The organism is Pseudomonas sp. V98_8, assembly GCF_029967975.1.
Classification (GTDB): Bacteria; Pseudomonadota; Gammaproteobacteria; order Pseudomonadales; family Pseudomonadaceae; genus Aquipseudomonas; species Aquipseudomonas umsongensis.
This window is the reverse complement of sequence record NZ_JASCAE010000085.1, coordinates 1-56,826: the sequence shown is the minus strand read 5'-3', so window position 1 is coordinate 56,826 and position 56,826 is coordinate 1. Positions and strand designations below refer to the sequence as shown.

Sequence of the window (56,826 nt, the reverse complement as noted above, 5' to 3'; positions counted from 1 at the left end):
CGCACTGGGTCGCGGTCAAGGCGCTCAATGACGACGGCAAGCAAGTGCTGGCCTTCGTTCGTCGCGGTACGCCGGGGTTGCGCATCGTCGATGACTGGTCCGGTTTCGGCCAGCGCACCACCGCCAGCGGCACCATTTTGCTCAACAACGTGCGGGTCGACGCCGAGCTGGTGGTGGATAACTGGAAGATCAATGAAAAGCCCAATACTCAGGGCGCGGTTTCGCAACTGATCCAGGCGGCCATCGATGCCGGCATCGCCCGGGGCGCGATTGATGACGCCATCGAGTTCGTGAAAACCCGCGCCCGGCCATGGGTTGACGCCAACGTTGAACGGGCCAGCGATGACCTGTACGTCATCGCCGATATCGGCAAGCTGAAAATCGAATTGCACGCCGCCGAAGCGCTGCTGCGCAAGGCCGGGCAGGTGCTCGACCAGGTGAACGCCGCACCGCTGACCGCCGAGTCCGCTGCCCGCGCTTCGATTGCCGTCGCCGAAGCCAAAGTGTTGACCACCGAAATCTCGTTGCTGGCCAGTGAAAAGCTGTTCGAGCTGGCCGGCAGCCGATCCACCCTTGCCGAGTTCAACCTCGACCGCCATTGGCGCAACGCCCGGGTGCACACCCTGCACGACCCGGTGCGCTGGAAATACTACGCGGTTGGCGCCTATCACCTGAACGGCACGTTGCCGGCTCGGCATTCCTGGATTTAACGGCCAGACACTTTTTACCAGAGCTCTGGAGAAACACATGACCCTTTCTCAACACGTTGCAATCATCACCAGCGATGAGCAAGCCCTGATCGTCGCCAGCGATCTGGCCGAAGATTTCAAACGCGACAGCGCCCTGCGCGACCGTGAACGTCGCTTGCCGCACCCCGAGCTGGAGGTGTTCTCCCGCTCGGGCCTGTGGGGCATCAGCGTGCCGAAGGCGTACGGCGGCGCGGGCGTTTCCAACGTCACCCTGGCCAAGGTCATCGCACTGATCGCCCAAGCGGATGGTTCCCTCGGGCAAATCCCGCAGAACCACTTCTATGCGCTGGAAGTGCTGCGCGTGAATGGCAGCGAAGCGCAGAAAAAGCGCCTGTACGCCGAAGTATTGGCCGGCCAGCGCTTCGGTAATGCACTGGCAGAGCTGGGGACTAAAACCGCCCATGATCGCGTCACCCGTCTGACACGCGATGGCGATGGCTATCGCATCAACGGTCGAAAGTTCTACGCCACCGGTGCGATCTACGCCCAGCGCATCCCGACCTCTGTGATCGATGAAAACGGCGTGCAGCAACTGGCTTTCCTCCCGCGCAACAGCAAGGGCCTGACGGTGATCGACGACTGGAGCGGCTTCGGCCAGCGCACCACCGGTAGCGGCTCGGTGGTGTTCGAAGAGGTCTTTGTGGCCGCGGAAGACGTGATCCCGTTCCAGACCGCCTTCGAGCGGCCGACACCGGTCGGCCCGCTGGCGCAGATTCTCCATGCCGCCATCGACACCGGCATCGCCCGCGCGGCCTATGAAGACGCGCTGCATTTCGTGCGCACCAAGACCCGGCCATGGATCGACGCCACCCATGAAAAAGCCAGCGACGACCCACTGACCCTCAAGAGCTTCGGCCACTTGAGCATTCGCCTGCACGCTGCCGAAGCCTTGCTTGAGCGCGCTGGTGAATTGCTCGACAAGGCCCAGGCCGACACCCGCGCCGAGACCGTCGCCGCCGCGTCGATCGCCGTCGCCGAAGCCCGTGCCATCAGCACTGAAATTTCCCTCGCCGCCGGCACTACGCTGTTCGAACTGGCCGGCAGCCAGGCCACCCTGGTCGAGCACGGTCTGGATCGCCATTGGCGCAACGCCCGGGTGCATACCCTGCACGACCCGGTTCGCTGGAAATATCACGCAGTCGGCAACTACTACCTCAACGATGAAAACCCGCCACTGCGGGGGACCATCTGATGGCCAAGGCGAAAAAGAAGATCCTGCTCAACGCGTTCAACATGAACTGCATCGGGCACATCAACCATGGCTTGTGGACGCATCCACGGGACATCTCGACCCAGTACAAGACGATCGAATACTGGACCGAACTGGCACAGTTGCTGGAGCGCGGACTGTTCGATGGCTTGTTCATCGCGGATATCGTCGGCGTCTATGACGTGTACCAGAACTCGGTGGACGTGCCGCTCAAAGAATCGATCCAATTGCCGGTCAACGATCCGTTGCTGCTGGTTTCGGCGATGGCTGCGGTGACGAAAAACCTTGGCTTCGGCCTCACCGCCAACCTCACCTACGAACCGCCGTACCTGTTCGCGCGGCGCATGTCGACGCTGGATCATCTGAGTCGCGGTCGAATCGGTTGGAACATCGTCACCGGTTACCTCGACAGCGCGGCCAAGGCCATGGGCCTGAACGAACAAGTCGAGCATGACCGCCGCTACGACCAAGCCGACGAATACCTGGAGGTGCTCTACAAACTCTGGGAAGGCAGTTGGGAAAACGGCGCGGTACTCAATGATCCGCAGCAACGCATCTACGCTGCGCCAGAAAAAGTACACAAGGTCGAACACAAGGGCGAGTTCTACCAGGTCGAGGGTTACCACCTGTGCGAGCCGTCACCGCAGCGCACGCCGGTGCTGTTCCAGGCGGGCAGTTCCGATCGCGGTTTGCTGTTCGCCGGGCGCCACGCCGAGTGCGTGTTTATCAGCGGATCGAACAAGCCGTCGACCAAAATCCAGGTGGACAAGGTTCGCGCCAGCGCCGTCGAGGCTGGGCGCAACCCTGAGGACATCAAAGTGTTCATGGGCTTGAACGTGATCGTCGGCGCGACTGAAGAACTCGCTTGGGCCAAGCACGCCGAATACCTGAGCTACGCCAGCGCCGAGGCCGGCGTGGCGCATTTTTCGGCCTCCACTGGCATCGATTTTTCCGAGTACGCCATCGACGAACCGATCCAGTACGTCAAGAGCAACGCGATCCAGTCGGCGACCAAGAACCTGCAGAACAACGACTGGACCCGCCGCAAATTGCTGGAGCAACACGCCCTCGGCGGACGCTACATCACCGTGGTCGGCTCGCCCGGGCAAGTGGCCGATGAGCTGGAATCGTGGATCGCCGAAACCGGCCTGGACGGCTTCAACCTGACGCGCATCGTCACACCGGAAAGCTATGTGGATTTCATTGAACTGGTGATTCCGGAGTTGCAACGGCGTGGGTCGTACAAGACTGCTTACGACAATGGCAGCTTGCGCGAAAAGCTGTTCAACGAGGGCGCACATTTGCCTGAGCAACATACCGGGTCCGCGTTTCGCCGCTAAAAGCTTCGCGAGCAGGCTCGCTCCCACATTTGGAATGTACTCCCCTGTGGGAGCGAGCCTGCTCGCGAAGAGGCCCGACCAAACACCAAAAATCTTATGCACTGACTGGAAAAAATATCATGACCAAGCACCACCTCTCTAACCCAGTCAAAGCACTGGCCCTGGCCCTCGGCCTGTTCAGCTCTACGGTGTTCGCCGCCGACGCGCCTTTGAAAATCGGCACCACCGCCGCCTTCGCCATTCCCCTGGAAGCGGCCGTAGAAGAGGCTGGCAAACAAGGCCTGAAAGTCGAATTGGTGGAGTTCACCGACTGGATCGCGCCCAACGTCAGCCTCGCCGCCGGCGACATCGACGTGAACTACTTCCAACACATCCCGTTCCTGGAAAACGCCAAGAATGCCTCCGGATTTGACCTGGTGCCCTTCGCACCGGGAATCATCAACAATGTCGGTCTCTACTCGAAGAAGTACAAAAGCTTCGACGAGCTACCGCAAGGCGCAAGCGTGGCCATCGCCAACGACCCGATCAACAGCGGGCGTGGCTTGCAGCTGTTGGCCAAGGCCGGCTTGATCACGCTAAAACCGGGTGTCGGCTACAAGGCCACCGAAGAAGACATCATCGCCAACCCGAAGAACATCAAGATCCTGCAAGTCGAGGCCGTGCAACTGGTAAGGGCCTATGACGACGCCGATCTCGTCCAGGGTTACCCGGCTTACATCCGCCTGGCGAAGACCTTCGATGCCGGTTCGGCCCTGCTGTTCGACGGCCTCGACCACAAGGAATACGTGATCCAGTTCGTGATCCAGCCGAAGAGCAAAACCGACCCGCGCCTGATCAAGTTCGTCGACATCTACCAGCACTCGCCAGCCGTTCGCGCAGCCTTGGATAAAGCCCACGGCAAGCTCTACCAAGCCGGTTGGGAGAGCTGAGCATGACAGCTGCGATCCAACGGCGACTGGATATTCCAGAGCCTCAGAAAGCTGAACAGACCGAACTGCACCCGGACCTGAACCGCGCTCACGTGCGCTTCATCGGCCTGGGTAAAACCTATGACGGCAAGCAAGGTCCGGTGGCCGCGTTGCAGGGTATCGACCTGGCGATCCAGCACGGTGAAGTGTTCGGCATCATCGGTCGTAGCGGCGCCGGCAAGTCGTCGCTGATCCGCACCATCAACCGCCTCGAACAACCGACGTCGGGGCGCGTGCTGATCGATCAGGTGGACATCGGCGAGTTTGATGAAGACCGTCTGGTGGCATTGCGTCGGCGCATCGGCATGATCTTCCAGCACTTCAACCTGATGTCCGCCAAGACGGTTTGGCAGAACGTCGAGCTGCCGCTGAAAGTCGCCGGTGTACCCAAGGAAAAGCGCGAGCAGAAGGTTCGTGAACTGCTGGAACTGGTGGGCTTGCAAGCCAAGCACAAGGCTTACCCGGCGCAACTGTCCGGCGGCCAGAAACAGCGCGTAGGCATCGCCCGCGCCCTGGTTCACGACCCGGCGATTCTGCTGTGCGACGAAGCCACTTCGGCACTGGACCCGGAGACCACACAATCGATCCTCGGCCTGCTGCGAGAGATCAATCAGCGCCTGGGCCTGACGATCATTCTGATCACCCATGAAATGGCGGTGATCCGCGAGATCTGTGATCGCGTCGTGGTGCTGGAACACGGTCGAATCGTTGAACAGGGGCCCGTCTGGGAAGTCTTCGGCAACCCGCAGCATGAGGTCAGCAAGACCTTGCTCGCCCCCTTGCAACACGCCCTGCCGCCAGAACTGCAAAGCCGCTTGCATCCGCAACCGCAGACCGCAGAAGACGCGGTGGTACTGCGCCTGCAGTTCACCGGAACGGCCCAGGCCGAACCGGACCTTGCCGCACTGTTCAGTGCACTCGGTGGCCGCGTGCGCTTGCTGCAGGGTGGCGTGGAACGGATTCAGGGACACGCGCTTGGGCAACTGCTGCTGGCCGTGACGGGCTCGTCCCTGGGCGTCGAAGAACTGCGTCAATGCGCCGGCCAGTGGGCGCAACAGGTAGAGGTATTGGGCTATGTGGTTTGATCGCTTGCTGCAGGGATTCATCGACACGTTCTTGATGGTCGGCGTGTCGTCGTTGATTGCACTGCTGGCGGGCATTCCGCTGGCGGTGATCCTGGTCACCAGCTCCAAGGGCGGCATCTACGAAGCCCCGGCGCTTAACCGCGCACTGGGTGCCTTCGTAAACCTGTTCCGCTCGATTCCGTTCCTGATCCTGATGGTGGCGTTGATTCCGTTCACCCGCTTGATCGTCGGTACCACGTACGGCGTTTGGGCAGCCGTGGTGCCATTGACCATCGCCGCTACGCCGTTCTTTGCACGCATCGCTGAAGTCAGCTTGCGCGAGGTCGATCACGGCTTGATCGAAGCAGCGCAAGCCATGGGCTGCCGACGTGGGCACATCGTCTGGCATGTGCTGTTGCCTGAGGCGTTGCCGGGGATTGTCGGGGGCTTCACCATCACCCTGGTGACAATGATCAACTCATCGGCCATGGCGGGGGCGATTGGTGCCGGTGGGTTGGGGGACATTGCGTATCGGTATGGGTATCAGCGGTTCGATAGCCAGATCATGCTGACGGTGATTGTGTTGCTGGTGGCGTTGGTCGCGGTGATTCAGTTGGGTGGGGATCGGTTGGCTCGGGGATTGAACAAACGTTAGATCAAGATCAAAAGATCGCACCGCAGGGCATGTATACACTTCGGCGAATGGCTGCGCAGCACCCCCAGCCTTGATGGCGTATATTCGGCAGATACCAATTGCCTGCGCAGCCGACCATGAAACAGACCCCCGCCGACCTTGAGCAGATCACGTCCACGACTCTGGGCCATTACAACTCGGTGGCCGAAAGTTTCCGCGAAGGCACCCGCGATCACGATGTCAGCCAGAACATCGACGCGCTGTTGCGGCATATCCAGGGTGAGCCGCCGTTCGACATTCTCGATTTCGGCTGCGGTCCCGGTCGCGACCTGCAGACCTTTACGCGCATGGGCCACACGGCCGTGGGCCTTGATGGCTCGCAGAAGTTTGCGCAAATGGCACGGGAAGACAGCGGTTGCGAGGTCTGGCAGCAGGACTTCCTGAAGCTGGATTTGCCTCAGGAACGCTTCGATGGGATTTTTGCCAATGCGGTGTTGTTTCACATCCCGCGCCAGGAGCTGCCCCGGGTATTGAAAGAACTGCGCGCGGCATTGAAGCCCGGTGGTGTGTTGTTCAGCTCCAATCCCCGTGGCGACAACCAGGAAGGCTGGAACGGGCCGCGCTATGGGTCGTATCACGACCTGAAGGCATGGCAGCAATTGCTGACCGAAGCGGGCTTTGTGGAGCTGGAGCATTACTACCGGCCGGCAGGGCTGCCGCGCGAGCAGCAGCCTTGGTTGGCGAGTGTCTGGCGCAAGTCTTCGTAGTCAGTACTGACGCCATCGCGGGCAAGCCCGCTCCTACAGGGATCGCGTTGTTCATAACTACGCGATCAACTGTGGGAGCGGGCTTGCCCGCGATGAGCGCGCAACGCTCGTCTTAGCGCACTTCTTTCTTCGGCTCGCGAATCTTGTACCAGGCCACATACAAGGCCGGCAAAAACAGCAGCGTCAGCAAGGTGGCGACGATGATCCCGCCGATCATCGCGTAGGCCATCGGCCCCCAGAACACTTCCCGGGCAATCGGGATCATGCCCAGGCTCGCCGCCGCCGCGGTCAGCAGGATCGGTCGACGACGATGCTCGGTAGCTTCCACCACCGCATCCCAGGGTGACGAACCTTGTGCCACGAACTCATCGATCTGGGTCACCAGGATCACCGAGTTGCGGATGATGATACCGATCAGCGCCAGGATGCCGAGGATCGCCACGAAGCCCATCGGCGTTCCGGTCGGCACCAGCGCCAGCACCACGCCAATCAAGCCCAGCGGCGCGACGCTGGCCACCAGGAACATCTTCTGCACGCTGTGCAACTGAATCATCAGGAAGGTGGCCATCAGGAACACCATCAACGGCACCACCTTGTTGATCGGCCCCTGGGCCTTGGCGCTTTCCTCCACCGTACCGCCCGTGGCGACCTTGTAGCCAGCCGGCAACGAGGCGGCGAATTTTTCGATATCCGGCTTGAGCTGGGTCACCAGATCGGTTGGCTGGATATCACCGATGACCGCCGTCTTGATGGTGATCGTCGGTTTGCGGTCGCGACGCCACACCAGCGGTTGCTCGAGTTCGTAGCGCACGGTGGCAAACGCCAGCAGTGGAATGGAGGTGCCGCCCGGTGTGAGGATCTGCAGGTTCTGCAGGGTATCCGGTGAGCCCCGCTCGGCGTCCACGGCGCGACCGACCACGTTGATCAGATAGATATCGTCGTCGACCTGGGTCACCGTCGAGCCGCTGACGATGCTGTTCATCAGGTTCGCCACGTCCTCGGACGACAAGCCGAGCTGGCGTGCCTTGTCCTGGGCGATGTCGATGCGCAGTACCTTGCCTGGCTCGTTCCAGTCGAAAATGATTTCGCCGATGTGCGGGTTTTTGTCCAGTTGGCTGGCCAGATCGATGGCATGTTTGCGCACCTGGTCAATGTCCGGGCCGCTGACGCGGTACTGGATTGGCCGCCCCACGGGTGGGCCCATTTCCAGGGCCTGGACGAAACTGCCGATGCCGACGAAGTCTTTGCGCAGGCGTTCGCGCAGGCGGTCGCTGAGGGCTGCGCGCGTCTCGAAGTCTTTACTCACAATCACCAGCTGTGCGTAGTAAGGGTTCTGCAGTTGCTGGTCGAGGGGCAGGTAGAAACGAATCGCGCCCTGGCCGATGTAGGTACTCCAGCGCACGATGTCGGGGTCGCCCTTGAGGGTCGCTTCAAGTTTATCCACGGCTTTGCGGGTTTCATCAATCGAGGCATTTTGCGGCAGGTTCAGATCCACCAGGATTTCCGGGCGATCAGAGGCCGGGAAGAACTGGTTCTGGACAAAGCGCATGCCGACCACCGACAACCCGAACAGCAGCACCGTTATGCCGATCGCCCACCAGCGGTTACGCATGCTCCACAGCAGGCCGCCATTGAACGCCCGCCCGAGGCGCCCGGGCTCTGCCGAGTGCGGCTTCACATTGGTACTGAGGATGTGCACGCCAATCACCGGGGCGAACAACACCGCGACAACCCACGAGACCAACATGGCCACTGCAATGACCGCAAACAGGGTGAAGGTGTATTCACCGGCCGAGCTGCCATTGAGGCCAATGGGGACGAAACCCGCCACTGTTACCAGTGTACCGGTGAGCATCGGGAAGGCGGTCGAAGTGTAGGCAAAGGTCGCGGCCTGTTCCTTGGTTTCGCCCAGTTCCAAACGCGAGACCATCATCTCGACGGTGATCATCGCGTCATCCACCAGGAGTCCGAGGGCGATGATCAATGCGCCGAGGGAAATCCGTTGCATGGTGATGCCGCTGTATTCCATGAACACAAAGACCATCGCCAGCACCAGTGGGATCGAGCACGCCACCACCAGCCCCGCGCGTACGCCGAGACTGATGAAGCTGACCACCAACACGATCACCACGGCTTCGAACAACGCACTGGTGAACCCGCCTACGGCCGCTTCCACGACGACAGACTGATCGGACACGTTGTGCACACCGACGCCCACCGGCAGATTGGCCGTCAGCTCATTGATGCGCTGGTGCAGGGCCTTGCCGAAGTCCTGGATGTTGCCGCCCGTTTGCATCGCAATGGCCAAACCGATGGCGGGTTGGCCATTGAAGCGAAATTCCGGGGTCGACGGGTCGACGTAACCACGGCGAATATCGGCGATATCGGCCAGGCGATAGAAACGGTCATTGAGCCGCAAGTTGACGTTGGCCAGATCCTTCTCGGAAATGAACTGCCCGGACGTGCGCACGGAAATCCGCTCCGGACCGGCTTCGATCACCCCGGACGGCGTCACGGCGTTCTGGGTCTGCAGGGCTTGTACGACTTGCTGTTCGTCGATGCCCAGCGCCGCCAGTTTGCGTGTCGAGAAATTCAGGTAGAGCACTTCATCCTGCTGGCCGACCATCTCGATCTTGCCCAGCCCCGGCACACCGCGGATATCGGCGCGCGCCTGCTCGACGTAGTCGCGCAACTGGCGCAACGACAGGCCATCGGCGGTAAAGGCGTAGATCGAACCAAACACGTCACCGAACTCGTCGTTGAACGACGGCCCCTGAATGCCCTGGGGAAACGAGTAGCGGATGTCGCCGATTTTCTTGCGCACCTGGTACCAGATTTCCGGGATGTCCTTGGCCTTGGTGGTGTCGCGCAAGTAGACGTAGACCGTGGATTCGCCGGGGCGGGTATAGCTTTTCACGTAGTCGAGGGAATCAAGCTCCTCGAGCTTTTTCTCGATACGGTCGGTGATCTGCTTGAGGGTTTCTTCCTGGGTTGCACCGGGCCAGCGGGTCTGGATCACCATGGTCTTGATGGTGAACGACGGGTCTTCCTCGCGACCCAGGTTCAGGTACGAGAAGACGCCCATCAGCAGAGAAACAAACATCAAATACCAGACGAACGACTGATGCTTGAGGGCCCATTCGGATAAGTTGAAACTCCCTTTCATTGTGGGTTGCCCTCATCGACTTTCACTTTCTGCCCCGGCTTGAGGCTGTTCACACCGGCACTGACGACTCGCTCGCCAGCCTTGATATCGTTGGCCAGCACCACCGTATTTTGCGTACGGCTGACGATGCTGACGTCCCTTGGAGAAACCGTTTGCGTCTGCGCATCAATGACCCAGACGCGGTTTTTGCCGTCGACCTCCTGCAAGGCACTCAGGGGTAACTCGATGCGCGGCTTGATTGCGCTACTCAAGGTCACGCTGATCGCCGTGCCGAGGCGAAACGCCGGCGGTGTTTCGGTCAGCGTCAGGCGTGCGCGCCGGGTACGGGTCGCACTTTCGGCCTGGGGTTCGATTTCACGCACAATGGCCGTGGTGGCAATGTTCGGGTTCAGTTGCGAGGCAACCTGGAACACCACGTCGGCGGGCAACTGGTCGATCAAGGTGTCGGGCAGGTCGATCACCGCTTCCTTGATGTCCGGCTGCGCCAAAGTGACCACCTGCTGACCCGCGGTGACGACCTGCCCGGCTTCGGCACTCCACGCCGTGACCACGGCCTTGTGATCGGCGCGCAACTCGACGTAGTTGAGCTGGTCCCTGGCCTGGCTGACCGCGGCCTTGGCCTGGTCGAGCGAGGCCTGGGTGGTTTTCAGGTCGGTGAGTGCGCTGTCGAGCTGCGCCTGGGAGCCCACCCCGCGATCGAACAATTGCTGCTGTCGCCGGGCGCTGGCCTGGGCATTGATGAGTTGTGCCTGGACACTCGCCAGATCGCCCTCGGCCGAACGCAACTGGTTCTGCTGATCGGTGGGATCAAGCGTGGCGAGCAAGGCCCCTTTGTCGACTTCGGCACCGACATCGACGCTGCGACTGGCAATGCGCCCCGGCACTCGGAAACCGATATTGCTTTCATAACGGGCCTGGATGCTGCCCGCGAAACGCCCGAGATTCTGCTCATCCAAGGCCTTGACCGTGATCGACAACACTGGACGCACCATTTCCGGGGCGGGTTCTTCTTTCGAGCAGGCCAGCAGCATCATACCGGCGAGCACCACTAACAGACGCTTCATTGCGCAGCCCCCACAGACAAATCCTTGTAGGTGTCTTCGGCGATTTCCACCGTCACACCGGGGTGCAGCAACTGACCGCCCGCGATGACGACTTTTTCACCGCCGGTCAGACCGGCGCTGATGATGACTTTACCGGTCAGGTAGCGGCCAACCTTGACGTTGTGCAATTGCGCCTTGCCCTCCCCATCCACCAGCCACACCGCCGGCTCGCTGACATTTTTGGTCAGCGCCGACCACGGCAGCTCGACGGCGGATTTACCTCGGGTATTGGCGGTGGCACTCACCACCGAGCCCAATTGCATCCCTGGCGGCAAGCTGTCGAGGGTGACTTTGACCTGCACCGTACCCGTTTGCTCGGAGACGGCCGGAGTGACTTCCCGCACGGTCCCGGTGGTTTTGACCGCCGGATTATCCAGCAGACTGACCACCACCGCCCTGTCCGACGGTGGCTCGGCCAGCAGCGACTCGTAGACGTTGAACACCGCATCCCGATCCCCGTCCCGGGCAAGGCTGAAAATCGGTACCGTGGCCTGCACCACCTGGCCGACCTCGGCCTGCCGCGCCGTGATCACGCCCGGTGCGTCGGCGATCAACGCGGTGTAGCTCAATTGTTCACGGGCGTTGGCCAGTTGCGCCTCGGCAGCCGCCAGCGAACTTTGGGTGCTGCGTAAGGCCGCCTGGGCGGAATCGTATTCGCTCTGGCTGGTATAGCCCTTGGGCAACAATTTCTGCTGGCGCACAAAGGCCGCGGCGTTCTGCTTGACCTTGGCCTGCTCCGCGACGACCTGGGCCTGGGCCGAATCGACGTTGGTCTGCAGGTCCTTGGGATCGAGCCTGGCGAGTACCTGCCTGGCCGAGACCCGGTCACCGACATCCACCATACGCTGGATGATCTTGCCCCCGACGCGGAACGACAACTCGGTCTGCACCCGGGCCTGGACATCACCGGTCAACGTGATGTTGACGGCGTAGTCGGCCAGCTTGACCTCTTGCACGAAAACCCGGGGCCGGTTCTTTTCGACCGGCGCCTCTTCACTGCAGGCGCTCAGCAAGGCCAAAAGGCTCAGGCCAAGCGCTATTTTCATTCCGGGACCAACCATGCAGACTCCTTTGCGTTTAACGGGCGCGATTCGCATGTGAGCTTAGAACAGGGATTAACCTTCGCCCACGCAATAATCGTCATTTCCTACACAGGAGCTGCGAAAGGCTGAGATCTTTTGCATTTAAATGATAAAGATCAAAAGATCGCAGTCTCCGGCAGCGCCTACAGAGAACGTCCTTCATGCTCAAGACCCTTGCGGTGGCCAATTACCGCTCGATCAACAAACTGGTCATTCCGCTGGGTCGGTTGAACCTGATTACTGGCCCCAACGGCAGTGGCAAATCCAATCTCTACCGCGCACTGCGCCTGTTGGCGGAAACGGCTCAGGGTGGCGTGGTCAATGCATTGGCTCGCGAGGGTGGACTTCATTCGACCTTCTGGGCCGGCCCGGAAACCATCACCCGGCGCATGCGCAATGGCGAAGTGCCGGTAGAGGCGACGGTGCGACAGGGCGTGAAGCGTCTGCGATTGGGATTTACCGGAGAAGAATTCGGATACTCGATCAGCCTGGGATTGCCCGACTCCAATGGCCATTTCATGCTACCCGGGCACGACGCGCCCATCCCCTCACGTTTCAGCCTCGACCCGCAAATCAAGCGCGAGTGTCTCTGGGCCGGACCGTTCTATCGTCCAGCAAGTCTTCTGGTGGACCGCGACGGCCCGATGGTCCGTACTCGAGCCAACCGCAGTTGGGACGTGCTGGCTCAGCACACGCCGAATTTCGACAGCCTGTTCGATCAGGTCGGGTGCCTGCGTAACTCGCCAGAGGTGCTGGAGATGCGCGAGTTCATCCGCCGCTGGCGCTTCTACGATCACTTTCGCAGCGACGCCGACGCACCGGTGCGTCAGCCGCAACTGGGTACGCGTACGCCGGTGCTGCACCACGACGGTCGGGACCTGGCCGCGGCATTGCAGACCATTATCGAAATCGGCGATCCCGAGGCATTGCGCAACGCGATCAGCGACGCATTTCCCGGTGCACGACTGCACATCGAACCGCTGGCCGGCGGCCGTTTTGCTATCGAGTTTTATCAGGAAGGCTTGTTGCGGCCATTGTCCGCGGCGGAGTTGTCGGACGGGACGCTGCGTTATTTGCTATTGGTGGCGGCACTGCTGACGCCCCGGCCGCCGACATTGATGGTGCTGAACGAGCCGGAAACCAGCCTGCATCCGGATCTGCTGCCGGCGTTGGCGCGCCTGATTATCCGGGCGTCGGAGCAGTGCCAGGTGTGGGTGGTGTCCCATGCGCGGCGCCTGATTTCGGCGTTACAGGAAGACCCGGCGTGCAATTGCATCGTGCTGGAGAAAAACCTCGGGCAAACCGGGATTGTCGGACAGCGCATGCTGGATGAGCCCGCGTGGTATTGGCCGGATTGATGTATCGATGTTGCGCCTGATCTAAATGGAATGACGACGAATGTCTTTTACACGATCTGTTTTTGGCGATACCGGCGAAGCTGCCATAGGATTTTTATTGTTCCCTGGTTTTGGCCCACTGTAGGCAACCTTCACGCCTTCAATTCTGTTCATCTTGTCAGCACGCATGCTGTAAAACACCGAAGCAGCTGAAGCCGTAAAGGACAACACGCTAAAAGCGGCCAGTGTGATGAGCAGAGGATCCTGAGCGGAATTATCCGGATCCGTGGCATTCAGCGCGGACCTCACCACCCCCACCCCGCCCCCGATAAATCCTGTCACAGCCCCGACCATGCCGGCATGGTTGGATTGTTTCGAGAGCGATGCAGAAGACGGAGCACTCTTGATTTTTGAACCGGTGACAGCGAGCCTTGCCGAGAAAAGCCCGACTCCAGCCGAAACAAAATTAAGGGCCGACATTGCAAGGAAAAACCAGGGTTGCCAGTTTGGCTCGGCCTCTTGGCCCGTCGGATCCCTGAAGTTCAGCGGGTCCCCCTGACAGTAGGCATAGGCGTTCAACCCGCCTTGACCGAACGGACTCAAGGAATCCGGGCTGTTGAACCGCATCAACACCGGATTGAACGCCCGATGGCCATTGCCCAACAAGTAATGCCCGGTGACCGGATCGAGCGCCTCGCCGTTGTATCCCAGCAAACTTCCAGGGCGCGTATCGGCATGTCGGTGACCATAGGGAGCATAAACCTGATGCACCGTTCCACCGCTATCGACAAGCTGTAACACAGATCGCTGCTGATCAGTGCCCAGCAACTGGCGATTGAACGCAGCACCCTGGTGTAAGTGCAGCGCCAACAAATGCCTGTCGTGCTGGAACACACCCTGGCCGGCCTGCCCCTGCAGCTCGGTGACCAGATGCTCGCGTCGGTAAAATCGTTGCAGCTTTTCTTTCCCGACAGGCTCACGCCAAATCAACTGATCCAGAGCGTCATAGCGATAGCGACACAACAGGCTTGTCAGCATTGTGAGCACCTCCATTGGAGGCATTTAGCTTGCACTGCCAGAAGGATCAAGGCACCTAGCAGAACTGCTAGTTTTGGAGACGAAGCGATTTCTTGAATGGGTCCAATAAAAAACGCCGACGCTGTATCAGCCGTCGGCGTTGGAAACCTGGAACGGGTTTACCTCGCGAATCAGAACGCTGGCAGAACCGCGCCGCTGTACTTTTTCTCGATGAATGCTTTCACTTCCGGGCTGGTCAGGGCCTTGGCCAGTTTCTGGATGGCGACGCTGTCCTTGTTATCAGGACGAGCCACCAGGAAGTTCACGTAAGGCGAATCGGCACCTTCGATCACCAGTGCATCCTTGGCCGGATTCAGGCCCGCTTCCAGCGCGTAGTTGGTGTTGATCATGTCCAGGTCAACCTGGTCCAGTACACGCGGCAGCATGGCGGACTCAAGCTCCTTGAACTTGAAGTTGTGCGGGTTCTTGGCGATGTCTTTAGGCGTGGCCAGGGCGTTCTTCGGGTCTTTCAACTCGATCAGGCCAGCCTTCTGCAGCAGGATCAAGGCACGGCCGCTGTTGCTGCCTTCGTTAGGGATGGCAATGGTCGCGCCGTCTTTGAGCTCGGCCAGGGTTTTGACTTTCTTCGAGTAGCCACCGAACGGTTCGACGTGAACGCCGATCACGGTTTCCAGGTGAGTGCCTTTGCCTTCGTTGAAGCTCTTCAGGTACGGCAGGGTCTGGAAGTAGTTGGCGTCCAGACGCTTCTGGTCGACCTGCACGTTCGGCTGAACGTAGTCGGTGAAAACCTTGATTTCCAGGTCCACGCCTTCTTTGGCGAGGGTTGGCTTGATCAGTTCGAGAATCTCGGCGTGTGGAACCGGGGTCGCCGCAACCACCAGTTTCTCGCCAGCCTGTGCCAGGCCCGCAGTCAGGGCAGCCGCCAGTGCGGTGAACAACAGAACCTTTTTCATGCAGTGTCCTTATCGAAAATCACAGTCGCTTGTGGCGACGGCTAGATATTTAGGTGCCAGCGAAGTGCTATCGCTGGCGTGACGCGGACAATACCGGGATTTTTTATTCCCGAACAATATCTTTTATTCACTTTCATATTCCATTTTGTTCATACATCGCCACAGCCCATGTAGGAGCTGCCGCAGGCTGCGATCTTTTGATTTTGCTCCTTTGTGACCTCAAGGCAGCTGAAAATCAAAAGATCGCAGCCTGCGGCAGCTCCTACAGGAGGCCGGCGTTTTGTAGAAGGCGTTTCAAGGCTTCTTTCTCAGTGGTGGAGCCGCTGCCGAGTATCCGCTTGAGCTGCTGTTCGACCTGCTTCAGGCCTTCATCAGGCAAATTCAAATGCTCCGGCAAAATCTCGTCGCCGGTACTCACCAACAGCGCAAAGTGAATGACGTTTTCCAGCTCACGGGTATTGCCCGGCCAGCTATGTCGCTCCAGCACGGCTTGCGCGGCCTCGCTGATCAACGGCACCGGCAGGTCCAGGCGCTGGCTGTAGATGCCGAGGAAGTATTCAGCCAGCGACAGGATGTCGCCCACACGGTCGCGCAGTGCCGGTAGTTCGAGCTGACCTTCGCTGAGGTAGTGGTAGAGCCGCTCGTGGAATTTCCCGGCGGCGACAGCCTGGGCCAGGTCGATACTGGTAGCGGCGACCAGGCGCACGTCCACCGGGCTCGGTTGATGCGCACCGACGCGGATCACTTCGTGGTTTTCCAGGGCGGCGAGCAATTTGATTTGTATCGGCAGCGGCAGGTCGCCGATTTCATCCAGGTACAACGTGCCACCGTTGGCCGAACCGAACCAACCGGCGCGGCTGCTGGCAGAACCGCTGTAGCTGCCGGCGGCATAGCCGAACAATTCGGCATCGGCATAGGTTGGGCTGATAGCTCCGCAATTGACCGAGACGAACAAACCGCCGCGATCACTGGCGCGATGGATGTGCCGGGCCAGCAGTTCCTTGCCGCTGCCGGTTTCACCCCGGATCAGTACCGGGATCGAGCGCGGTGCCAGCTGTTCCAGCTCCTGGCGTAATTGCCGCGAGCGCGGGTCGACGAATACCAGCGCCTTGGCGCGAATGCTCAGGGGACTTTTTTCAGCATCGGGAAAGGTCAGCAGTGGCTGGCCAAAGGTTTCAAAGCTCATGGCAGACTCCCGCCCAAAACCGCCAGAGGACGGGGGCGTTGAAAAAAACAAAAGGTTCAGGCGCGACGCAGGGCGTGGTGTTCCATGCGGTTTTGCAGACGATAGAGATAGGCAAAACCCTGCTCCCAACGCTGATGACCCGACTTCACATTGATGTGCCCGGCACCCGCCAGGATTCCCGCTTCCGCGCCCCAGTTACGCGCCAGCTCCAGAGCCCGCGGCGCGCTGACGGCGCTGTCGTTGTCAGAGCTGACAACCTGGCTGGGAAACGGCAAAAGGTCGGTTGGAATCGGTGCAAAATTGCGCAGCGCCGGCGCGCAAGCCGGACGTTCGACGTCCGCTGGCGCGACCAGCAAGGCACCACGTACCTGACGCAGAAACTGCACTGGCGCCGTAGCCGCCCAGTGCGCGACGGTAATGCAGCCAAGGCTGTGGGCGATCAGGATGACGGGAGTGCTGTCGGCTGCAATGGCCTCGGCCAGCGCCGCCACCCAGTCTTCACGACGCGGCGTCAGCCAGTCGGCCTGCTCCACCCGTGCGCTGTTCGGCAAGCTGTTCTGCCAGTGGCTTTGCCAATGATCTTCCGGCGATCCTTGCCAGCCCGGCACAATCAGGTAGCGAATTGATTCGTTGCGCATGGGGAGCTCTCCTGCTGCGTGTCTGTTCCTGATCGAGTATAGGGACGGGATTTATATTCGTTAAGGAATAAGAAGCTATTTATTAAGACCTGTATCGAATATAAGAATTGAAGGAGCTGGCTTGCCAGCGAAGGCGTCCTTCCAGTCAGAGAGCTACCGCCTGACAAACCGCTTTCGCTGGCAAGCCAACTCCTACAGGTAAAAAAAAGGGGCCGCACCCTGCCAAGGAGACGGCCCCAGGAAACTTGAAAAACGGTCAGCGCGCGGTGATCACCGACAGCTTGATCAATAACGTCATGGTGAATGCCTCGTATAAACGTTTCACGCTAAATAGGTGTCGGTTTAATGAATCCTGAAGTCGATGGGTTGCCCGAGGTCGAGCAAAATCGCTACCCGATGGCGTAATCATCGAGTCAAATGCTTATCTCCGAAAGTAATTTTTAACGTTATACATAGACCAAAAACGAATATTAAAAATGCGTGATCTACCGCGCCCTTGCTCTGTAAGGGCTGCAGCGACCGAATATTGGGCGAGCCGCCATTTCAGCCGGATTGATGTTGCCTGAAAAGTCGCTATCGCTGGCAAGCCAGCTCCTACAGGATCGGCGTCGTACACAAAATCATGTGTGCACCAGAGGTTTCTGTGGGAGCTGGCTTGCCAGCGATGAGGCCATCAGACGCGCACGCCCTCTACGGTTTCACCCTGAGCTTCTTCCTCACGCACAAACCGGTTCGCCCGCGCAAACGTCCCGAAATCATTGAACCGCACCCCCATCTCACGCATCACCTTATGCGCCACCGGCACGGTCATCTGGCGGATGTAGAACGGTTCCTTCACCACAAAGTGATGAATCCCGTGGCTGCTGCCGAAGTTGAAGCAGAACGCCTGCAACGGCCATAGCCACCAGGCATTCAGCACCTGGCATTGCTGCATGACGTTACCTGGCTCGATGTCACCGTAGTAGTGCATGTTCGAACTGATGAAGTGCAGGCAAAAGGTGCGCAGCACATTCGGGCCGATGATCACCACCGCGGCGATATCAATCACGCTCATCACCGACACCGTGGTCGCCGACCACTCGATCGGCGTGCCCATCAGGTAGGCGAGGCCGTTCGCGGCGTGGAAGCCGAGAAACACATACCACGCGCCCCAATGCATCAGCGCCAGCGGTGCATAGACCTTCAGGGTGCGCTGGATGATGCTGAGCTTCATCGTCCAGGTCTTGGCCCGCAGCATGCGGATGAACGACGACATGATGTTGTCGCCAATCATCAACAACCGCGCGAAACCCCAAGGCTCGCCGTTGGTGATGGCGCGCTCTTCCATGTCGGTCTCGGAGCCGGATACCTTGTGGTGATTGAGGTGCAGGTGACGACGAATCCACGGATTGATCGTGCTCGGACGCGCCAGCCAGACCAGGCCCATCATCAGGTTGTGCGGCACCCGCTGCTTGCGAAAGTACATGCTGTGAATCAGGTCGTGCTCGAGTTCGTGGGTCAGGGAAGCGAAAAAAGCATTGAGCAGCAAGCACACCCACCAGGCCATGTAGCCCTCGATGTAGAGCGCTGCGGAACCGATCATGCCGGCCAGCGCGAAGGCCAGGATGCCCGCGCCCAAGGCGTCCTGGTGCTTGAGAATCGGGTAACGCTCGCGCAGTTCGACGCCCTTGGCCAGCACCACTTGGCGAATATGTGCCGATCGCGCAGCTGCATTCAGTCGCTGGGGACTTGCAGAAGTACCTTGCATGCTTCCATCCTCTGGTTATTGATGTTCGCATCCTGCCCGCTTCACACGTCTGGAGCGGTAGCCGAGAACGCCAACCTGTTGACCGGAAGCGCCAATCAGCATGACTGAACCGACCTCCCTCGCCAGCTGGACCCGCGCCCTGCGCAAGCAACTCGACGCCCTTGGCCTCGACAGCACCGCCCTGTGCCAGCAGGCCGGTCTCGACCCGCAACTGATGGACGACCCGAATGCGCGCTATCCGTTGTCCGGCACCACGCGCCTGTGGGAAATCGCGGTGCAGGTCAGCGGCGACCCGGCGATTGGCCTGCGCGTCTCGCGCTTCGTCAGCCCCACGACCTTCCACGCGCTAGGTTATGCATTGGTGGCCAGCGGCAGTCTGCGCGAAGTCTTCGAGCGCATCGTGCGCTATCACCAGGTGGTCAGCGACGCCCTGGAGCTGGAGCTGACCCGCTGCGATGACCGCTACTGTTTCCATCTGAAAGTCCCGCCAGGCAATCCAGCCCCGGCCTTCGAAGCCATCGACGCCTTCGTGGCGATTTATGTGCGCACTTGCCGTAATCGCCTGGGCCGCGACTATGCACCGCTGGCGGTGTACTTGCGTCGCCCTGAACCGGCGGACCCGCACCAATGGCACAAGGTATTTCGCTCACCGGTGTATTTCGCCACCGGCGAGGATCGACTGGAATTCGCGCTGACTGATTTCGACAGTCACCTGGACGATGCCAACCCGGAACTGGCCGAACACAACGAAACCGTGCTCAACCGTACCCTCGCGCAGCTCAAACCGCTGACGTGGGAACGCAAGGTCCGCGACGCCATTGAAGAGCAATTGCCGGAAGGCGAACCCAGCGCCGAACACATCGCCAAGGCTCTGCACCTGAGTCTGCGCAGCCTGCAACGGCACCTGGCGGATGAGGGTTGCCGGTTCGATACGCTGCTCAACGAAAGCCGTGAGAACCTGGCGTTGCTGCACCTGCGTGATCCGCAATGCTCATTGAGTGAGATCAGCTATTTGCTGGGGTTTGCCGATACCAGCAGCTTCAGCCGTGCGTTCAAGCGCTGGACGGGAATGACACCGGGGCAGTTTCGGGATGGGTTGCGGTGATTGACCCAGAAGGTGGGTTGTCTCGTCTGGCCTCTTCGCGAGCGGGCTCGCTCCCGAACGCGTTGTTCAGATCGACCCGGTCTAATGTGGGAGCGAGCCTGCTCGCGAAGAGGCCCGGACAGGCACCACACAAACCACTCAGCGCCCCCGATCCCGCCGCAACAACTTGCGCACCCGCGCCACCAGCTCACTCACGGCAAAGGGCTTGAGCAGGTAATCATCCTCGTGCAATTCCAACCCGCGCAGGCGATCCTCGATGCCGTCCTTGGTGGTGAGGAACAGCACAGGGGTTGCGCCGAGCTTGCGGATCTGTTGCAGCAACTGCCAACCGTTGAGCCCTGGCAGCATGACGTCGAGGATAATCAGCTCATATTCGCCATCCTCGATAAAGCGCCGGCCGTCCATCCCATTGACCGCCACATCCACCGCAAACCCCGCCTCGCTCAGGCCGCTGGCCAGACGTTTGGCAAGTCCTGGTTCGTCTTCCACTAGCAGTACACGCATGGCACACCTCGATTGTCGTTCTGACAGGCTAAGCGCGTTCGCCGGTAAAGCCCACCCTTAAACAACAACCAACGCCCGCAACCGTTGCACATCGAGGATTTCGATCTCGCCATACCCGAGACGCAATATCCCCTGCCCCTGCAGATCCTTGAGGATCTGGTTGGTGGTCTGGCGCGACAGCGACAGCATGGCAGCAAGCTGTTCTTGCGGCAGTTGCAGGACGCGACGCGGTTCGTCGAGCTGGCCGTAGCCTTCGGCGATCATCAGCAAGCGATGCGCCAGCCGGGCCGGGGCCGGCAACAGGCTCAACTGTTCGAGATTGATGAAGGTCATGCGCAGTTTCTGACTCATCAGCAATGCCAGTTGCCGCCAGTGCCCGGGTTGTTCGTCGAGCATCTTGAGCAACACCGTTTGCGGGAGGTGCAGCAGCGTGCTCTGCCCCACGCTAAACGCATCATGGGTACGTGGCTGACCGTCGAACAGGCAGATCTCGCCGAACCAGTTAGGCGATTCCACCAGGCCCAGCAATGCCTCCTTGCCCTGCTCGTTGACGGCGCCGACGCGCACCGCACCTTCAAGCACCGCGTACAGTCCACAGGGCGGATCGCCACGCTGGAACAGGCGCTGACCCGCTGACAGGTGCCGCACCCGCGCAGCACCCAGCAGACTATCCTGTAGGGACACAGGCAGATGGCTGAACCACTGACCACGCATCAGGCGCGCACGCCAGTCCTGCTTATCCATCAAAACTCCTAGAGATTGTCGCCTGGCTGACAGAGCGTGAAATGGCCCCAAGGCATGATCAGTCACCCTACAGGAGGAATAACAATGAAAAAAAGCCTCGTTGACCATCTCAGTCAATACGCCGCCTACCACCGCGACCCGCGCAACATCGCCACCCACTTCGTCGGCATTCCATTGATCGTCGTGGCAGTGGCGGTCTTGTTGTCCCGTCCGCAATGGGCCGGCGGCTGGCTTTCGCCCGCGGTGCTGGTGTCACTGGCGTCGGCGTGGTTCTACCTGCGCCTGGAGTTGCGCCTCGGCGTGCTGATGACGGTGTTGCTGGGGCTGTGCGTTTGGGCCGGTCAGGCACTCGCGCAGCAAAGCACGCTGGTCTGGCTGGCGAGCGGCATCGGGATGTTCGTGATTGGCTGGGCGATTCAGTTTGTCGGGCATCACTACGAAGGACGCAAACCGGCGTTTGTCGATGATGTGACGGGGTTGATTGTCGGGCCGTTGTTTGTGGTGGTTGAGTTGGCGTTCATGCTGGGGGTGCGCCATGAACTCAAAGAGCAGATCGAGGCGCGGGCGGGGGGTGTGCGTTTGCGTCAGAACAACGCTGCGGCGTAAGACGCCTTCGCGAGCAAGCCCGCTCCCACCTTTGACCGAGTCAGTCAGAACAACTCGGTCAAAGGTGGGAGCGGGCTTGCTCCGGGCGGCGTTCCGACGAAGCTTTAGATGTTGGCGACTTTCTGCCAGACCTTCGGCTTGAAGAACAGCGTCTCGCCCTTCGCCAGGCCGATCAGGCTGTCGTGATCCTTCACCACTTCGGCCTCGATCAAATCACTCTGCCCTTCGACCTTCAGCGTCACGCGAGTGGTCGCGCCCAGCGGACGGATATCCCGGACTTCGGCCGCATGGTGATCTTCCAGTTCATGCCGCGACAGCGACACTTCGTGCGGACGGAACAGCACGTGATTGTCTTCGCCCAGATGCAGGCGGTTCGAATCGCCGAGGAAGTGATAGACGAAATCGCTGGCTGGATTTTCGTAGACATCACCCGGCGAGCCGATCTGTTCGATCACGCCCTTGTTCATCACTACGATGCGATCAGCGACTTCCATCGCCTCTTCCTGGTCGTGGGTCACGAAAACGGACGTCAGGTTGATGTCTTCGTGCAGGCGCGCCAACCAGCGCCGCAGCTCCTTACGGACCTTGGCGTCGAGAGCGCCGAAGGGTTCGTCGAGCAGCAGCACTTTGGGCTCCACCGCCAAGGCACGGGCCAGGGCGATACGCTGACGCTGACCACCGGAGAGTTGTTCCGGATAGCGATCAGCCAGCCAATCCAACTGCACCATGTTCAGCAGTTCGTGAACCTTGGTTGCGATCTGGCTTTCGCTCGGGCGCTGGTTTTTCGGCTTCATGCGCAGGCCAAACGCGACGTTGTCGAACACCGTCATGTGGCGGAACAAGGCGTAGTGCTGGAACACGAAACCGACGTTGCGATCACGCACGTCGTGGCCGGAGACGTCTTCGCCGTGGAACACGATATTGCCCTGGTCCGGGGTTTCCAGGCCGGCGATGATCCGCAGCAACGTGGTCTTGCCGCAGCCGGACGGGCCAAGCAACGCCACCAGCTCACCGCTCTGAATGTTCAGGCTGATGTCATTCAGCGCCTTGAACGCATTGAAATTCTTGCTGACATTACGCACTTCGATCGACATGAAATCATTCCTCCGCGGCGCTGGCGCGCAGGCGGTTAATACGGTTTTCGCTCCACTGCTTGAGCAGCAGGATGAAGAGCGCCAGGATCAGCAACAGGCTCGCCACGGCGAACGCGGCCACGTGGTTGTATTCGTTGTAGAGGATCTCGACGTGCAGCGGCAAGGTGTTGGTCACCCCGCGAATGTGCCCGGAAACCACCGACACCGCACCGAATTCACCCATGGCCCGCGCAGTGCAAAGCACCACGCCGTAAATCAGGCCCCATTTGATGTTGGGCACGGTGACGTGCCAGAACATCTGCCAGCCATTGGCCCCGAGCAAACGCGCGGCCTCCTCTTCCTGAGTGCCTTGTTCCTGCATCAGTGGGATCAGCTCACGGGCCACGAACGGCACGGTGACGAAAATCGTCGCCAGCACGATGCCCGGCAAGGCGAACACGATCTGGATGTCGTGATCCTGCAGCCACGGACCGAATAGCCCCTGGGCGCCGAACATCAGCACATAGACCAGACCGGCGATAACGGGCGATACCGAGAATGGCAGGTCGATCAGGGTCACCAGCATGCTTTTGCCGCGGAACGAGTACTTACTCACGCACCATGCGGCACTGACGCCGAACACCAGGTTCAAGGGCACCGAAATCAGTACGGCAATCACCGTAAGCTTCAGCGCCGACAGTGCGTCAGGTTCGAAGATCGCGGTGAAGAACGCACCCAGGCCATTTTTCAAACCCTGGGACACCACGATAAACAGCGGCAGTAACAGGAACAGCGCAAAAATCAGCCAGCCAAGGCCGATCAGGATTCGCCGCGACGTTGCACTGCCACGGCGGGCAGCGTTGGCCGAAGAGGCGGCAGCAATAGACGATTGGGACATTGTTCGCGCCTCCTTATGGGGTTTCGATACGCCGCTGCAGCAAGTTGATCAGCAGCAACAGAATGAAGGAAACCACCAACATCAGTACACCAATGGAGGTAGCGCCGGTGTAATCGTACTGGTCGAGCTTGACCATGATCAGCAGCGGCAGGATCTCGGTTTTCATCGGCATGTTGCCGGCGATGAAAATCACCGAACCGTACTCGCCAACCCCGCGGGCAAAGGCCAAGGCGAAACCGGTGAGCCAGGCCGGCAGCAGTGCCGGCAGCAGGATATGACGGGCAACTTGCCAGGGTTTGGCACCCAGGCACGCCGCCGCTTCTTCCACTTCACGGGGAATATCGGCCAACACCGGCTGTACCGTACGTACTACGAATGGAAGTGTCACAAAAGTGAGGGCCAAGGTGATGCCCAGGGGGGTGTAGGCGATCTTGAAACCCAGATCCGCTGCAAATTGACCTACCAGACCGGTGGGGGTGTACAGCGCGGTCAGTGCAATACCGGCCACGGCGGTAGGCAATGCGAAAGGCAAGTCGATCATTGCATCAATGACTTTGCGCCCAGGGAAGGTATAGCGCACCAGCACCCAGGCCAGCAGTGTGCCAATGATGCCGTTGATGATTGCGGCATAAAGGGCGGTGCCGAAGCTCAGTTTCAACGCCGCCAATACCCGTGGCGCCGAAATAATTGCCCAGAACTGATCCCAGGTGAGTTGAGCGGCATGCACGAACATCGCCGCCAATGGTATGAGCACAATCAGGCTGAGGTACACCAAGGTGTAGCCCAGCGTCAGCCCGAAGCCGGGTATGACGGGGGAGATACGACGCGACATAAAAGTCCTTGGTTGAGAATGCACAAAGCCTCGAATCGCGATTCGAGGCTCCTTGATGGCTATTTAAGATTACTGCGCCTGGTAAATCTGGTCGAATACGCCGCCGTCGTTGAAGAATTTAGGCTGCGCGGTTTTCCAGCCGCCGAAGTCTTTGTCGATGGTCACCAGGTCCAGTTTCGGGAACTGCTGGGCGTATTTGGCAGCCACATCCTTGTCACGTGGACGATAGAAGTTTTTCGCGGCAATTTCCTGGCCGGCAGGGCTGTACAGATGCTTGAGGTAGGCTTCGGCGATCTGCTCGTTGCCCTTTTTCTCGGCGTTCTTGTCGACCACGGCCACTGGAGGCTCGGCAAGGATTGACAACGAAGGCACGACGATCTCGAACTTGTCGGCGCCACCCTCTTCTTTCAGCGCCAGGAACGCTTCGTTTTCCCAAGCCAGCAACACGTCACCCTGACCGTTGTTGACGAAGGTAATGGTCGAGCCACGAGCACCGGTATCCAGTACAGGTACGTGCTTGAACAGGGTTTGCACGTATTCCTTGGCCTTGGCTTCGTCACCGCCGTTGGCTTTCAGGCCATAGGCCCAGGCGGCGAGGAAGTTCCAGCGTGCTCCACCAGAGGTTTTCGGGTTCGGGGTGATCACCGAAACGTCGTTCTTGACCAGGTCGCCCCAGTCCTTGATGCCTTTAGGGTTGCCCTTGCGCACCAGGAACACGATGGTCGAGGTGTACGGCGTGCTGGCTTCCGGAAGACGCTTCTGCCAGTCGACCGGCAGGGTCTTGCCGAGCTTGGCGATTTCGTCGATATCGCCGGCCAGGGCCAAGGTCACCACATCAGCGCGCAGGCCGTCGATCACCGCCCGGCCCTGCTTGCCCGAGCCACCGTGAGACTGCTGGATTTTCACGCTGTCACCGGGATTACTTTTCTTCCAGAAATTGACGAATTCTGCGTTGTAATCCTGGTACAGCTCACGGGTCGGGTCGTACGACACGTTAAGCAGTTCGTAATCCTTGGCAACGGCGGAACCGGCAAACAGGGCGCTGGCCAGGGCGGCCAAGGCGAAATGGCGAATCGACGACATGGTGAAAGCTCCTGGAATTTTTAAATGTGTTGGCTTTTCTTATGATCTGGAATCGGGTTGCCTGCTCAAAGATCGCAGCCTTCGGCAGCTCCTACAGGGAATTGCGTGCCTCTGTAGGAGCTGCCGCAGGCTGCGATCTTTTGATCTTTCGCTTCAGCCCGGTTTATTGCCCGGTTGCTGCAAACGGAATTTCTCCTTGCGTTCGATCTGGACCACCTGGGCGTTGTGCACGGTGATTTCCACCGCACCAAACCGCAGGTCGCGCAGGGCGCTCTGGATTTCGCGCAGGATGGTTGCTTCGTCCTGGCCGTCAACGCTACGTAGAGATGCGCTCATGGTGCTGCTCCTTCGACTGAGAGGTTGCCTGGCAGTGGCGGCACTGCTTACGGCGTGAGACCAATAGTAGAGAGGCGCGGATATTCTTAAAAAGACTATTTAAGAATGTTTATATAACCAGAAGAATTATCGCTCCACACTCCGCGTGGGAATGCATCCAGTGGCGCTCTGCGCCACCTTGCGATCAGGGACGCAGCGCGTCCAAGCGGCATTTCCACGCGAACAGTGGGAACGATCAGCGCGGGGAAATGACAGGGGTTCGAGCCCAATCCAGCTGCATCGCCGGCACTGGCCGCCCAAACCAGTACCCCTGCCCCAGATGACCGCCGTGTTCCAACAGGAACGCCGCCTGCTCGACCTGCTCAATGCCTTCGGCTTGCACCTGCATGCCCATGCTCTGCGCCAGGGCGATGATGACCCGCACAATGGCCGCGTCATCTTCATCGCACGGCAAACCGGCGACAAAGCCCTGATCGATCTTTAGCTTCTGCACCGGCAGGCGCTTGAGTCGCAGCAGCGACGAATATCCGGTGCCGAAATCATCGATGGCCAGTTGCACACCCAATTCCCGTAGGCGGTGCATTTGCTCAAGCGCAACTTCCGGATCTTCCATCACCGCACTCTCGGTGACTTCCAACTCCAGGCAGGCCGGGTCCAGGCCGGTTTCGCGCAGAACCTGCGCAACCTGTTGGTACAACTCACGGCCGGCGAACAGACGCGATGAAACATTCACCGCAACAAACGACAACGCCACGCCCGCCCGCAGCCACTGGCACATCTGCTCACAAGCCTGGCGCATCACCCAGGCGTCGATCTGGGCGATCAGGCCGGTTCGCTCGGCAATCGGAATGAATTGCGCAGGCGACACCAGGCCGCGTTGTGGATGCTCCCAGCGCACCAGTGCCTCGACGCCGATCAGGCGACAGGTCTTGAGATCGTGAACAGGCTGGTAATACACACGCAGCTCATTTTGCTCAAGGGCCCTGCGCAGCTCGGAGGCCGTCTCGACCCGCTGCTGGGCATGGGCGGTCAACTCTTCGGTGTACAGGGCATAGCCATCGCGCCCGCCACTCTTGGCCTTGAACAGCGCCGAGTCGGCATTGCGCAACAACTGTTCGGCACTCAGGGCGTCGCTGGGGAACAGGCTGATACCGATGCTGGCGTTGATGAACAGCCGATGCCCGTGAATGTCGAAAGGCTCCTTGAGGCCTTCGATGATCCGCTGGGCCAGCGCTGCGGCCTGCATCAGTTGCGGGCAGCTTTCGGCCAGCACGGCAAACTCATCGCCACCCAGGCGCGCCAGGGTGATTCCAGGGTCGAACATGGCACTCAAACGTTTGGCCACCGCCTTGAGCAATTGGTCACCCATCGTGTGCCCGAGGCTGTCGTTGATCATCACGAAGTGATCCAGGTCGATCATCAGCAATGCACAGCCACGCTTGTGGATTTGCGCCGATGCCAGGGCTTGCGTGGCGCGGTCGGTGAACAGCAGGCGATTGGGCAGGCCAGTGAGCGGATCGTGATGAGCCAGGCGCCTCAACTCATCTTCAGAGTCCTTGATCGCGCTGATATCGGAAAACACCGCCACGAAATGACTGCAGCGCCCCTGGTCATCGTGAATGAGGCGGATGGTCTGCCATTGCGGGTAGATTTCGCCGCTTTTGCGGCGGTTCCAGATTTCCCCGCTCCATTCGCCGACGCTGTTGAGCGTGGCGAACATCGCCTGATAGAACGCGGGGGGATGATGCCCCGACTTGAACAGACTGGGCTGGCGCCCCAGCACTTCTTCACGCTGATAGCCGGTGATAGCCATAAAGGCGCGGTTCACATGCACGATCAGCCCTTGATGATCGGTGACCAACACGCCTTCTCGGGTGCAATCGAACACGGCGGCCGCCTGGCGCAGGCGCTCGCGGTCTTCGCTTCGTCCCTGCCATGTCGCGCCGCCGCCCAGGCAACGCATCAGCCGCGACCGGGCGAGGAAGATCACGCCTGCGCTCAACACCACCCAAACGTGACCGTTGATCAGTTGCCATCGAAGGCGCTCGGCCGAATTATCGAATAAGCTGCTCAATAAATAGCCACTGAGCTGCATCCAGATCAGCGAAATCAGCAGGTAAAGCAGTGCTGCGCGCACGGCATCGCGATAGCTGGCAGACATAAGGCTGTCCATGTCCCCACGAAAAAGTCGGGATTATAGATTAAAGACACATCCTGCCACTCATATCTGAAAGGGCGACTGGTTTTATCTGTCCGCTTAGTGATAATGCATCGGCTGTTTTTTTCTTTTTCGAGGGCCCTATAGCCTATGTGGTACGAAGGTTTTCTCGGCTTGTCGCCCTGGTCACTGGTGGCAGTCACCCTGCTGATGACCCATGTCACAATCATCGGCGTCACGGTCTATCTGCACCGCTACTCGGCCCATCGCTCGCTTGAGTTGAATGCAGGCCTGAAACATTTCTTCCGTTTCTGGCTGTGGTTGACCACGGCGCAGAACACCCGCGAGTGGACCGCTATCCATCGCAAGCATCACGCCAAATGCGAAACCGTCGACGACCCGCACAGTCCGGTGATCAAGGGCTTGTCCACGGTTTTGCGCAAAGGCGCCGAACTGTACCGCGCCGAAGCGGAAAACCCCGAGACCTTGCGCATCTACGGCAAGAACTGCCCCGATGACTGGATCGAACGTAACGTCTACACCCGATTCCCACTGTTGGGCGTGGCGATCATGGCGGTTATCGACCTGCTGCTGTTCGGCACCATCGGCATCACCATCTGGGCCATCCAGATGATGTGGATCCCGGTATGGGCCGCTGGCGTGGTCAATGGCCTGGGCCATGCCGTCGGCTACCGCAACTTCGAGTGCCGCGATGCGGCGACCAACCTGGTGCCTTGGGGCATTTTGATCGGTGGTGAAGAGCTGCATAACAACCATCACACCTACCCTAACTCGGCAAAACTGTCGGTGAAGAAGTGGGAGTTCGATCTTGGCTGGGCCTGGATTCAAGTGTTCAGCTTCCTGCGCCTGGCCAAGGTCCAGCGGGTCGCGCCCATTGCCCACCGCGTCGAAGGCAAGGGCAACCTGGACATGGACACCGCCATGGCGATCCTCAACAACCGCTTCCAGATCATGGCCCAGTACCGCAAGCTGGTGATCGGGCCGCTGGTCAAGCAAGAGCTGGAAAAGGTCGATCACTCGGTCCGCCACCAGTTCCACCGCGCCAAGCGTCTGCTCTCGCGGGAAACCAGCTTGCTCGACGACAAGCACCACGTACGCATCCAGAACATGCTCGAACACAGCCAGGCGCTGAAGGTAATCTACGAGAAACGCCTGGCCTTGCAGCAGATCTGGGTCAAGACCAGCTCAAATGGTCACGACATGCTGGCTGCCATCAAGGACTGGGTACACGAAGCCGAAGCCAGCGGGATTCAATCGCTGCGTGACTTCGCCGATCAGTTGAAAACCTATTCCCTGCGCCCAAGCGCTGCCTGACACCGTTGATCGGTGCGCCCAATGCCGGGGCGCACCCTTCGGAACTTCGCTGCAAATCCCTTATCTCAAAGACACTTCGCCATCCAGGCGGGCTTCGCTGCGGTCGCCTAGAACCTTGAGCGGTGCACGCCCCTTGAGATTTGTGACGATGGTCAATAACCAACAAGACTCATCCTTTGTGCAATGGCCCGAGGCCGCGCAAACCCTTATGGCGCTGATGCACGCCCAAGGCGAGGTGGCGCGCCTGAGCGAACGTGAACAGTTGCTGAGCACCTTGCTGGTGAGCGTGAACGCGGTGCTGTGGGCATTCAATTGGGAAACCCGCCAGGTGCTGTATGTGAGCCCCGCCTATGAACGGCTTTTCGGCCGCAGCGCCGACCTGTTGCTGGCCGATTACAACCAATGGCGCGACAGCATTTACCCTGACGACCTGGAGTACGCCGAGCGCAGCCTGGCGGACGTGCTGGTCAAGGGTGCCGTTGAAGACCGCGAGTACCGAATCATCACCGCTGACGGCCAGCTGCGCTGGCTCAGCGACAAGTGCTTCATCAACCGGCAGGCCGAGCCTGGGCAGCCGGTGATCATTGTCGGCATCGCCGAAGACATCACCGACAAGAAGCAACTGGAGTCCGAACTGCAACGGCTGGCGACCACCGACGCCCTGACCAGCAGCAGCAACCGCCGGCATTTCTTCGAAGGCGCTGAGCACGAATTCGAACAGGCGCGACAACAGGGCACGCCGTTATCGTTTCTCATGCTGGATATCGATGATTTCAAGGCGATCAACGACACCTACGGCCACCAGGAAGGCGATAACGTGTTGCAACGTATCGCCGACTGTGGCCGAGCCGCATTGCGTCGCGGTGACCTGTTCGGGCGCATTGGTGGCGAGGAATTTGCCGCCGCCTTCCCCGGCTGCACGCCGGAGATGGCCCTGCAAGTAGCCGAGCGCGTGCAACGGGAGATTCAGGGTTTGACCTTCAACCACGAAGGCCAGACATTTGGCATCACCGTCAGCCAAGGGCTGACCAGCCTGACTGCCGAGGATGAAAGCGTGGAAAGCCTGTTTGCCCGCGCGGATGCGGCGATGTACGAGGCCAAGCGCCAAGGCAAGAACCGGATCATCACGGCCTGACCCGTCCAACACATAACTCCTGTAGGAGCGGGCTTGCTGGCGAATCCAGACGACTCGGTGGGTCAGATACACCGCCATCGCTGGCAAGCCAGTGCCTACAGGGATCTGCGACAGCCTTATTTCTTGCGGATCCGCACCAACTCCGGCAAGCCGATCTTCAGTAATCGCGCCGCTCGGCTATTGGCCAACGCTTCAACGCCCTCATGCTCGTTCAGGCGCGCCAGTTGCGCCGCCATATTCATTACCAGCGCCTCACGGGAATAAACCCCGCCACCGAGCTGGTAAGCCGCCGCAATCAGCTGCCGTAGCTCCAGCGGCAAACGCCAGCGGGTGCGCAACGCCGAACCGTAGGCGGCACCAAACTCGGCCAACGCCTCGCCCACTTGCTCCTGCTCGTCCAGCTCGCCACCGGCCTGTTTCCATTCCTGCAGACAACGCAGCAACGCCAGGTCGCCCAGGCGATGCAGCATGCCGGCGCAGTAACAACGGGCCTGATCCAGATCCAGCAAGCGCGCCAGCGTTCGCGCGTACTCGGCCGTGTGTAGCGACAAATCCCAGTAGCGCTCGGCATAGTCCGCCAGTTGCGGATCGCTGAGCCGCGCACTGCGCTTGAGTGTCAGGCCCAGGATAAGGTTCATGCTCTGTCCGGTGCCCAGTCGGTGCAATGCCTGGGACAGCGTCTGCACGGCGGTGCCATGGTGCTGGGCGGCGCTATTGGCGGCGGCAATCAGCACAGCGGTGACCTGTGGATCGGTGCGGATCTCACCTTCCAGCACCGCCAAATCCAGACCATAAGGATTGAGGCTGCGCTTGACCGCCACTTGCACGTCAGTCATCAGCGGCGCGCCTTCCGCCAGTTCGCGACGGCGCTCAAGAAACACGGACAGCGTCATGCCCGGCGCCAGCGCTGGCACCTCGCACGAAATCTCTTCCCCGGCGTTCAGCAGCAAAGCCTGCAGGCGCTGGGTCAGGCTTGCCATGTTCAGGGGCTTGGTCAGGTAGGCGGCGGGAGCCAGCGGCAAGGCCTCACGTACGCTCGCACTGTCGTTACGGCTGCTCATGAGAATGAAGGGCAACGGTGGATTGCGCTTGCGTTGGCGCACGCTACGCAACACATTCAGGCCATCGACGCCTGGCAACTCCCAGTCGGCGATGACCAGGTCGTACGGGTTTGACGCCAGCAACTCCAACGCCTGCTGGCCATCGGCACATAAATCCAGCCGCGCATCGCAGCGAACGTTCAACAATACTTCCTTGAGCAGATCGCGGGCCCATGGGTCGGCCTCGGCGATCAATACTCTCGGAATCGCGGGTAAAATGACAACTGTCATACAGCTCTCCCTGGCAATGCGTGAACCTTAGCCAAAGCCGGTCATCGGTTACAGCGCTAATACGCGGTTGCGGTTTAGAGGACATGAAAAAACCCGCCGAAGCGGGTTTTTTGTGAAGCAGGTCACACTCGCAGATCAGAGCTCGGAGAAGCACTCTTCGATGATCGCCAGGCCTTTGTCCAGTTGCTCGTCCGGCGAAGTCAGCGGTACCAGGACGCGCAGAACGTTGCCGTAGGTGCCGCAGGACAGCAGGATCAGACCCTTGTCGCGAGCCTTGGCCACAACAGCTGCCACGGCGGTGGGGTTCGGCTTGTGGCTGTCGCCATCTTCGAACAGCTCGACCGCGATCATTGCGCCCAGGGCACGAACTTCGCCGATCACCGGATACTTGGCCTGGATAGCCTTCAGGCCAGTCACCAGACGCTCGCCAACAGCCTTGCAGCGGTCCAGCAGGTGCTCTTCTTCGAAGACTTCCATCACGGCCAGGGCCGCGGCGCAAGCGATCGGGCTACCGGCGTAGGTGCCGCCCAGGCCGCCTGGTGCGATGGCGTCCATGTATTCGGCCTTGCCGCACACACCGGCCAACGGGAAGCCGCCAGCGATTGATTTGGCGAAGGTGGTCAGGTCGGCAGCAACGCCCATCTGTTCCATGGCGAAGAAAGTACCGGTACGACCTGCGCCGGTTTGTACTTCGTCAGCGATCAGCAGGATGCCGTGCTGGTCGCACAAGGCACGCAGACGCTTCATGAACTCTTTAGGAGCGACGTAGAAACCACCTTCGCCCTGAACCGGCTCGATGATGATGGCAGCGATGTCACGCGGCTCGGCGTCGTTCTTGAAGATGCGCTCGATGCTGGCGATCGAATCGTCGATGCTCACGCCGTGCAGTTCGTTCGGGTACAGCGCGCGGAAGATGCCGCCTGGCATCAGGCCCATGCCGGCCGAGTAAGGCACGACTTTACCGGTCAGGCCCAGGGTCATCATGGTGCGACCGTGGTAAGCACCGGTGAACGCGATCACGCCGGCACGGCCGGTAGCGGCACGGGCGATCTTGATGGAGTTTTCGACGGCTTCGGAACCGGTGGTCACCAGCAGGGTTTTCTTGGCGAAATCACCTGGCACCTTGGCGTTGATTTTTTCGCACACTTCTACGTACGGCTCGTAGGCCAGTACCTGGAAGCAGGTGTGGGTCAGCTTGTTCAGTTGCTCGGTCACGGCGGCGATGATTTTCGGGTGCACGTGGCCGGTGTTCAGTACAGCGATACCCCCAGCGAAGTCGATGAACTCGCGACCTTCAACGTCGGTCACGGTCGCGTTCTTCGCGGACTCGGCGAAAATCGGGTGAATCTGGCCAACACCACGTGGAACTGCATTGGTACGGCGGGCCATCAAATCAGCGTTAGTCTTGCTCATTACATTCCTCATTCGCCGCTCATCGGTCGGCGTGGTTCAAGGATTAAGCGACGGGGAACAACGGCAGCAGCATGCGATGATCGACTGCCACAGCGTTCCCGGCCACCGAGAAAATTCCGTTTGTTGCACGCAAAGGGGCAGCGCTCTCGTGCCCTTTGCGTTTGAAGCGATGCCTGTTCCCGGGATTAGATGCCCAGGCAGAGGTATTTGATTTCCAGGTAATCTTCGATGCCGTACTTGGAGCCTTCACGGCCCAGGCCGGAAGCCTTGATGCCGCCGAACGGCGCGACTTCGTTAGAGATCAGACCGGTGTTGACGCCGACCATGCCGTACTCCAGGGCTTCAGCCACACGGAACACACGACCCAGGTCGCGAGCATAGAAGTACGAGGCCAGGCCGAACTCGGTGTCGTTGGACATCGCGATCACGTCGGCTTCGTCTTTGAAGCGGAACAGCGGCGCCAATGGACCGAAGGTCTCTTCCTTGGCCACTGCAGCGTTGTTCGGAACGTTGGTCAGGATGGTCGGCTCGAAGAAGTTGCCTTCCATCGGCTTTCCACCGGCCAGTACGGTCGCGCCTTTGCTCAGTGCGTCGGCGATGTGCTCTTGCACCTTGGCCACGGCTTTTTCGTCGATCAGCGGACCGGTGGTGGTGCCATCTTCCAGACCGTTGCCGATCTTCAGCTTGGCAACGGCCACTTTCAGTTTCTCGGCGAACGCATCGTAGACACCGTCCTGGATGTACAGGCGGTTGGCACAGACGCAGGTCTGGCCGTTGTTGCGGTATTTGGAGATGATTGCGCCTTCGACGGCCTTATCCAGGTCCGCGTCGTCGAACACGATGAACGGCGCGTTGCCGCCCAGTTCCAGGGACACTTTCTTGATGTCCTTGGCGCATTCCGACATCAGTTGACGACCGATTTCGGTCGAACCGGTGAAGGACAGTTTGCGCACGATCGGGTTGCTGGTCAGCTCGCTGCCGATGTCGCCGGCGCTGCCGGAAACAACGCTGAACACACCGTTAGGGATACCGGCACGCTGGGCCAATTCAGCCAGGGCGAAGGCGGAGAACGGAGTTTGCGAAGCAGGCTTGAGCACCATGGTGCAACCGGCGGCCAAGGCCGGGCCGGCTTTACGGGTGATCATGGCGGCCGGGAAGTTCCACGGGGTAATGGCCGCGGTCACGCCGATTGGCTGCTTGATCACGATCAGGCGCTTGTCTGGCTGGTGGCCCGGAATCACGTCACCGTAGATGCGCTTGGCCTCTTCGGCGAACCACTCGATGAAGGAAGCGGCATAAACGATTTCACCCTTGGCTTCGGCCAGTGGCTTGCCCTGTTCCAGGGTCATCAGGCGAGCCAGGTCGTCCTGGTTCTCGATGATCAGCTCGAACCAGCGACGCAGTTTGTTCGCACGTTCTTTGGCGGTCAGTGCACGCCAGGCCGGCAGCGCTTTGTCAGCGGCTTCAATGGCACGGCGGGTTTCGGCAGCGCCCATTTTCGGCACGGTGCCCAGAATTTCGCCCGTTGCCGGGTTGTTGACCTTGATCGTCTGACCATTGTCCGCGTCTACCCAAGCGCCATCGATGAAGGCTTGCTGGCGGAACAACTGGGTGTCTTTAAGCTGCATGTCGGCTTTCCTTAACAGCACCGCGCACGCGCGGAGCAAATTATGATTGTAGAAAGGCGCCTCAGTAGGCTGCCGTCAGGGAAATCATTCACCGGGCTGAAGCACATAAATAGCGCACTGATTCAGATCGTGCGGTTCAGCACCCAGACAAGAGCGTTTGAAATCTCAAACGAATCCTAGGATCAAAGGGGGTAAAGGACAATAGCCTGTTCGAAAAAAAGAACGAAAACGCCGCATTTGCTGCTATTTTCTGATCAACGTAGCAATCGCAGGTTACGCTTTGAAAAAACGCATGCGATTCAGCAGCATGGACGCCCGCATTGCATATGAGTATCATGGCGCCCGCTGCACCAGTAGCTCAGCTGGATAGAGTACTGCCCTCCGAAGGCAGGGGTCGTGGGTTCGAATCCCGCCTGGTGCACCATACGTAGAAACGAGAAAGCCTCAGGCCGTCGGGTCTGGGGCTTTTTTGTGGGTCAAAAAAACCGCCTAAGCAGTTTTTTCATTCTGTCGTCCAGTCAAACTCGTCGTATTCATCATCCTCATCGTCCTCGAATTCTTCTTCAAGAACGTCTTCTTCCTCAGCATCACCCTCTTCCTGCTGGTTCAGCAGAAAATCCTTACGACTCTCGGTAATTGCTCGCCGTAATTCCTCGCCCTTTTCCGGGCAGTTGAGCATTTGGGCGATGCGGTCGATTTTTTTTGTCACGGCATCCTCCAACGCATCGACTATCGCCCGATAGTGCGCGCTTTCGGGCCTTGATGCCAAATCGACGAGCGTTTTGCCGGTCAGTTTTTCTGCAGATCCTTAAGTCGGGCGCTGAGGTTTTCGTCGGGAAAGCGTTCGTGCAGGTCGGCCAGAAGTTTATCGGCGGCTTGCTTGTGCCCGGCTTTTTGCAAGCGAAGCACTTCGCGCAATTGTTCATCCAAGGATTTAACCGGAGCCGCGGTGCGCTTGCTGACTTTGGCTTCGTCCGCCATGTCGGCACTGAAGGATTCTGCTTGCGCCGGTGCCTTCGATTCCGCCATGGGTGCGGCGGGTGCAGGTGCGGAGAGCGCGCCAACCGGGGCCTTCAGGGAGCGGGCCAGCGCTGGCGGTGCTGCTTCGGCTTCCTGTTTGGCGACCGGTGTCACAGGCGCGAATTCATAACCAGGCACTTGCTCAGGCGTGCGCTGCACCAGCGAGAGCATCAGCGCGATGCCGACGAGGCTGGCGAATGCCACTTGCCAGCGGGGTTGCTGGCAGGCGCGAATCCAGCGTTGCCACAGCCCTGGCTTCGGCGTGGGCACGGCGTTGCGTGCGGCGGCCAGGATCAAGGCGTCGAGATGCGCCGGCGGTTCGCCGGTGGCCTGCTCGCGGTAATGGTCGAGCGTTTGGTGTTCCGTGGTGTGCTTGGCGTCAGTCATGTCAGTACCTCCTCGGCCAGCAGCCGACGCAGTTTTTGCTGGGCGTAACGCAAGCGGCTCTTGACGGTTTCCAGCGGCGTTTCGGTGAGGGTGGCGATCTGTGGCAAATCGAGATCGCTGTAGGCGCGCAGCAGGAACACTTCGCGCTGGTCGGCGGGCAAGGCTTGCAGGGCGGCGTCAAGGCGCTGGCTGTCGCGGCTCAGGCTCAGCAACTGCTCAGGATCAGCCGTCTCATCGGCCAGCGCATGGGCCTGCTCGTCGTAGCTGTCGTGCAGCGGTTGATGGACGCCGTGCTTGCGCCAGTGATCGATCAAGCGGTTGCGGGCAATCTGGTAGAGCCAGGTACGAAAAGTCGCCCGACCTTGTGGCTGGCTGCCGCTGCGGATCAGGCTCAACCAGGTTTCCTGATAGACCTCCTCGGCGAGTTCAGCCCTGCCGCTCAACCCCAGCAGAAACCGGTACAAGCCCTGGCGATGGCGCGCGTACAGAATCTCGAACGCCGCTCCATCGCCCTCGCGATAACGGGCCAGCAGCGCTTCGTCACTGCTGGCATCCAGGCTGCTTGCGGGTGCAAACAACTGGCTGATGAACCCCTTCAATCGGCTCACTATTCAATCCGTCGTTCAGTGGCAGTTGGATTGGACGCCGTGTTGGTGCGCAAGCTCTGCGCCAGTTCCACTAATTGTACGAACTCACTGCGCAGGCCGAAGCGGTCATCGCCCCGGGCGCCACGGGCCAGCGCTTCGGTGTCCTTGAGGCTGAACTCGCCGGTGTAGCGTCCGTCCTTGAGCTGTTGGGAAAACGCCGCCACCGCCGCCGCAAAACGCAGGTCATCGCTGGCCTTGCCGGCCGGGCCGTTAACGATCGGGCGTTCGATCAAGCGACTGTTCCCACCTTCCGGTAACTGATAACGCACACGCAGCATCGCCAATTCGCCATTCTTTTCCGAAACAGCGGTGGCCGTTTGAGCGTAGCGCAGCGGCTCCAACCAGCCCTTCTCGCCCGTGGGGACAATTTCGTACAACGCCGTCACCGTGTGTCCTGCACCGATTTCACCGGCATCGACCTTGTCATTGCTGAAATCCTCACGTTTCAACCCACGGTTTTCATAACCCAGCAGGCGATATTCGCTGACTTGCGCGGGGTTGAACTCCACTTGCAGCTTGACGTTTTTTGCCACGACGGCAAGGGTCGAGCCGAGTTGATCCACCAGCACCTTGCGCGCTTCACGCAGGTTGTCGATGTAGGCGTAATTGCCGTCGCCAGCATCGGCCAGTTGTTCCATCAGGTGTTCATTGTAGTTATCCACACCGAAACCCAGGGTGGTCAGGGATACGCCTGTCTTGCGTTTATCCACAGCCATTTGCTTGAGGCTGTCGAAGTCGCTGACGCCGACGTTGAAGTCGCCGTCAGTAGCCAGTAGAACGCGGTTGATGCCCTTGGGGATAAATGCCTGTTGCGCCTGTTGATAAGCCAGCTCGATACCCGAGGCTCCGGCAGTGGAACCCCCTGCGGTCAATTGGTCGATAGCTGTGCGGATCCTGGTTTTTTCCCGTCCGGAAGTGGGCTCCAGCACCACGCGCGATTCCCCGGCGTAGACCACCAACGACACCCGATCCTGGTCGCGTAGTTGATCGACCAGCAATTTCAGGGTGCTTTTGACCAGCGGCAGGCCCTCGCGGCGATCCATCGAGCCGGACACGTCCACCAGGAACACCAGGTTCGCCGGGGCCAGGTCCGAGACCGTGCGGTCCGAGGCCTTGATCCCGATGCGCAACAAACGCGTATGCGGATTCCAAGGTGAGGCTGCCAGTTCCGTGGTCACGCCGAAGGGCGAGCCATCGGTGGGCAAGGCGTAATCGTAAGGAAAGTAATTGACCATCTCTTCCAGCCGCACCGCCCCTTGCGGTGGCAGTCGTCCCTGATTGAGCAAGCGGCGAACGTTGGCGTAAGCGCCGGTGTCGACGTCGGCACTGAAGGTCGATACCGGTGTTTCGGCGACACTGTGGATCGGGTTGTCTGCCAAGGCCTGGTATTGCTCTCGCTGTTCATCGCGATAGCCCTGTGGATAAGTTTCTGCGCCCGGCATCGGCGCGAAACGGGTCATGGGCGCCGCGCCTACGCTGCGTTTGGCCACCGCTGCATCAGCCATGACAGTTTCATGCTGCACCGCTTCGGTTTTCAGCTCCGCCTGAGCCGGTGGCGGTACCGCTGCGGACTCAGGTTTCGAAGAAACACCGCAACCGGCAATCGCCAGCAACAGCCCGGCGGTAAAACCCTGGGCGACCGGACGTAGAACATGCAGAGGGAGAGACATGGGGGCTGACCTCAGGAGGAAATTGATCCATTCATCCCGTGAGACGGACAGCCCGGACGGTTCGGGTTAACCCGCGCAAAAAAATCTTCAGCGGTGGTAGCGCCGCACCACGCTGCTGTTTTTCAGCACATGACCTTTGATTTTTTCCAGCAACTGGGTGCGCGTCAGGCCGGCTGGCAGGGCATCCGGGGCCAGGTCCAGGGCAAAGAGCTGGATGATGTAGTGATGTGCGCTGTCGCCAACCGGTGGGCAAGGACCGACGTACCCCGTAGTGCCTTTGCTATTGGTGCCGCCGACACCCTCGAGCGTGGATTTTGCACCGACGCCCGCCGGGATCTGGTGAGTGCCGGCCTTGATGCCGTAATGCACCCAATGATCGATGCCCTGGCCTTTCTGGCCATCCGGGTCGTGCATGACGATGGCGTAGCTGAGCGTGCCTGCAGGGCCGGCGTTCCAGTTCAGCGCTGGCGAAACGTTGTGTCCGCCGCAACCCGGGGCGTCGCTGGCGGCAGCCGAGGTGAACAGTCGATCATCCGAGACGCCTGGGATGTTCAGGGTAAAACGCTCCTGGGCCTGCGCCGGAAATTGCACGCAAAGGGCGACTGTGACAGCCGCTAGCCAAGGGGTCAGAGAGGTCAATCGGGTCATACCGGGAGTACCTGGTGCGGGTGGGGCCGAGGTCGGCGAGCAAACTATAGCTGGACCGTTCGCGCGGTGGCAGTGGCAATTGGATGAACCTCGAGTTAAGCGCCAGACTCTTAATTTAAACGCCTGTCTGGAGAGCGATCATGACCCTGCATCGCGTTGCCCGTCTCGCCGATATACCTGAAGACCGTGGCCTGGAAGTCAGCGTCCAGGACAGCAAGATCCTTCTGCTCAAAGTCGGCGATCAAGTGCGCGCCTATCAAGGCGAATGCCCGCATGCCGGGGCGCCGCTGGTCGAAGGTGCGATCTGCCATGGGCGGCTGACGTGTCCATGGCACAAGGGACAGTTTCGGATCGAGGACGGCGGATTGTGTGAACCACCGGCCCTGGACAGCCTCAAGCGCTACCCGCTTGAAGTGCGCGGGGACGAAATCTGGGTCGACGATCAGCCACTGCAAGACGCTCACACGCCACCGGCCGATGACGAGCGCACTTTTGTAATAGTCGGTGCGGGGGCCGCGGGCACGGCGGCGGCTTCGGCCCTGCGCGAAAAAGGCTTTGGCGGTCGGGTGCTACTGATCGACCGCGAAGCCAACGCCGGGTACGACCGCACGGTACTGAGCAAATTCGTGATTGCCGGCCAGACGCCACTGGAAGAAATCCCGCCCCTGCGCGACGAAGACTTCTACCGCGAGCAAAGAATCGAGCGAATGAACGCTGAAGTGGCGAGCCTGGATGCCGCCAACAAGACGCTGCAACTGGTCAACGGCCAATCGCTGAAGTACGACGCCGCCTTGCTGGCGACAGGCGGGATCCCCGTTCGACCGCAATTGCCCGGCGCGGACCTGCCGCAAGTGTTCGTCTTGCGCTCCAGGGCGGATGCGCAACGGATTCTGCACAGCGCCAAGGCCAGTCAGCGGGCGGTGATCATCGGCGACAGTTTCATCGCCATGGAATCCGCTTCCTCCCTGTGCCAATACGGCCTGGAGGTCACGGTGCTGGCCCGCCATCCGGTGCCTTTCGCCAAACAGTTCGGTGACAGCGTTGGCAAGGCGATTCTGGCGCTGCATCAGGCCAACGGCGTGGTGTACCGAACCGAGGGGCAGGCAGCGCAGATCGAAGGAGCCACGCGAGTCGAAGCGGTGCAACTGGATAATGGCCAGCGTCTGCCGGCGGACCTGGTGCTGGTCGGGATTGGCGTCACCCCCGCCACTGCGCCTTTTACCGATCTGCCGAAGGAAAAGGACCAGTCGCTGCTGGTCGACGGCGGGATGCGCGTAGCCGATGGGCTCTGGGCGGCTGGCGATATCGCGACGTTCACACTTAACGGCCAGCCCCAGCGCATCGAACATTGGCGCCTGGCGCAACAACAGGCACGGATCGCGGCGGCGAACATGCTCGGTGGCGATGAACATTACCTCGACGTGCCGTATTTCTGGACTTGGCACTTTGGCAAAAACTACGACTACCTTGGTTGCGCGCAAGCCTGGGACGAAGTCGAGTTCAAGGGTGATCCTGGCAACCCGCCGTTTATTGGTCTGTTTGGTAAAAATGGCGTGGTGACGGCGGCCGTGGCCTGCGATGAAGAGCGCACGATGGCGATGCTTGCTGAACGAATGAAGCAGCCGTTATCCGTGGATGAGGCTTGGCGGTTGATTCGAGGTTGAAAGGGACTTTGTTGGTCCGGGGTTGAAATGGACCTGTAGGAGCCGGCTTGCCGGCGAAGCAGTCGCCGCGGTGTACCTGTAACACCGCGCTATCGTTCATCGCTGGCAAGCCAGCTCCTACAAGTGGCTTCAGGGCTCCTGGACTACGCCTGGAGCACTGAACTTGCTCATCAGGAAGCCGACAAACTCCTCGACGGTCATTTTCTGGCCGTTGAATTGCACCTGGTTATTGGCGAAGTGCAGTTGGGTGACGACGTCGCTGCCATCCAGTTTCGCCAACTGCGAGCCGACCGCCATGCTGCTGAACATATCGGTGGTGGCAGTCGCTTGGTCGGCGATGAGCTTGGCGTCGGTCTGACCGTCGATTTGCGACTGCACGCTGAGTATGTCGACGAGCATCGGCTTGGACACTTTCAGGTTGACGTCCAGTAACGCGATCATCTGGCGGATCAACTGGTCAGCCGGCAGGTCGATCGATTGCGGCTTGGTCAGGTCAAGCACCAGGTTGGCGCGGCTTTCACCATTGGCAGTGTTGAACGACAGGTTCTCCAGAGCCACCTGCGGGCCGGCCGCCAGCAATTTTTCCAGGCCGGTTTTAAGCTGCGCTTCTTCTGCAGGGGTCAAGTTCAGCTCGGGGGCCGGTTGACCGGCCTCGGCAGCCTCGGCGGCGGCCTGCTCATAGGGCTGCAATTTAGTCTGGTAGATCTGCATCAGCGACAACGTCGCCGGGATGTCGAGGTTCTTCAGGCTCATGGCAAGCTGGGCAGAACCCACAGGCTTGCCGTTCAGGGACACTTCACCGATCCTGTAGTCGGCACGCCCGGAAGCGCTGGTGCCTGACTCCTCGGTGTGGTTCTTCATTTCGAAACTCTTCAAGCCCAGCACCGACTGCTTGGGGCCAAAGGTGGTTTTACCGTTGCTCAGTTCGACGGTGTTATCGCCAGTGTAATAACCGTAAGTGCTTTTTGTCAGGTTGCTGGCCAGGGTAAGACCACTCAACTCGACCTGCACCGGTGCCTGGTCTTCGGAAACGGTGGTCAGCTTGAGGCTGTCCATGTAGCCATCGGCCTTGACCTTCTGCGCCTGGGCGCTGGCCGCGACATCAACCTTCAGGCCGGAAAATTTCAGGCTGGACTTGTCATCCAGTGCAGTTTCCAGCGGCAGCAATTCAAGCGTGCCGTTGGTGGAATTGTCGTAGCCAATGTTGACCACGCCCTTGAGCGGCGAAGCGTCCTTGGTGGCGGCGAACCATTTTTCCGTGAGCGGGGTCTTTGCCAGTTCATAGTGACTGGTGGCCATGACCGGCAACCACTTCAGCGATACCAGGCGCGAGAACGGCAGCGGGCCGTGTTCGATGTGGTCGGTAAACAGCAACTCGACCGGTGCCTCGCCGAACATTTCGCCTTCACCCTTGAGGCGGTAATGCGCAGTGCTACTGAATACATGACGTTCCAGGGACACCAGTTCCAGCGAGGCCGTGCCTTTGTAACCCACCATTGCAGCCTGCAATTGCTTATTGGCATCCGCCAGGGAGCTGTTGAGCACACCTTCGATTTTGGTGCCGGTGAACCAGGCTCCGCCAGCGCTGATCGCACCAATGGCGACAACGATTCCCAGGAGCACGCCTGCTGATTTATTCATGAATGACCCGTTCAATGTCCGTTGTTGAGGTGTGGTCGTCTTCCCTGAACCCATGAGGGGTTGCGGTCACGACTGCGCTGAAAGTGGGGTGCAGGTTAGCATCAGGCGTGCAAGGCAGCCCAATGGTTAACGGTGAAAAAGTGTCGCCTGAAAAAAGATCGCAGCCTGCGGCAGCTCCTACAGGGTAATGCGAATCTCCTGTAGGAGCTGCCGCAGGCTGCGATCTTTTAGCAATCAGGAATACTGAACCTCAATCTCATCGAGCTGATGATCAAAGGTTTTCAGCCGCGCCGTCCAGGTGTAGATCAACACTTCGAAATCCCGGTTGATCACCGCCCCGCCCGTCACTTCGCCGCGTGGGTCGCAGTAGTCCAGTTGATAGCGCTCGCGGGCCATGGCGGTGGCGACGTCAGCCAGCTCGCGGGCATTGTTGAGCCAGTGCCGACCGTCGTCGGCCACTTGTTTGTCCAGCTCAAGGCATTGTTTTTTCAAGGTTTCGAGGCTTTTTTCCAGGGGTGTACCCGTGAGCTCGCCCATGACTTCCTGGAAGGTCCTGCCCGGTTGCCAGTAGCTGCCCCAGAAATACCGGTCGAAGACCGATTCGACACGCCGTAGCGCCACCTTGGTGTTCCAGATCATCACCAGGGTCTTGCCTTGTTCAAGCTGTCTTTTTTTGATTCGTTGCCCTTGGACCGAGGCCCAGGCCACCACCGCAATGGACATCACGGCAATCAAGAGTGCGGCGCTGTCGAGGAACGTCAGCGCTTTGTCGATCTGGTTAGCCAGCATGATGCCGTAGAAATAGGTGCCAGTGAGCAGCACCAGCGCCACAACGGCGCACCAGAAGCCGAGAGCATAAGGGTTTTTCATTATTGGTTTCCCCATGACCTGCGCATGCCTTGTACGAATCCAGGGCGCTTTTGCACGAACGCCCTTTCAACACTTCAAAGCATAGCAACGGCCTCAGGGTTTGCCGGAGTTCGATGCTTGCGTTCGTCCGCTTTCCCAACCGCCGCCCAAGGCGAGGAACAAATCGATCTGGCTGATGGCAACCTGGGTGTTGGCAGCGGCCAGTTGCGCGGTGACATCGATGTAGGTGCGAGTCGCCTGCAGGTCCGCCAGGAACGATGCGCGACCGGCCTGGAAGAAGCGATGGGTCTGGTCGGCGGCCAGCTTCGCCGACTGCTCGGCGTCCGCCAGGGCCTCACGGCGTTGCAGCAAGGCGGAGTACTGGGCCAGGCCGGTCTGGGTTTCACGAATGGCGTTGAGTACCACCCCATCGAAATGCGCCAGCGTCGCCTGGGTCACCGCTTCAGCTTCGCGAATGCGTGCCCTGGCGCCGTTGGTCGGCACATTCCAGGTTAGCGACGGGCCAAAGCCCCAACGGTTGGTAGAGGGTTCGCCGAGGTTTTCCAGGAGACCGACCGTGCCGATGGTCGCGCCGATGCGGATGTCCGGGTACAGCTCACCGGTAGCAATGCCGATACCCGCGGTCGCGGCCGCCAGTCGTCGTTCGGCCTGGCGGATGTCGGGGCGGCGCTTGAGCAGCGATGCACCGTCGCCCACCGGTATCAATTGGGTGATTTTTGGCAGTTCATCGCAGCTAGCGGTGCCGGCCGGTAGTTGATCCACCGGCTTGGCCAGCAGCATCGACAAGCGGAACAGCCCGGCCTGACGCGCCGCCTCATAGCGCGGCATGTCGGCGCGCAAGGATTTGAATTGGGTTTGCGAACGGGTGACTTGGGTTTCGTCGCCACGCCCGGCATCGCGCAAACGCTGGATCAGCGTGGTGCTCTGGGCTTGCAGGTCGAGGGAATGCTGGGCGATTTCCCGCTCCTCATTAGCCGCACACACCTGGGTATAGGCGCGGACCACATCGGCCACCAAGGTAATACGCGCCGTATCGGCGGCGGCCTGGGTCGCATCGGCATTGGCCTTGGCCGCTTCGATGCCGCGCTGCAAGGTGCCGAACAGGTCAAACTGGTAGGACGCGCTGATGCCGATATCGCCGATGTTGGCCACCGGCACCTTTTCCGGCAGCAAGAACGCTTCACCGGATTCCTGCAACCGCTGGGCGCCCATCTTCACCCCACCGCTCCAGCCGCCCGCCGCCTCGGCCTCGTCCACCTGAGCGCGAGCGCGCAGCAGGCTGGCGGCCGCTACACGCAAATCAGTGTTGGACGCCATGGCCTGCTGCACCAGTTGGTCGAGCCGCGGGTCCTGATACAAGCGCCACCAATCGGCAGGCACCGGCGCCGAAACCACCGGCTTGCCGTCCACTGCCAGTTCGCCCTGCAGGTCTTCACGGTGGATCGCGGCTTCGTCCGGCAGGTGATAATCCGGACCGACCATCTGACACGCCGACAGCAGCAAGCCTAATCCGGCAATCGCCAAACCCGAGGCCTTGCTCATTGCACGGACTCCCGGTTCTGGTCGTCGATGATCGATACCGTGGCGGTGCGCCCGGCGATCATGCGGAAATCCTCAGGGACCTCATCGAACGCGATACGCACGGGAATCCGCTGGGCCAACCGCACCCAGCTGAAGGCCGGATTGACGTTGGGCAGCAAGTTGTTGCCACTGGTGCGGTCGCGGTCTTCGATACCGGCCACGATGCTTTCCACATGGCCGCGCAGGCGCGCATTGTCGCCAATGACCCGGATGTCGACGCTTTGGCCGATGTGGATGCCGTTGAGTTTGGTTTCTTCGAAATAGCCGTCGATATGAAAAGAATTGCTGTCCACGACGGACAACACGGGCCGCCCGGCACTGACGAACTCCTGGGTTCGCGGCGCGCGGTCGTTGACGTAACCGTCCACGGGACTTCTGATCACCGAACGGTCGAGGTTCAGTTGCGCGCTGTCTACCGCCACCTGGGCTTCCATCAACGCCACTTGTGCGCGGGCCACCCGGGACTGGCTTTCTTCCAGTTGTTCGCCCGGCACCAGATTGCCAAGGCCCTTGTTACGCTTGGCTTCACGCTGGGCCTGGGCCAAGGTTTCCTCGCGGTCTGCGACCGCCGCTTTCGCCTGGCGCAAGGCCAGTTTGAAACGGTCCTGGTCGATGCTGAACAGCACTTGCCCGCGCTTTACCAACTGGTTGTCGCGCACTTGCACTTGCTGGATCAGCCCGGATACGTCCGGCGCGATCTGCACGATGTCGGCACGGATATGCCCGTCACGGGTCCAGGGCGCGAACATGTAGTACATCACCATGCGCCAGACCACGACCACGGCGAAAGTTACGATCAACAGGGTCAGGACCACGCGACCAAGGGTTAAAAACGGCTTTTTCATGTCATCAGGTATCGACTGAGTGAATCCACGGCGCCAAGCAGCAAGGCGTAGAGAGCCACGTTAAACAATGCCCGGTGCCAGACCAGACGGTAAAAGTGCAGGCGCGTCAGCACCCCGTGCACCAACAGGTACAACACATAGGTAATGCCCATCAGCACCAGCAGCGTAGGCAAAAACACCCCGCTGATATCCAGATCACCGATCATAAAGGCGCTCCATCGATGCCATGGGGAAGCGGTTCTTCGGGCTCGGCAGATCCGACGAACTCGACGCCGGGCAACAACGCCAGGCGCAAGCCGCTCAAGGCGTGCAGCAAGTGCAAGCGGGTTTCTTCATCACCCGCGCCGCTCAACGCTCGGCGCGTGCGGTCGAGGGTCATCAACAACGGACTCGGCGCCGGCAGGCGTTCGCCGGCCTTGAGGCAGGCCTTGAAATATTCGCCGACCTCGGCCACTACCTGACGCAGCAATGCCTGCGGAACGCCGTGAACCCGCGGCGTATAAGCCAGCAGGTCAAGCAGGTTCAGCGCCACACGAACCTCACGCAAGGCGATGCCGGTGTCCTGGCCGGTCACCGCCAGCCGCGGCAAATGCTGCATCAGTCGATCCAGGACCTGCACGCCCAGGCGCCGGTGATCGGCCAGCGTGGCAGGCTCCGTGAGGCTGACAATGTCGCGCCAGGCGAAACGGGTCAGGCGTTTGGCCGCAAGCTCCGCACCGAACGGCCGGGCGATCAGGGTCCAGACGAACGCGAACAGCAAGCCCACCGGTCCAGCCAGGTTGGAGTTGGCGAAACTGAGGAAGTCCGCGTCGTAGGCGCCCTGAATACTGATGAACGATGAGGTATTGACCAGCGTCAGCAACATGCCCAGGTAAAACTGCGGCTTGACCGTCAGTGTGCCGATGCAGATGAACGGTACGGCGAAGGCCAGCACCAGCATCGGGAAATCATGCAGATTGGGCAGGACGAGAAACAGGTAAAGGCTGGCGAACACCACCGACATCGCCGTCCAGAAAAAGAATCGGTAGATCTGCGGTGCCGGGTCATCCATCGAGGCAAAGAAGCTGCACGCCACTGCCGCCAGGATCACTGCACTGCCGCCGTCGGTCCAGCCCAGCACAATCCACAGCACCGAAGCGACAATGATCGCCGCGACGGTGGAAGCGGCGGAATAGAGCATCAGCCCACGATCCAGAAAGGGGGTCAGGCGCCCCAGGCGCCAATGCCGATAGACCGCACGCCAACTGTCCTGGCTTTCGCACTGGATCGCGTGTTGCAGGCTGCGACAGTCCTGCCACAAATCGACCCACTCGCCGAGACGATAAATGGCATTGGAGAACAGCAGTTGCTTGCGATCATCCAGCACTTCGGCGCTGGGCTTCAGCGCTTCGAGTTGGTCTTTGAGCGCTTGCCAACGCTCGGGGTCGGCATTCTTGTGATCGAGCCATTCAGTGGCAGCGGCCAGTAATGGCGCGAACTTGCCCACCAGCTCAGGGGTGCGCCTTTCCAGCGCGTAAAGCGCATCGTCGAGGGCATCGATCACTGGCAACAGGTGAATCATCCGCCCGCGCAACTCCTTGGTGTTGCGCACTGTTTGCGGACGCGCGCCTTCGTGGGGCAACTGACCGATCATCAGTTCCAGGGTATTGAACGTGGCGACCATCGAGGCGCGCAATGCGCTGACCTCCTCGGGCTGCACGTTGCGGCCCAGAAAACGCGCGCTGTAGATCGACGCGTCGGCAAACCACTTGCTCACCGAATCGTTGAACACCGGCGCCAGCCGTCGCGGCCAGAACATTGCACCGACCACCGCAGCGACGGCAATGCCGAGGAAAATTTCTTCTGTGCGCGCTTCGGCCGCGTCCCACACAGCCAACGGGTTATTCACTACCGGCAGGGCAATCAATGGCAAGGTGTAGCCGGCCAGCATCAAGGCATAGTTGTTCGCGGTGCGCAGATGCATGGACAAAAACAACAGGATCCCGGTCCACAGCGCGATGACCAGCACCAGCACATAAGGACTCTGCACGAACATCGGGACGAACAGGACAGCCGCAGCGGCGCCCAGAAAAGTGCCGACTGCGCGGTACAACGCCTTGGAACTGGTAGGCCCGACAAACGGGCTGGAAACGATATACACCGTGGCCATCGCCCAATAAGGACGCGGCATTTGCATGAGCAGGGCGATATACAGCGCGATCATCGAGGCCGCGAAGGTGCGTACTCCGTAGAACCAGTCCCGGGCCGGGGGCATACCGGAAAAGAAGCCGTTCAAGGGTTGGCTACCGGCAAATGACTGGCCGACTCGAAGGCCTTCAACACGCGCAGCGTCGCCTCAAGGTCTGCCGGATCGATGCCTTCGAGGACTTCATGACGCAAACGCACCAACTCGACCTCGACAGCTTGCACCAGGGTCCGACCGGTAGCGGTCAGGCTCAGGCATTTGGCGCGCCTGTCCTGGGCGTCTGCGGTGCGGCAGACGTAACCGCCATGGCACAACTGATCGAGCAAACGTACCAGGGACGGGCTTTCCATCCCCGCCGCCTGCGCCACAGTCACCTGCCGCACGCCCTCGCCCAGGCGCCCGATCATCAGTAGTGGGACAGCACAGGCTTCGGAGATTCCATAGTTGGCCAGCGTGGCCTGGCAGATTTTGCGCCAATGCCGGGCGGCCACCACCATGGTACTGCTGATGTTCATTTGCAGAGCGTCGAGGTTATTCGGCACGAGGGAGAACACACACTGTTAGTTTGCTAACTATCAATATGACATTGGAAGGGATTTTCAGTCAAGTTTTGAAACAAATCTGCGGTTTTTTACATTCCCCTTCCCTTCCTCAACAGCACATCCAGCTGATCCACCACCTCCGCCCAATCGGCATCGTCCAGAATTTCATTGCGCAACAGATCCGCCTGGCTCGGGTTCCAGAAAAAAGCATCCGCCAGGTGCAGGTCCGGTTTAAGCGGTGAGTGAGTGGTGATGAATTTATCGATGCTCTCGGCGTCGTCAGGCAGGCCGAGCTGCTTGAACAGGGAGGGAAGGCTGTGGGTTGGGTTTTCCATGTCGGGCTCCAGTAAAACGGATAAAGGGACCGCTGCGCGGTCAATCGCGAGCAGGCTCGCTCCCACAGGGAAGTCGTTCACCTTGTGGGAGCGAGCCCGCTCGCAAAGACGACAGCATTGACGAAACAATCCTCAATGACTCAACTCCCTCACCTCCGCATGAGGAACCATTTTCAGGAATTGCGGCATGTCCATGTGCAGCAGGTTGATGTGATTGCCGGCTTCCAGATAGATGTCTTTCTGTCGAGTCAGCAGCGGGTCGATGACAACGTCAAGTCCATAGGCTTCGCCCAGGGCCGGCACGGCGCCGCGTTCGCAGTCTTCAAACAGGTGCGGCAGGTTGCTCTCCCGGGAGACCTGCCATTCACCGGTGCTGCGCACTTTGCTCAAGTCCAGGTGACGGCTGGCGGGGAGCACGGCCATCAGGTAATGCCCGTGGTGGTCGTCAAGAATGACCGACTTGGCCACCCGTTCCGCAGGAATACCCGCCACCCGTGCGGTTTCGAGGCTGCTGGCCGAGTGGGGATGGGTGACGATGTCATATTCGCATTGAGCCTGGTCCAGGCTTTTCTGCACGGTTCTTGCCATACGCATGATGCACCTCGGTGTCCGCAAAAACGTCCGGCGGACCATGGTTAACACTTTTGTACGTAGTAAAAGTCTAGGTCCATTGGTGTAAACCAGCGGGAATTCCGCCCATCGGACAGGTCGACAACTGAGCAAAATTCATACAACCAGCGCCTCAACTAGACTGTATACAGAACCACCTGCGACTCTCCCGGAGGGTCACGTGAACACTCGCTGTTGTGCGCTTGCGTTGCTGTTGGCATTGAGCGGAGTAGCCCTCGCTGCAGACACCGCCGAACTGCCCGGTTCCAATCCCGCGGGGATCTGGCTGATCACTTTCGGTATCGCCTTTTTAATCGCCGAGGCGGCGCTGCCCAACTACGGTGTGATCGGTCTGGGCGGGATCGTGATGTTCGTGATCGGCGCAGTGATCCTGACCAATGCCGAACTGCCCGTGCCATTGATGGTCGGCCTGGGACTGCTCAGCGCGCTGCTCTTGATATTCCTGTTGATCCGCGCCCTCAAGACCCGACCGCGCCACACCGTCAGCGGTGACGCCGGCCTGTTGGGCAGCGTGACCCCGGTGCTGTCTTTGCAGGCCGGCGATGCGTGTCTGGGCTGGGTGCATCTACAGGGCGAACACTGGCAGGTATCGAGCGCCCAGCCATTGCAGGTCGGGCAAAAAGTCCGGGTGGTGGCGCGCAAGGGATTGTTGCTGGAAGTGGCCGCGGCTGACGCGGTAACGGTTGGAGGTTAGCCATGGGTCTGCAAATCGGTTTTGTCGCGCTGCTGCTACTGCTGATCGCACTGGCGGGGGCGACGTTCCGCATCCTGCGCGAGTACGAGCGTGGGGTGGTGTTCCAGCTCGGACGCTTCTGGCAGGTCAAGGGCCCCGGCCTGATCCTGCTGATTCCGGTGATCCAGCAAATGGTCCGGGTCGACTTGCGCACCATCGTCCTCGACGTCCCGCCACAAGATGTGATCACCCGCGACAACGTCTCGGTCAAAGTCAATGCAGTGCTGTACTTCCGAGTACTCGATCCACAGAAGGCAATCATTCAGGTCGAAGACTTTCTCATGGCCACCAGCCAGCTGGCGCAAACCACCTTGCGTGCGGTGCTCGGCAAACACGAACTTGATGAACTGCTGGCTGAGCGAGAACGACTGAACATCGACATCCAGCAAGTACTCGACGCCCAGACCGACGCTTGGGGCATCAAGGTTGCCAATGTCGAAATCAAACACGTGGACCTCAACGAATCGATGATCCGCGCTATCGCCAGACAAGCAGAAGCGGAACGCGAACGCCGGGCCAAGGTGATCCACGCGGAAGGCGAATTGCAGGCGTCGGAAAAACTCATGCAGGCCGCCGAAATGCTCGGCCGCCAACCCGGCGCCATGCAGCTGCGTTATATGCAGACACTGAGTTCGATCGCCGGGGACAAGAGTTCGACCATTGTTTTTCCTTTGCCGATCGAATTGCTCAAGGGCATGGCGGATCTGTCGGCCAAGCCTTGAGTCGAGGCGGACACTACAACAGGGTATAGAAAGTCAGAATCATCACGCCCCAACAGCACAAGCCAAATGCAAACCCGACGCCATTGGCAAAAGTCAGTGTCGAGTTCGCCGTCCCGCGCACGTCGTTTTCCAGATAGTTGATTGCTTCTTGTACACGCAACAACGAGCAGACTTGCAAGAGTAAAACCAGAAGACTCAGCGCAAAGCTTATGTGCAGATCCGGCAACCACATTAGCCCCATGCCCGTTAGCGCAGTCATGATCACAATCAACGCCAGCAAGCGTGGGTACCAACGATAGCCCTTACCTGAAGCGCGTATTCGCCGATCAATGCTGCTAAACAACGAATACACAAAAAACACGAAAAAAACTGCACGGACTATGGGTAACACTTTCTTGCCCGTAGCGGTGCGGTAAAGCTTCCAGTTTTTATACATCCAATAGGTAAGGTACAAACCAAAGGTCGAAACGATCATCAGCGCGAATTTGCTAGTCCCCACAACAAAAAAGGTCGCGCGGGCTGGTTCAGTGCAATCAAGTTCGGCCACTGGAGGCGCATAAGGATTGGCATTCATAGGGATGCATAACCAGGGTCATGAAGTGGACCAAAATGCTAACCCCTGATGGGCATCTCGAATGCCCACACAAAAAAATCAGGACGCTTCCTACGTCCGGTTTCACGATTTCACTCACCGTTGCGCAGTTAACGGATAAACCGACTCCCATCCGCCACCCAGTGCCTTGTACAACCCGACTGCTGCCAGCGACACGCCGGTGGAACTCTCTACCCATTGCTCCTGGGTCGCCAGCAAGGCGCCTTGCACGGTGAGGACGTTGACGAAGTCCACCACGCCCTCGACGTATTGCCGTTGCGCGGTTTGCAGGGCGATGCGGTTCTGACGTACCGCTTCGGCGAGGCTGTCGCGGCGCAGTTGGCTGGCGTCGTAAGCGCTCAATTGGTCGTCGATTTCATGCCAGGCGCGCAAGACGGTTTGCTGATAGGCGATGGCCGCTTCCTGTTGCTGGGCTTCGCGCAGGTTCAGCACGCCGCGCAGGCGGCCGCCGTCGAACAGCGGCAGGCTGAACTGCGGGCCGATGCCGAACGTGCGTGAACCCCAGGAACCGAAATCGCTCAGTTGCATGGCTTGCGAACCGACACTGCCTGACAGGGTAATCCGTGGATAAAAATCCCCCTTGGCCACGCCGATGCTTGCGGTCGCGGCATGCAGCCGGGCTTCGGCCTGGCGAATGTCCGGGCGGCGCTCGGCCAGTTGCGACGGCAGGCCGATGGCGACCTGGCGCGGCGTTTGCGGCACCGGCGCGTCAGTGGATAACTCGGCCGCCAGCGCCTGGGGAGGTTCACCCATCAACAGGCTCAAGGCGTTGATCAGTTGGGCTTGGCGCTGCTGCAGTGCTGGCAGGCGCGACTCGATGGCCGCGACCTGGGCGGCGGCTTCAGCGACATCAAGGTCCGTTGCGACACCGTCAGCCAGGCGCAGCTGCGAAAGTTTCAGGCTGTGCCGAGCAACCTCAAGGTTCTGTTCGGTAACGGCACGGGTGTTCTGCACCCCGCGCAATTGAATGTAGTCCTGAGCGGTTTCCGCCACCACCGACAACAGCACACCGCGACGGTCGTTTTCGGCGACTTCCACGGTGGCATCGGCGGCCTCGGTTTCGCGGCGCACGCGCCCCCAGAAATCCAGCTCCCAAGAGGCAGAGAAGCCAGCATCCCAGACACTGAATGCAGAATTGCCGTTATGCCCCGACGGATCGTTCAGGCCTTCGCCGCTGTTGCGTTTACGGACATAGCTTCCCGTGGCGGCGGTGTTCGGATAGCGGTCGGCGGTGATCACTTGGCGCACCGCACGACTCTGTTGCAAGCGGCTGCTGGCAAGCTTCAGGTCGAGGTTGTCGCTCAGGGCACGTTGAGTGAGGGCCGAGAGTTTCGGGTCGTTGAACACTTGCCACCAGCGTTCGTTCATCGTCTCCTCACTGGCCTGGCTGGCGGCGGCCTTGGATGGTTTCGCCCACTCGGTGACTTGCTGTGCCTGAGGTTTTTGGAAGTCCGGGCCTACTGTGCAGGCTGACAGGCTCATCACGACCAAGGCGCAAAGGGCGAGTCGAGACGGAGGGCCTCTTCGCGAGCAGGCTCGCTCCCACAGGGGATCGCAATCAACGAAAATCTTCATCGCTGCGCAACCTCATTGGCCTTCGCACCAGCCGTATCGATACTGGCCTCCACCGACATCCCCACCCGCAACCGTTCGGCCAACGGCTGACCCGGTTCCAGCACGATCTTCACCGGAATCCGCTGCACCACCTTGGTGAAGTTGCCCGTCGCGTTATCCGGCTTGATTGAAGCAAAGGTCACGCCGGTGGCCGGTGCGATGCTCTCGACCCGGCCGTTCAGCACTGCGCCACCAAAGGTGTCGACACGCACCTGCACGTCCTGACCTGGTTGCACATTCGTCAGTTGGGTTTCCTGGAAGTTGGCCACCACATAGGCTTGCGCCAGTGGTACCACGGCGAGCAGTTTGCTGCCCGGCGTGACATAGGCCCCGACACGCAACGCGCGCTCACCGACCATGCCATCCTGCGGCGCGGTGATCCGTGTGTAAGACAGCTCGTAACTGGCGATTTCCAGCTTCGCCTGCGCCCGTTTCAACCCACCTTCTGCCCCGTCACGCTGGGCCGTAAGGATATCCACCTGCTTGCGCTCCGCCGCCAGCACCGCCGTGACATTGGCCAACCGGGCAGTGGCCTGGTCGATGCGCGTGCGCGCTTGCTGAGCATTCTGCACCGTGCCGGCACCGACCCCGGCCAGGTGGTCGTAGCGGTTCAGTTCATGTTGAGCGAAGGCTATTTCAGCCTTGGCGGACACTACCTGTGCCTGTGCCTGGGCGATCACCGAGGCCTGACGCTCAAGTGTCGCCCGGGCATTTTGCAGTTGCGCCTGGGCCACCACGGCTTCGGCGGCGGCCGCTTCGGCGGCGGCGCGCAGGTCGCGATCATCGATCTGCGCCAGCAGTTGCCCGGCCTTGACCTGTTGGTTGTCTTCCACCAGCACTTGCTTGATGAACCCTGCAACTCGCGGCACCACCAGTGTGTAGTCGGCCGAGACATAGGCATCATTGGTGCTCTGCTCTGTACGCTGGCCAAACAGGCCGGGCGCCAGCAGATAAATCAGTACGCCCGTCGCGATCACGACGGCGACGCCAACGGCCACTTTTTGCTTGGATTGAGTCGTCATGAAAACCTTCTGTTTCAGTGATGCATTCAAGTCGGCGCACGGGGCGGATAGATCCGCGTCGGCAGCCAGAAAATCAGCAGGATCAGCGCCAACGCGACAGCGGCCATGCACAGGTAAAGATCCGAGGCGGCCAGCACCACGGCCTGCTCATGCAGCCGGTGGGCAAGGCCCGGGGTGTCGCTGTCGACCAGGGGAGAGTTACCGAGACGGTCCACCAGCATGGTCGAGTGAAAATGCAGGCGCTGCGTGGTCAGGGTTTCCAGCACGCCGGTGGCGACCACTGCCGCCAGGCCTTTCACGGTGTTGAACCAGGACGACGCAAACGGTCCGTCCATGGGGTTGATGCTGCCGGTCGAGAGCATCAGCAGCGGCAGGACCGCCATGGGTTGACCGAAGATCTGCAGCAGTTGCAGGACATAGAATTCGTCGCGAATCCACGCCGAGGTCAACTGCGAACCGCCGATGCAGGACAACACCAGCATGCTCAGGCCGACCCCCAATACCCAGCGGCAATCGACCCAGCGCAGGTTGCACAGCGCAGCCACCAACGGCAGCGCTATCAATTGCGGGAGCGCCGCCAACAGGGTGATGGGTGCAGTTTGTACCGGGCGATACCCCTGAACCTGCGCCAGATAGCTGGAAGGAATTATCACCACCGCCAGCAACACCACCAGCACGCCGGCCAGGGTGACCAGCGCGAACGACAGATTGCGGATGCCGAGCATCTGCATCTTGAAAAACGGAATCGGCTGCGACCACTCGTTGATTAAAAACAGTACCAGCAACAGCGTACCGCCTGTCAGCAAGCCACCAATGAGGCTCGACTCGAACCAATCCAGCCGATTGCCCTGCAGGATGCCGATCACCAGCATGCAGATCGCCGGAAAACCCAGGAGCAAACCCCGCCAGTTGAACTGTTTAAAACGCTCCAACCGCAGCGGATCCTGAGGTATGCCGTAAGCCACGGCGACCATGGCAATCAAGCACGGCGCAACTACTTGCCAGAAGGTCCACTGCCAGCCCACATACTCGGTCCAGAGGCCTGCCAGTGGCGTGCCCAGGCCCGGGCCAAAAGTGGCCGTCAGGGCATAACCAGCCAATCCGTAGAGTTTTACATTGGCTGGCAGAAAACGCAGGGCGACGGTCATCAGCATCGGCGGCAGCGCGCCACCGGCCAGCCCCTGCAATGTGCGCAGGACCAGCAGGCTTTCGTAGTTCGGCGCCAAAGGGCACAACACCCCCAGCAGCGTGAAGGCACTGATGGCGCAGAGGGTGAAGCGCCGCAGCGAGAACGTGACGGCACACCAAGGCGCAAACGCCATGGCAGCCACCGAGGTCGCGGCATAGCAAGCGACCAGCCAGGTACCTTCGTCGTAACCGATGGCCAACCCGCCACGGATGTCGGCCAGGGCGACCTTGGTCACCATCTCGTTCAGGCCCGACACCAGCACTGCCAGCAACACGCCAACCAGGCCGATGATGATCCGCGGGCCGAAGACCGGTGGTGTGGCGGCCGTCGGGCTGGTCGCGGCGAGAGGTGCCGTGACCGTGAGGGAAATCATTGTTGCGAGCTCCGGGATTAGAAGTCCGAAACATTCTAAGAAGCGTGTGACCTGACGAAAACTGACTTATCGACAGGTTATAAGTGCGTTACACGCAACGATACGAAACCCTGTGGGAGATTCTATGGTTGAGGTGAAGCCCTCAACTTGTTTTCGGTTGGTATTCGCTCTGTCCCTTTAGCAGAGCGAATACGATCCGAGCGAGCTTGCGAGCCAGCATCACCAGGGCTTGAGTGGTGCTGAAACCCCGATTTCTTTGTTCTTGGTAAAACCCTTTCCAGGCTTCGGTTCGACTCGCCGACATAGCCGCATTGTGCAGAAGGCGGCGGGCTTCTGGATCGCCTCGCTTGGTCAAACTTCGGCGACCATCTTTTTGCCCTGATTTTGACACCCGCAAGTCCATTCCAAGAAAGGCGATAAAGGCATCTGCGTTTCGGAAGTCTCCGCGGTGGAACGCCGTGAGCAAGCGGGCGCCAGTCAAAAATCCAACCCCTTCAACTTTCAGGCAACGCTTCAACTGACCCAGCAAACCGGCTTCTTTCAGCTGATCGTTGATCGTCTTTTCGATCAGCGTCTCAAGCTGCTGCATGGACTTTATTTGCTCGGAAAAAGCAGCCTTCAGCAAGGGCTCATTCGACCAGCTTTGCACTAGGCCGACCCTGGCCTGGACCAAGGCCGCCCGGCGGCGAAAAAGACTCAGGAGTTGGCGATACAGCGGTGTCGGCGGCGTCC

Annotated in this window: 53 protein-coding genes and 1 tRNA gene (1 of these 54 only partly in view); 16 read left to right on the top strand and 38 right to left on the bottom strand. The window is 60.0% G+C overall.

The genetic code is table 11. From position 1 onward, the window contains the following. The 7 genes from QLG10_RS26465 to QLG10_RS26435 form a co-directional block, all read left to right on the top strand. Positions 1-710: the 3' portion of an SfnB family sulfur acquisition oxidoreductase gene (locus QLG10_RS26465; protein WP_282488292.1), read on the top strand. It extends 532 nt beyond the left edge of the window; only the last 710 of its 1,242 coding nucleotides appear in the window; its start codon lies off the left edge, out of view; the stop codon is at positions 708-710. Between the two features lie 37 nt (positions 711-747). Then, a complete protein-coding gene (locus tag QLG10_RS26460) occupies positions 748-1,941 on the top strand; it encodes an SfnB family sulfur acquisition oxidoreductase (protein WP_282488291.1) in 1,194 nt (397 codons plus the stop codon). After that, positions 1,941-3,299 (top strand): LLM class flavin-dependent oxidoreductase, encoded by a 1,359-nt coding sequence (locus QLG10_RS26455; RefSeq protein WP_282488290.1) that lies wholly within the window; start codon positions 1,941-1,943, stop codon positions 3,297-3,299. Before QLG10_RS26460 ends, QLG10_RS26455 begins: the two co-directional genes overlap by 1 nt. A 119-nt stretch (positions 3,300-3,418) precedes the next feature. Further along, positions 3,419-4,228 (top strand): MetQ/NlpA family ABC transporter substrate-binding protein, encoded by an 810-nt coding sequence (locus tag QLG10_RS26450; protein ID WP_188265201.1) that lies wholly within the window; start codon positions 3,419-3,421, stop codon positions 4,226-4,228. A 2-nt stretch (positions 4,229-4,230) separates the two neighbouring features. Then, the gene (locus QLG10_RS26445; protein ID WP_110751839.1) at positions 4,231-5,352 is read left to right on the top strand and encodes an ATP-binding cassette domain-containing protein; all 1,122 of its coding nucleotides are present in this window, start codon (positions 4,231-4,233) and stop codon (positions 5,350-5,352) included. Beyond that, entirely contained in the window at positions 5,342-5,986 is a 645-nt protein-coding gene (locus tag QLG10_RS26440; RefSeq protein WP_008057629.1) for a methionine ABC transporter permease, read from the top strand. Before QLG10_RS26445 ends, QLG10_RS26440 begins: the two co-directional genes overlap by 11 nt. A gap of 116 nt (positions 5,987-6,102) precedes the next feature. Further along, positions 6,103-6,732 carry a class I SAM-dependent methyltransferase gene (locus QLG10_RS26435; RefSeq protein ID WP_110751836.1) on the top strand — a complete coding sequence of 210 codons (630 nt, stop codon included), beginning with the start codon at positions 6,103-6,105 and terminating at the stop codon, positions 6,730-6,732. Between the two features lie 112 nt (positions 6,733-6,844). On the opposite strand, the gene QLG10_RS26430 is transcribed toward QLG10_RS26435, so the two are convergent. The 3 genes from QLG10_RS26430 to QLG10_RS26420 are packed head-to-tail and all read right to left on the bottom strand — an operon-like array spanning position 6,845 to position 12,062. Next, positions 6,845-9,898, bottom strand: a complete 3,054-nt coding sequence (locus QLG10_RS26430; RefSeq protein ID WP_188265204.1) for an efflux RND transporter permease subunit — start codon at positions 9,896-9,898, stop codon at positions 6,845-6,847. Beyond that, positions 9,895-10,962, bottom strand: a complete 1,068-nt coding sequence (locus tag QLG10_RS26425; protein WP_110751832.1) for an efflux RND transporter periplasmic adaptor subunit — start codon at positions 10,960-10,962, stop codon at positions 9,895-9,897. The genes QLG10_RS26430 and QLG10_RS26425 overlap by 4 nt, the downstream gene beginning before the upstream one ends. Beyond that, positions 10,959-12,062: an efflux RND transporter periplasmic adaptor subunit gene (locus tag QLG10_RS26420; RefSeq protein ID WP_110751830.1), complete on the bottom strand. Its 1,104-nt coding sequence runs from the start codon at positions 12,060-12,062 to the stop codon at positions 10,959-10,961. Before QLG10_RS26420 ends, QLG10_RS26425 begins: the two co-directional genes overlap by 4 nt. A gap of 182 nt (positions 12,063-12,244) precedes the next feature. Here QLG10_RS26420 and QLG10_RS26415 point away from each other — a divergent pair, with 182 nt between their 5' ends. Next, a complete protein-coding gene (locus QLG10_RS26415) occupies positions 12,245-13,441 on the top strand; it encodes an AAA family ATPase (protein ID WP_110751828.1) in 1,197 nt (398 codons plus the stop codon). A gap of 21 nt (positions 13,442-13,462) precedes the next feature. Here the strand turns inward: QLG10_RS26415 and QLG10_RS26410 are convergent, their stop codons facing one another. The 5 genes from QLG10_RS26410 to QLG10_RS26390 form a co-directional block, all read right to left on the bottom strand. Then, the gene (locus tag QLG10_RS26410; RefSeq protein ID WP_282488289.1) at positions 13,463-14,458 is read right to left on the bottom strand and encodes an RHS repeat-associated core domain-containing protein; all 996 of its coding nucleotides are present in this window, start codon (positions 14,456-14,458) and stop codon (positions 13,463-13,465) included. Positions 14,459-14,628: 170 nt separating this feature from the next. Further along, entirely contained in the window at positions 14,629-15,411 is a 783-nt protein-coding gene (locus QLG10_RS26405; RefSeq protein ID WP_007972924.1) for a MetQ/NlpA family ABC transporter substrate-binding protein, read from the bottom strand. Between the two features lie 262 nt (positions 15,412-15,673). Further along, complete coding sequence (locus QLG10_RS26400; RefSeq protein ID WP_110751824.1) at positions 15,674-16,597, bottom strand: sigma 54-interacting transcriptional regulator; 924 nt, start codon at positions 16,595-16,597, stop codon at positions 15,674-15,676. Positions 16,598-16,653: 56 nt separating this feature from the next. Further along, positions 16,654-17,235, bottom strand: coding sequence for an alpha/beta hydrolase (locus QLG10_RS26395; RefSeq protein ID WP_007972928.1), 582 nt, complete (start codon positions 17,233-17,235; stop codon positions 16,654-16,656). Positions 17,236-17,908: 673 nt separating this feature from the next. Then, positions 17,909-18,982 (bottom strand): fatty acid desaturase, encoded by a 1,074-nt coding sequence (locus QLG10_RS26390; RefSeq protein WP_110751822.1) that lies wholly within the window; start codon positions 18,980-18,982, stop codon positions 17,909-17,911. Positions 18,983-19,082: 100 nt separating this feature from the next. On the opposite strand from QLG10_RS26390, the gene QLG10_RS26385 reads away from it, so the two are divergent. Then, on the top strand, positions 19,083-20,087 hold the full coding sequence (locus QLG10_RS26385; protein ID WP_110751820.1) for an AraC family transcriptional regulator: 1,005 nt from the start codon (positions 19,083-19,085) through the stop codon (positions 20,085-20,087). 138 nt (positions 20,088-20,225) lie between these two features. On the opposite strand, the gene QLG10_RS26380 is transcribed toward QLG10_RS26385, so the two are convergent. Together QLG10_RS26380 and QLG10_RS26375 are read right to left on the bottom strand one after the other, a co-directional pair. After that, positions 20,226-20,591: a response regulator gene (locus QLG10_RS26380; RefSeq protein WP_110751818.1), complete on the bottom strand. Its 366-nt coding sequence runs from the start codon at positions 20,589-20,591 to the stop codon at positions 20,226-20,228. Between the two features lie 57 nt (positions 20,592-20,648). Further along, the gene (locus QLG10_RS26375) at positions 20,649-21,335 is read right to left on the bottom strand and encodes a Crp/Fnr family transcriptional regulator (RefSeq protein WP_110751816.1); all 687 of its coding nucleotides are present in this window, start codon (positions 21,333-21,335) and stop codon (positions 20,649-20,651) included. Positions 21,336-21,419: 84 nt separating this feature from the next. Between QLG10_RS26375 and QLG10_RS26370 the strand changes: the two genes are divergently transcribed. Further along, entirely contained in the window at positions 21,420-21,941 is a 522-nt protein-coding gene (locus QLG10_RS26370; RefSeq protein WP_110751814.1) for an Mpo1-like protein, read from the top strand. 104 nt (positions 21,942-22,045) lie between these two features. Here the strand turns inward: QLG10_RS26370 and QLG10_RS26365 are convergent, their stop codons facing one another. From QLG10_RS26365 to dibA, 6 genes are all read right to left on the bottom strand, one after another. Next, the gene (locus QLG10_RS26365) at positions 22,046-23,035 is read right to left on the bottom strand and encodes a sulfate ABC transporter ATP-binding protein (protein WP_188265208.1); all 990 of its coding nucleotides are present in this window, start codon (positions 23,033-23,035) and stop codon (positions 22,046-22,048) included. A gap of 4 nt (positions 23,036-23,039) precedes the next feature. Continuing rightward, positions 23,040-23,912, bottom strand: a complete 873-nt coding sequence (gene cysW, locus QLG10_RS26360; protein ID WP_008055400.1) for a sulfate ABC transporter permease subunit CysW — start codon at positions 23,910-23,912, stop codon at positions 23,040-23,042. A 13-nt stretch (positions 23,913-23,925) separates the two neighbouring features. Next, entirely contained in the window at positions 23,926-24,744 is an 819-nt protein-coding gene (gene cysT / locus QLG10_RS26355; RefSeq protein WP_008055402.1) for a sulfate ABC transporter permease subunit CysT, read from the bottom strand. A 69-nt stretch (positions 24,745-24,813) separates the two neighbouring features. Further along, positions 24,814-25,827 carry a sulfate ABC transporter substrate-binding protein gene (locus tag QLG10_RS26350; protein WP_110751810.1) on the bottom strand — a complete coding sequence of 338 codons (1,014 nt, stop codon included), beginning with the start codon at positions 25,825-25,827 and terminating at the stop codon, positions 24,814-24,816. 153 nt (positions 25,828-25,980) lie between these two features. Beyond that, positions 25,981-26,163 (bottom strand): sulfur starvation response protein OscA, encoded by a 183-nt coding sequence (gene oscA / locus QLG10_RS26345; RefSeq protein WP_007975618.1) that lies wholly within the window; start codon positions 26,161-26,163, stop codon positions 25,981-25,983. A gap of 235 nt (positions 26,164-26,398) precedes the next feature. Continuing rightward, positions 26,399-28,324 carry a phosphodiesterase DibA gene (gene dibA, locus QLG10_RS26340; RefSeq protein WP_282488288.1) on the bottom strand — a complete coding sequence of 642 codons (1,926 nt, stop codon included), beginning with the start codon at positions 28,322-28,324 and terminating at the stop codon, positions 26,399-26,401. A gap of 147 nt (positions 28,325-28,471) precedes the next feature. Here dibA and desA point away from each other — a divergent pair, with 147 nt between their 5' ends. Then, positions 28,472-29,656 carry a delta-9 fatty acid desaturase DesA gene (desA, locus tag QLG10_RS26335; protein WP_020795836.1) on the top strand — a complete coding sequence of 395 codons (1,185 nt, stop codon included), beginning with the start codon at positions 28,472-28,474 and terminating at the stop codon, positions 29,654-29,656. Positions 29,657-29,804: 148 nt separating this feature from the next. Next, positions 29,805-30,791 (top strand): sensor domain-containing diguanylate cyclase, encoded by a 987-nt coding sequence (locus QLG10_RS26330; protein WP_248678859.1) that lies wholly within the window; start codon positions 29,805-29,807, stop codon positions 30,789-30,791. A 116-nt stretch (positions 30,792-30,907) separates the two neighbouring features. Here the strand turns inward: QLG10_RS26330 and QLG10_RS26325 are convergent, their stop codons facing one another. From QLG10_RS26325 to gabD, 3 genes are all read right to left on the bottom strand, one after another. Next, positions 30,908-32,122 (bottom strand): HDOD domain-containing protein, encoded by a 1,215-nt coding sequence (locus QLG10_RS26325; RefSeq protein ID WP_282488287.1) that lies wholly within the window; start codon positions 32,120-32,122, stop codon positions 30,908-30,910. Between the two features lie 135 nt (positions 32,123-32,257). Beyond that, positions 32,258-33,535 (bottom strand): 4-aminobutyrate--2-oxoglutarate transaminase, encoded by a 1,278-nt coding sequence (gene gabT / locus QLG10_RS26320; RefSeq protein WP_110751802.1) that lies wholly within the window; start codon positions 33,533-33,535, stop codon positions 32,258-32,260. A 185-nt stretch (positions 33,536-33,720) separates the two neighbouring features. Beyond that, the gene (gene gabD, locus QLG10_RS26315; RefSeq protein WP_110751801.1) at positions 33,721-35,163 is read right to left on the bottom strand and encodes an NADP-dependent succinate-semialdehyde dehydrogenase; all 1,443 of its coding nucleotides are present in this window, start codon (positions 35,161-35,163) and stop codon (positions 33,721-33,723) included. Between the two features lie 347 nt (positions 35,164-35,510). On the opposite strand from gabD, the gene QLG10_RS26310 reads away from it, so the two are divergent. After that, a tRNA-Arg gene (locus QLG10_RS26310) sits at positions 35,511-35,587 on the top strand. A gap of 78 nt (positions 35,588-35,665) precedes the next feature. Here QLG10_RS26310 and QLG10_RS26305 read toward each other — a convergent pair. The 5 genes from QLG10_RS26305 to QLG10_RS26285 form a co-directional block, all read right to left on the bottom strand. Continuing rightward, a complete protein-coding gene (locus QLG10_RS26305) occupies positions 35,666-35,932 on the bottom strand; it encodes a hypothetical protein (RefSeq protein ID WP_177411648.1) in 267 nt (88 codons plus the stop codon). 20 nt (positions 35,933-35,952) lie between these two features. After that, positions 35,953-36,570, bottom strand: coding sequence for a hypothetical protein (locus QLG10_RS26300; protein ID WP_282488286.1), 618 nt, complete (start codon positions 36,568-36,570; stop codon positions 35,953-35,955). Beyond that, positions 36,567-37,178 carry an RNA polymerase sigma factor gene (locus QLG10_RS26295; protein ID WP_020795853.1) on the bottom strand — a complete coding sequence of 204 codons (612 nt, stop codon included), beginning with the start codon at positions 37,176-37,178 and terminating at the stop codon, positions 36,567-36,569. The genes QLG10_RS26300 and QLG10_RS26295 overlap by 4 nt, the downstream gene beginning before the upstream one ends. Continuing rightward, positions 37,178-38,887 carry a VWA domain-containing protein gene (locus QLG10_RS26290; protein WP_282488285.1) on the bottom strand — a complete coding sequence of 570 codons (1,710 nt, stop codon included), beginning with the start codon at positions 38,885-38,887 and terminating at the stop codon, positions 37,178-37,180. Before QLG10_RS26290 ends, QLG10_RS26295 begins: the two co-directional genes overlap by 1 nt. An 87-nt stretch (positions 38,888-38,974) precedes the next feature. Further along, positions 38,975-39,535, bottom strand: a complete 561-nt coding sequence (locus QLG10_RS26285) for a YbhB/YbcL family Raf kinase inhibitor-like protein (protein ID WP_083349979.1) — start codon at positions 39,533-39,535, stop codon at positions 38,975-38,977. Positions 39,536-39,675: 140 nt separating this feature from the next. Here QLG10_RS26285 and QLG10_RS26280 point away from each other — a divergent pair, with 140 nt between their 5' ends. Continuing rightward, complete coding sequence (locus QLG10_RS26280; RefSeq protein ID WP_282488284.1) at positions 39,676-41,199, top strand: apoptosis inducing factor family protein; 1,524 nt, start codon at positions 39,676-39,678, stop codon at positions 41,197-41,199. 129 nt (positions 41,200-41,328) lie between these two features. Here QLG10_RS26280 and QLG10_RS26275 read toward each other — a convergent pair whose 3' ends face one another. From QLG10_RS26275 to QLG10_RS26235, 9 genes are all read right to left on the bottom strand, one after another. Next, positions 41,329-42,840 (bottom strand): YdgA family protein, encoded by a 1,512-nt coding sequence (locus QLG10_RS26275; RefSeq protein WP_188265220.1) that lies wholly within the window; start codon positions 42,838-42,840, stop codon positions 41,329-41,331. Between the two features lie 234 nt (positions 42,841-43,074). Further along, a complete protein-coding gene (locus QLG10_RS26270; RefSeq protein WP_110751786.1) occupies positions 43,075-43,710 on the bottom strand; it encodes an NADH:ubiquinone oxidoreductase subunit N in 636 nt (211 codons plus the stop codon). 93 nt (positions 43,711-43,803) lie between these two features. Further along, positions 43,804-45,252, bottom strand: coding sequence for a TolC family protein (locus QLG10_RS26265; RefSeq protein WP_110751784.1), 1,449 nt, complete (start codon positions 45,250-45,252; stop codon positions 43,804-43,806). Further along, positions 45,249-46,136, bottom strand: a complete 888-nt coding sequence (locus QLG10_RS26260) for an HlyD family secretion protein (RefSeq protein WP_110751782.1) — start codon at positions 46,134-46,136, stop codon at positions 45,249-45,251. Before QLG10_RS26260 ends, QLG10_RS26265 begins: the two co-directional genes overlap by 4 nt. Then, positions 46,133-46,342: a DUF1656 domain-containing protein gene (locus tag QLG10_RS26255; protein ID WP_008059581.1), complete on the bottom strand. Its 210-nt coding sequence runs from the start codon at positions 46,340-46,342 to the stop codon at positions 46,133-46,135. Before QLG10_RS26255 ends, QLG10_RS26260 begins: the two co-directional genes overlap by 4 nt. Then, a complete protein-coding gene (locus QLG10_RS26250; protein WP_282488282.1) occupies positions 46,339-48,411 on the bottom strand; it encodes an FUSC family protein in 2,073 nt (690 codons plus the stop codon). Before QLG10_RS26250 ends, QLG10_RS26255 begins: the two co-directional genes overlap by 4 nt. Further along, a complete protein-coding gene (locus QLG10_RS26245) occupies positions 48,408-48,836 on the bottom strand; it encodes a MarR family transcriptional regulator (protein ID WP_248679098.1) in 429 nt (142 codons plus the stop codon). The genes QLG10_RS26250 and QLG10_RS26245 overlap by 4 nt, the downstream gene beginning before the upstream one ends. A gap of 116 nt (positions 48,837-48,952) precedes the next feature. Next, positions 48,953-49,198 (bottom strand): DUF2789 domain-containing protein, encoded by a 246-nt coding sequence (locus tag QLG10_RS26240; protein WP_110751776.1) that lies wholly within the window; start codon positions 49,196-49,198, stop codon positions 48,953-48,955. 132 nt (positions 49,199-49,330) lie between these two features. Beyond that, positions 49,331-49,792, bottom strand: coding sequence for a YbaK/EbsC family protein (locus tag QLG10_RS26235; protein ID WP_110751774.1), 462 nt, complete (start codon positions 49,790-49,792; stop codon positions 49,331-49,333). 196 nt (positions 49,793-49,988) lie between these two features. Between QLG10_RS26235 and QLG10_RS26230 the strand changes: the two genes are divergently transcribed. Next, entirely contained in the window at positions 49,989-50,522 is a 534-nt protein-coding gene (locus QLG10_RS26230) for an NfeD family protein (RefSeq protein ID WP_188265223.1), read from the top strand. Positions 50,523-50,524: 2 nt separating this feature from the next. Continuing rightward, positions 50,525-51,283, top strand: coding sequence for a slipin family protein (locus tag QLG10_RS26225; RefSeq protein WP_033042424.1), 759 nt, complete (start codon positions 50,525-50,527; stop codon positions 51,281-51,283). A gap of 13 nt (positions 51,284-51,296) precedes the next feature. Here QLG10_RS26225 and QLG10_RS26220 read toward each other — a convergent pair whose 3' ends face one another. From QLG10_RS26220 to QLG10_RS26200, 5 genes are all read right to left on the bottom strand, one after another. Further along, positions 51,297-51,857 carry a hypothetical protein gene (locus tag QLG10_RS26220; protein ID WP_282488281.1) on the bottom strand — a complete coding sequence of 187 codons (561 nt, stop codon included), beginning with the start codon at positions 51,855-51,857 and terminating at the stop codon, positions 51,297-51,299. Positions 51,858-51,971: 114 nt separating this feature from the next. Then, positions 51,972-53,471 (bottom strand): efflux transporter outer membrane subunit, encoded by a 1,500-nt coding sequence (locus QLG10_RS26215; protein WP_282488280.1) that lies wholly within the window; start codon positions 53,469-53,471, stop codon positions 51,972-51,974. Next, entirely contained in the window at positions 53,468-54,532 is a 1,065-nt protein-coding gene (locus tag QLG10_RS26210; protein WP_282488279.1) for an HlyD family secretion protein, read from the bottom strand. The genes QLG10_RS26215 and QLG10_RS26210 overlap by 4 nt, the downstream gene beginning before the upstream one ends. Positions 54,533-54,558: 26 nt before the next feature. Continuing rightward, complete coding sequence (locus QLG10_RS26205) at positions 54,559-56,094, bottom strand: MFS transporter (protein WP_282488278.1); 1,536 nt, start codon at positions 56,092-56,094, stop codon at positions 54,559-54,561. A gap of 142 nt (positions 56,095-56,236) precedes the next feature. Next, positions 56,237-56,826: transposase (locus tag QLG10_RS26200; protein ID WP_282488277.1), on the bottom strand; the 590-nt coding region annotated here is incomplete at its 5' end.

Excerpts from the sequence above, each read along its gene's own strand:
- QLG10_RS26460 (WP_282488291.1), top strand. The coding sequence starts at position 748 with ATGACCCTTTCTCAACACGTTGCAATCATCACCAGCGATGAGCAAGCC.
- QLG10_RS26455 (WP_282488290.1), top strand. The coding sequence starts at position 1,941 with ATGGCCAAGGCGAAAAAGAAGATCCTGCTCAACGCGTTCAACATGAAC.
- QLG10_RS26450 (WP_188265201.1), top strand. The coding sequence starts at position 3,419 with ATGACCAAGCACCACCTCTCTAACCCAGTCAAAGCACTGGCCCTGGCC.
- QLG10_RS26445 (WP_110751839.1), top strand. The coding sequence starts at position 4,231 with ATGACAGCTGCGATCCAACGGCGACTGGATATTCCAGAGCCTCAGAAA.
- QLG10_RS26440 (WP_008057629.1), top strand. The coding sequence starts at position 5,342 with ATGTGGTTTGATCGCTTGCTGCAGGGATTCATCGACACGTTCTTGATG.
- QLG10_RS26435 (WP_110751836.1), top strand. The coding sequence starts at position 6,103 with ATGAAACAGACCCCCGCCGACCTTGAGCAGATCACGTCCACGACTCTG.
- QLG10_RS26430 (WP_188265204.1), bottom strand. The coding sequence starts at position 9,898 with ATGAAAGGGAGTTTCAACTTATCCGAATGGGCCCTCAAGCATCAGTCG.
- QLG10_RS26425 (WP_110751832.1), bottom strand. The coding sequence starts at position 10,962 with ATGAAGCGTCTGTTAGTGGTGCTCGCCGGTATGATGCTGCTGGCCTGC.
- QLG10_RS26420 (WP_110751830.1), bottom strand. The coding sequence starts at position 12,062 with ATGGTTGGTCCCGGAATGAAAATAGCGCTTGGCCTGAGCCTTTTGGCC.
- QLG10_RS26415 (WP_110751828.1), top strand. The coding sequence starts at position 12,245 with ATGCTCAAGACCCTTGCGGTGGCCAATTACCGCTCGATCAACAAACTG.
- QLG10_RS26410 (WP_282488289.1), bottom strand. The coding sequence starts at position 14,458 with ATGCTGACAAGCCTGTTGTGTCGCTATCGCTATGACGCTCTGGATCAG.
- QLG10_RS26405 (WP_007972924.1), bottom strand. The coding sequence starts at position 15,411 with ATGAAAAAGGTTCTGTTGTTCACCGCACTGGCGGCTGCCCTGACTGCG.
- QLG10_RS26400 (WP_110751824.1), bottom strand. The coding sequence starts at position 16,597 with ATGAGCTTTGAAACCTTTGGCCAGCCACTGCTGACCTTTCCCGATGCT.
- QLG10_RS26395 (WP_007972928.1), bottom strand. The coding sequence starts at position 17,235 with ATGCGCAACGAATCAATTCGCTACCTGATTGTGCCGGGCTGGCAAGGA.
- QLG10_RS26390 (WP_110751822.1), bottom strand. The coding sequence starts at position 18,982 with ATGCAAGGTACTTCTGCAAGTCCCCAGCGACTGAATGCAGCTGCGCGA.
- QLG10_RS26385 (WP_110751820.1), top strand. The coding sequence starts at position 19,083 with ATGACTGAACCGACCTCCCTCGCCAGCTGGACCCGCGCCCTGCGCAAG.
- QLG10_RS26380 (WP_110751818.1), bottom strand. The coding sequence starts at position 20,591 with ATGCGTGTACTGCTAGTGGAAGACGAACCAGGACTTGCCAAACGTCTG.
- QLG10_RS26375 (WP_110751816.1), bottom strand. The coding sequence starts at position 21,335 with ATGGATAAGCAGGACTGGCGTGCGCGCCTGATGCGTGGTCAGTGGTTC.
- QLG10_RS26370 (WP_110751814.1), top strand. The coding sequence starts at position 21,420 with ATGAAAAAAAGCCTCGTTGACCATCTCAGTCAATACGCCGCCTACCAC.
- QLG10_RS26365 (WP_188265208.1), bottom strand. The coding sequence starts at position 23,035 with ATGTCGATCGAAGTGCGTAATGTCAGCAAGAATTTCAATGCGTTCAAG.
- cysW (WP_008055400.1), bottom strand. The coding sequence starts at position 23,912 with ATGTCCCAATCGTCTATTGCTGCCGCCTCTTCGGCCAACGCTGCCCGC.
- cysT (WP_008055402.1), bottom strand. The coding sequence starts at position 24,744 with ATGTCGCGTCGTATCTCCCCCGTCATACCCGGCTTCGGGCTGACGCTG.
- QLG10_RS26350 (WP_110751810.1), bottom strand. The coding sequence starts at position 25,827 with ATGTCGTCGATTCGCCATTTCGCCTTGGCCGCCCTGGCCAGCGCCCTG.
- oscA (WP_007975618.1), bottom strand. The coding sequence starts at position 26,163 with ATGAGCGCATCTCTACGTAGCGTTGACGGCCAGGACGAAGCAACCATC.
- dibA (WP_282488288.1), bottom strand. The coding sequence starts at position 28,324 with ATGTCTGCCAGCTATCGCGATGCCGTGCGCGCAGCACTGCTTTACCTG.
- desA (WP_020795836.1), top strand. The coding sequence starts at position 28,472 with ATGTGGTACGAAGGTTTTCTCGGCTTGTCGCCCTGGTCACTGGTGGCA.
- QLG10_RS26330 (WP_248678859.1), top strand. The coding sequence starts at position 29,805 with ATGGTCAATAACCAACAAGACTCATCCTTTGTGCAATGGCCCGAGGCC.
- QLG10_RS26325 (WP_282488287.1), bottom strand. The coding sequence starts at position 32,122 with ATGACAGTTGTCATTTTACCCGCGATTCCGAGAGTATTGATCGCCGAG.
- gabT (WP_110751802.1), bottom strand. The coding sequence starts at position 33,535 with ATGAGCAAGACTAACGCTGATTTGATGGCCCGCCGTACCAATGCAGTT.
- gabD (WP_110751801.1), bottom strand. The coding sequence starts at position 35,163 with ATGCAGCTTAAAGACACCCAGTTGTTCCGCCAGCAAGCCTTCATCGAT.
- QLG10_RS26300 (WP_282488286.1), bottom strand. The coding sequence starts at position 36,570 with ATGACTGACGCCAAGCACACCACGGAACACCAAACGCTCGACCATTAC.
- QLG10_RS26290 (WP_282488285.1), bottom strand. The coding sequence starts at position 38,887 with ATGTCTCTCCCTCTGCATGTTCTACGTCCGGTCGCCCAGGGTTTTACC.
- QLG10_RS26285 (WP_083349979.1), bottom strand. The coding sequence starts at position 39,535 with ATGACCCGATTGACCTCTCTGACCCCTTGGCTAGCGGCTGTCACAGTC.
- QLG10_RS26280 (WP_282488284.1), top strand. The coding sequence starts at position 39,676 with ATGACCCTGCATCGCGTTGCCCGTCTCGCCGATATACCTGAAGACCGT.
- QLG10_RS26275 (WP_188265220.1), bottom strand. The coding sequence starts at position 42,840 with ATGAATAAATCAGCAGGCGTGCTCCTGGGAATCGTTGTCGCCATTGGT.
- QLG10_RS26270 (WP_110751786.1), bottom strand. The coding sequence starts at position 43,710 with ATGAAAAACCCTTATGCTCTCGGCTTCTGGTGCGCCGTTGTGGCGCTG.
- QLG10_RS26265 (WP_110751784.1), bottom strand. The coding sequence starts at position 45,252 with ATGAGCAAGGCCTCGGGTTTGGCGATTGCCGGATTAGGCTTGCTGCTG.
- QLG10_RS26260 (WP_110751782.1), bottom strand. The coding sequence starts at position 46,136 with ATGAAAAAGCCGTTTTTAACCCTTGGTCGCGTGGTCCTGACCCTGTTG.
- QLG10_RS26255 (WP_008059581.1), bottom strand. The coding sequence starts at position 46,342 with ATGATCGGTGATCTGGATATCAGCGGGGTGTTTTTGCCTACGCTGCTG.
- QLG10_RS26245 (WP_248679098.1), bottom strand. The coding sequence starts at position 48,836 with ATGAACATCAGCAGTACCATGGTGGTGGCCGCCCGGCATTGGCGCAAA.
- QLG10_RS26240 (WP_110751776.1), bottom strand. The coding sequence starts at position 49,198 with ATGGAAAACCCAACCCACAGCCTTCCCTCCCTGTTCAAGCAGCTCGGC.
- QLG10_RS26235 (WP_110751774.1), bottom strand. The coding sequence starts at position 49,792 with ATGCGTATGGCAAGAACCGTGCAGAAAAGCCTGGACCAGGCTCAATGC.
- QLG10_RS26225 (WP_033042424.1), top strand. The coding sequence starts at position 50,525 with ATGGGTCTGCAAATCGGTTTTGTCGCGCTGCTGCTACTGCTGATCGCA.
- QLG10_RS26220 (WP_282488281.1), bottom strand. The coding sequence starts at position 51,857 with ATGAATGCCAATCCTTATGCGCCTCCAGTGGCCGAACTTGATTGCACT.
- QLG10_RS26215 (WP_282488280.1), bottom strand. The coding sequence starts at position 53,471 with ATGAAGATTTTCGTTGATTGCGATCCCCTGTGGGAGCGAGCCTGCTCG.
- QLG10_RS26210 (WP_282488279.1), bottom strand. The coding sequence starts at position 54,532 with ATGACGACTCAATCCAAGCAAAAAGTGGCCGTTGGCGTCGCCGTCGTG.
- QLG10_RS26205 (WP_282488278.1), bottom strand. The coding sequence starts at position 56,094 with ATGATTTCCCTCACGGTCACGGCACCTCTCGCCGCGACCAGCCCGACG.